The organism is Leptospira yanagawae serovar Saopaulo str. Sao Paulo = ATCC 700523 (assembly GCF_000332475.2).
GTDB classification, from domain to species: domain Bacteria; phylum Spirochaetota; class Leptospiria; order Leptospirales; family Leptospiraceae; genus Leptospira_A; species Leptospira_A yanagawae.
Genome location: NZ_AOGX02000015.1, coordinates 1,148,689 through 1,206,359 on the forward strand (window position 1 = coordinate 1,148,689; position 57,671 = coordinate 1,206,359).

Below are 57,671 nucleotides of genomic sequence, written 5' to 3' on the forward strand. Positions count from 1 at the left end.
TGAAAACAACCAGCTGCACGTTTCATATGAAAGGCAGATGTGACAAGGATATAGGATTGGAATTTTTTTTCTTGGATAATTTTATTCGTTTCCACTGCATTTTCGTAAGTGTTTCGGGATTTGTTTTCTAAAATAATATCGGTTTCTTTCACTCCAAGATCAATTAACAACGATTTGGCTAAATTAGCTTCTCGGAATTCATCGGATAACAACAATCCGGACCCACCTGTAAAGAGGATTTTTTTTACCTTTCCTGCATGATACAACCGAATGGCATCTGTGATGCGATCGGCAGAGTCGGTTAGTTCAGGCCTTGCTTTTACGGAAGAAATGGTTTGGATCATGCCGCCAAGTACAATTGCTACGTCGGCTTTTGGTGCCTCTTCTATGGAGATGGGAGGGAAATCTTTTTCTAAACCAGAAACAAGTGCATTGGCGACAAAAGAACTAGAGGAAAGGTATAAAAAGAAACAGAGTAAAAAAAAGAGAAACTTTGTTTTCCCAGATTTGATGCGAAACAAAAGAAAAAAACAAAGTAAAAAAAATACGGGTAAGGGATAAAGAAAAATGGTAAGGACTTTAGAAAGGATAAAGAATAAGGAATCCATAAAGAAAGGATTCGAAATGCACTCGAATTTTACCAGTCCAAATCGGGGCCTAGTACTCCCATACCACTCCCCCAGTATTGGGAAGGGTGTGGGTAACGGACGGAGATCCCTAGTGGCGATCGTGAAAACTTCCAATCACGCGCAATTTGTTTTCGTTTGTTCATTTGTTCTTCTGGGATACTTGTGTCCAGAGCAACTAGAGATTGTTTGGTGAGATCCACCCATTCTTTAATTGCGGCTGGATTCTGTTTTTTTAAATCTTGGATGAGGATACGAAGTTCAAATTCAGCATCCTCTCGTAAGTCCCTAGCAATTTCGGAAATTTCAGCATTGGAACCAAAAACGGTTTCGTTTCCCTCCGTACGATCGACAGCATCTCTCCATTTCGCATAGGCAATGAACAGATTTTTTGTTTCCTCGAAGCGATACATGGTGGGCTTCTCAGTTTGTCGCCAATTTCGAAAAAGGCAATCGAAAAATCTTTCCTTTCATCTTGCGACTCAGTTTCGTCTAAAACTTGTGAAATCCAAACTGACATTCTCTACACTTATCTTTTTTCTTTTCTTGGCATTCGCTCTTTTGGCAAATGCCCAAACAAAAAAAACACACCATATGGAATCAGGGTTTCGAAATCCCAATCCTCAGTTTCAAAAAAAAGGATTTTGGAGTGTGTTTGTTTGGCAGTGGGATCGATTTTTTTTACCACACAGTTTGGATGCTAAATCCTATCCCGAATTCCCTGTTGTGCATAACGATGGGAAAGCATTACAAACAAATGCAAACAAACTTTCAGTGACTTGGGTTGGGCATGCAACGACACTCGTACAAATTGATGGAGTGAATATTTTAACCGATCCCATTTGGAGTGAGAGGTGTTCCCCTCTAAGTTTTGCTGGGCCAAAACGTTATACACCGCCAGGCATATCCATTGAAAACCTTCCCAAAATTGATGTGATCATTTTATCACATAACCATTATGACCACACAGATCTTCCCTCACTAAAACAATTGGAAGAAAAATTCCATCCTCTGGTTTTAACCGGACTTGGTAACAAAAAGTTGTTGTTAGGTGAAGGCATACAGAATGTTAAAGAAATGGATTGGTGGGACGAAGTAAAGATTGGGTCTTTGCAATTGACCTTCACTCCCACACAACATTTTAGTGGTAGAGGACTTTTTGACCGAGATGAGACCCTATGGGGAAGTTTCATGATTTCAGGGAAACAGGAAACTGTTTATTTTGCGGGTGACACTGGGTATTACAGTCATTTTAAAGAGATTGCAAGTCGTTTTCCAAACATTGATGTTGCCATTTTGCCCATAGGTGCGACAGAACCTCGTTGGCTGATGGAACCTGTGCACGTGGATCCTAAGGAAGCGGTTCGTTCGTTTCAGGATCTTAAGGCAAAATTTTTGGTTCCGATGCATTACATGACATTTGTTTTATCGGATGAACCTCTCGATTCTCCTGTGCCCCGCACAAAAGAGGCTATGAAAGAATCAGGTATCTCCGAATCTGCCCTGATTCCCTTAAAAATTGGAGAAACACGCTTTTTTTAGTTCCATGTGATTTCTCTTTCGGGTATGCTGTCCTAAAAAAAATAGGATGGTGAGCACGTTGAAGAAGCTTCTCACATTGATGGTTTTCCTAGTATGTTTGTCTGTGACAACTGCTGGGTTATTTGCCGAAGAACCAACTCCGGTTCCAACTGAAACTACAACACAAGAGGAAACAGGTCATTCCTCTCATGGAGAATCCGTTCACGAAGAACTCCCGTATTGGACGGTTTTGCCTTTCGTAGCAATTCTCCTTTCGATTGCGATTTTACCTGTTGCCTCTCACAAAACAGCACATTGGTGGGAAGACAATAACAACAAACTCATTTTAGCAGTGGGACTTGGAGCCATCTCCTTTGTTGTTTTGATCGTGTATGGGTATAGCCATAATATTGTTCACACAGTTTTCTTTGATTACATTCCTTTTATCATCTTACTTGGTTCCTTATTTTACATCTCCGGTGGGATTGTGATCAAAGGGGATATCAAAGCAACTCCACTCAACAACACCTTGTATTTGTTGATTGGTGCAAGTCTCGCATCTTTTATTGGAACGACAGGGGCATCCATGTTACTCATTCGTCCTTTGTTAAAAACAAATAGCGAACGAAAACATGTTGTGCATACAGTTGTGTTTTTTATCTTCCTTGTTTCCAATATTGGTGGATCGTTAACTCCACTTGGTGATCCTCCTTTGTTTTTAGGTTACCTCAAAGGGGTTCCTTTTACTTGGACTTTTAAGTTATTGCCTGAGATGTTGGTGGCACTTGTAATTTTACTCACAGTATACTTTGTTTGGGATACGATTGCATATAAAAAGGAAACCAAAAAAGACTTAGCTCGTGATACTAAACTTGCGACACCTTTTTCCATCAGTGGACAAGTGAATTTCATTTGGTTGTTAGGTGTGATTTTATCGGTTGCATTCCTAAACAGTAACTACATCCCACAAATCAACGAAACACCTTCCCTTGGATTTATCCGAGAAGCAGTTCTCATTGTTCTCATTGGTCTATCTAAGTTCACATCCAAAGAAGAACACAGAAAGTTTAATAATTTTACTCTCCACCCCATCCAAGAAGTGGCATACCTCTTCATTGGAATTTTCATCACAATGATCCCAGCCCTCGTACTTCTGGAAACACATGGCAAGGAATTGGGAATCACAGAAAGATGGCAGTTCTATTGGGCAACCGGTGTATTCTCTTCGGTGCTTGATAATGCTCCCACTTATTTAACGTTTGGATCTTTGGCTTCGGGTCTCCTCACACCAGTCGGATCTGCACCTCTCACACTTGGCCAGTTCATTGGCAATGGCCAAGCAGAAGAGATCTTAAAGGCAATTTCAGTGGGTGCCGTGTTTATGGGAGCCAATACCTACATTGGGAATGCTCCCAACTTTATGGTGAAGTCAGTGGCAGAAGAAAACAAAGTGAAGATGCCTTCCTTTGGTGGGTATTTAGCATATTCAATGGGAATTTTGGTTCCTGTTTTTATCCTCATCACGTTTATTTTCTTCGTCTAAGTTCTAAGATATCCGGGGATCTTTCCCCGGATTCAATCCTTTCATGATTCTGCATTTATCCCAATTAGATTCCTTATCACGGTCTGGTTCATTTTCTCACCTTACGAATCATAAAGATTCTTTACAGAAAGAAAGAGAGGAACTTGAATCAATTCTCAAAACTTCGAAAGAAAAACTCATTTACGGGATCCATACAGGCTTTGGCCCACATGCCTTCACGTCGAATGAAGAATTGGATTTGATCCAAAAGTCATTAATTTACCACCTAACAGTGGAACCTGTTCTTTCCAAAGAGGGAATTCCACATTCCAATTTGACACATGAAGAAGCTAGGGTTGTACTTTCGGCTCGAATTTACAGTTTATCACTTGGTGGTTCAGGGATTCGGTATGAAACCTTAGAACTGTTAAACCAATTATTAGAATTGGATTGTATCCCCATTCTCCCTGAAAAAGGTTCTTTGTCTGCTTCGGGTGATTTGATCCCACTCAGTTACATTCCTTTGGCATTACTCGGTGAGTCTGGTTTTACTGGCAAAGGGAAAGAATTAGGCCCTACAAAACTCAATGGAAAGTCTTCAAAAATACCGGGCCTTCCTTGGACACCCCATCCTAAAGAAGCCATTTCCCTGACCAATGGGACAAGTTTTACCACAGCCCTTCTTGGTTACCAAGTGGTGACGTTTCGTAACTTTTTTTTGCAATCCGTTGAACTATTACAGTACCTTTTCCATTACCATTCTGTTTTCCCTGATGCCTTCCATCCTTCATACCACAACCACAAACAATTCTCTGGGCCAAAACTGATTGCAAAATTTCTCCATCCCATCGTATCTAAAAATCCAAAACTGAAAGTGGAAGGAAAACGAATCCAAGACATTTACTCTATTCGTTGTATCCCTCAAATATTAGGTGCTGTTTGGGATGAAATGGAATCGATTGGAAGCGTCGTAGAACAAGAATTAAATTCTTTATCCGACAATCCCGTTCTCATCCCACTGGAAGGAGATCATGAATTTCGTTTCCGATTTGCAGAAGGTGGTGGTTTTTATGCTTCCCAGGTAAGTTTTGCGGCAGACCGATTGCAGAATGCAATGGCTGTGTGGTGCACTTGGGTGGACCGATTTTTAAACTATTTGTTTGATCCCAAAGAAAACGATGAATTCCCTTTGATGTTGTCTGCAAAACCAGGAACATTTGCTGGATTATCTGGTTTAGGTCTCATGTCAGCTCACCTAACGGCGGAAGTACGAAGGGATAGTATGCCAGGTTCCATGCAATCGATTCCTACCAATGGAAATAACCAAGATATAGTGCCTATGGGAGCCATATCGGTTTTACGAAATCGTCGGACAATGACAAGTGTAACAAAACTCTTGGCGATAGTTTCCTATGCGGTGTACCAAACTTCCTTATTTGCAAAACGGAAAGAATTGGTGCCAGATTCCGAATTGTTTCGTGGGCTGAAAACAATGGATGTGGATAGAAGTCTGGATTTTGAAATCCAGACACTCATTGATAGAATTTCTAATTCTACTTCTTCTCTTGTAACGACTCCAATCGATTGAGTCCCATCCCTAAAGCCAAACCGAACACAAGGGCTGCGAGAGGGATTTGCGCTTCTGAAAAATCTTTTGGTAAGATATTTTTTGCAGTCGCTATTTGGATGTCTCGTTTCACTTCCCCAGACCGACCAACAACTGTTTGACCATTCGCATAATCTTTAAACGGCCAAAGGATAAAAAAGGAACCCAAAATAAGACCAAGTAAAAATGTCATTGTATGTGATTTGTATTTCACAAATAACCATTTTACGATATGAGTAAAAATCAATAACCCAAGCAAACAACCAATTCCAAACGCAGCTAAAAATAAAATGGAACTTGGCTCTAAGATGGTCGAAAGTTTCCCAATCACGATTTGGTATTCACCTAACACAAGCATGATATAAGATCCAGAAATCCCGGGTAAGATCATCGCAGAAATGGCAATCACACCAGTTACAAATGCAAAAATTGGATTTTCAGAACCGGTATTTTCTCCCATAAAAAAACTTGGAACGATGGTTAACAAAATTCCTGGGATTAAAAATAACCAAACCGCAAAACTATGTTTTTCGATGAGTTTGTAAGGAACTACTAACGAAGGTATGATGAGACCAATGAATAGAGCAAGTGTGGCTTCAGGATGGTTTTGTAATAAAAATTGGATGAGTTTCGCACCAGAGATCACGGAAAGTAAAAGGCCGATCCCAAGGAATACCAAAAACCAAAAATCAATTCGTTTCATTTCCTTGGCAAAACTGGTTCTCACTTCTTCTTTCCAAAATCCAACAAGTAAGGAAAGGGAAACTTTTATGGTTTCTAAATTTAAGGAAGTGATGGCAGTGATGAGTCTGTCATAGAGTCCAAGGATGAGAGCAAAGGTTCCCCCTGAAACACCTGGGATAAGGTTTGCGATTCCAATGAGAAACCCGTTGAGAATGCAAAATAGAATTTCTTTTTTTGTTAGAGGCATAACGGAAAGGTTGGATTCCTCTAAACTTTAGGCAAGGTTTTTTCGTGAGGTCCAAACCCACACAATTCCATAGAAGAGAAGGGAAATCAAAAAGAGAATGGTAAAAGTTAACATTTTTCCGATCTCTAATTGCACCAAAAGAATGTGTAAGCCGAGGACCATTCCATTGAGTAAGGAAAAAACAAATAGGGACCCAACTTTTCCTACTTTAGTCTCTGTTAACCTTTGGTAGAGGTGTTCCCGATGTGCTTGGAATAAATGTTTTTTCTGGAAGAATCGTTTGGTTAAAATGGTGATGCCATCAATCCAAAAGAAAGGAAAAAGATAAAAATAATCAAGGACATCCCAACGAACAACTTGCCCTTTGTTTGATCCTTCCGTTAAGGGATTGTAAAGCAATGGAAGGAACAAAACAAAAAATCCAAGGGCCAAGGATCCACTATCACCCATAAATAATTTTGCTTTTGGGAAATTATAAAAGATAAAACCAAACATTGATAAAAACAGAATTGAATACAAAATGTATCCAAGTGTCGGATGAGAATAAAAAGGGAGATCACAGAGTCTCACAGAAAAAAAGCAGATCACAAAGGTAGTAACAAGATACCAGTCCATACCGTCCATAAAGTTTACCAAATTGATCCCAAAGACAAGAAATACCGTGAGGAAAAGAATTAGTAAATATGTAGGAATTTCCGTGAGTGTAATAAAACCGATATTAGGCGAGATTCCCCATAAGCAGAACATTACAATTCCTAATTCTAAAATGAGTCGTAGTTTTGGAGATAGGTGGATTAAATCATCTATAAATCCTAAAATGGAAAAGACGAAAACACCAGCTAACAGTATATAAATGTTTGAAACATGATTTGTCAACGTTCCTACATTTGGAAAACCAAAACCAAACACACCTGTCAGATAAAGTAGGGTCGAAACCAAAAAAATAGGGATAAAAAACATCCCTCCGGATTTTTTTGTGACAGTATCGTGCAAACTCCTTTCGTTTGGCACATCTTTCACTCCGAACCGAGAATGTACATAAATCGAGTGCAAAAAAAGGCTTATAAGGCCCAGAATGAGGAAGGAAATGGGAAAAAAAGCAGGCATTTTCGCAAAGTTTCAGAGAACGGGGACTTTTGGCAGTTTTTTATTGCAAAAATCAGTCCCTCCTCGATGTTTAATTTATGTTTCAGGGCGTCTACACCGCGGTCATCACCCCTTTCCGCCAGGGGAAAATCGATTATGATAGTTATTTTAAAATCCTAGAAAACCAGATTCGTTCTGGTGTTGCTGGTGTCGTCCCTTGTGGGACAACGGGGGAATCTCCCACTTTATCCTACGAAGAACATAAGGAACTCATCCAAAAAACCGTCCAGGTGGTGGCTGGGAAAATCCAAGTGATCGCAGGCACTGGTTCCAATTCTACCAAAGAGGCAATTGAGCTCACGGAGTCGGCTTGTGCGGACGGAGTGGACGGAATCCTTTCTGTGAATCCATATTACAACAAACCAACCCAGGAAGGGATGTTCCAACATTTCACAGCAATTGCGAATGTGTCTTCCAAACCAGTGATGTTGTACAATATCCCTGGCCGAACGAATGTCAATTTATTACCTGAGACTGTCAGTCGTTTGGCGGCACATCCTAAAATTGCGGCGATCAAAGAAGCGACAGGAGATCTTGGACAGATGGCAAAGGTAATTGCCCAATGCCCTTCCGATTTTGATTTATTATCTGGTGATGACAACCTAACACTACCTGTACTTTCAATTGGTGGTAAAGGTGTTGTATCTGTAGTTTCCAATTTATTCCCACGGGCTTGTGTGGATATGGTATCTTTGTATTTACGTGGTGATTTAGAGGCTTCTAAAAAAATCTATTACAAACTTCTTCCTGTGTTTGTGAATGCTTTCATTGAAACAAATCCTATTCCCATTAAAGCTGCAATGAGTTGGTTTGGATACTGTGCAAATGAACTTCGTTTGCCGATGACTTCGTTATCAGAAGGACAATCCGCAGAATCTTTCAAAAAAATTGTATTCCAATTAAAAGAGGAAGGCATTGTCTAAAATCAAAGTAGGTGTGATTGGTGCTGGAGGCAGGATGGGGAAAGCCATTATCCAAGTGCTTTCCCTTTCCAAAAAATCAGAGTTAAGTGCAGCAGTTGTAAGAGTTGGTGCTATTTATGAAGGTTTTGATTCTGGTAACCATGCTGGTATCAAAGAAACTGGGATTCTATTATCTTCTGACTTACAGAAAGCGTGTGAAGATTCAGATGTATTAATTGATTTCAGTACACATACTGGATTTGAATCGATCCTAGGAGCCGCCTTACAAAACCATAAACCTTTGGTCATTGGAACAACTGGTCTTACTGACTCAGATAAAACATTAATCCAGTCCGCAGCACAAACGATTCCAATTGTTTTTTCACCAAACATGTCAGTGGGTGTGAACTTACTATTTAAACTCACTGAAATAGCTGCCAAAGTATTACACGAAGATTTTGATATCGAAGTTTTAGATATCCACCACCGTCACAAAAAAGATGCACCATCAGGAACAGCGATGTACCTCAAAGAAGTTTTGCTGAAGGCAAGTAATCGATCAGAAGAAAATGTGATTTATGGTCGTCACGGAATGTATCCTGAACGTGACCAAAAAGAAATCGCAATGCATACGATGCGAGCAGGCGAGGTTGTTGGCGAACATACAGTTTATTTTTTTAGTCCTGAGGAAAGGATTGAGATCACACATAGGGCACAAGACCGCAAAACTTTTGCTAGTGGTGCAGTAAAAGCCGCTGAATTTTTGCATGGCAAATCGAAAGGTTTGTACAATATGTTTGATGTTTTAGGAATATAAATTGGATTTTTTTCGAGGATTATACATCATACCATGGAGTAAAAACTATATCTCCATTAGTTTAGATGTACTCATCGTCGCTTTTTTAATTTATAAGACTTATACTACACTACGTAGAACACGGGGGATCCAATTACTTTTTGGAGTGGGGATCATCTGGATTTCCGGGAGTTTAGCAGAATACCTTGGTTTTGAACTTCTTGAATGGATCCTAACCAATATTCGTCCGGCCTTGGTCTTTGCCATCATCGTACTATTACAGCCCGAATTACGCCGGTTAACGGGTGATTTGGCGCGCATACGACTGCTACGTTTGTTTTTTTTGAAGCCAACCTTTGATTTGGATCCCATTGTGGAAGCCGTTCGTGCCATGTCCCAAGAAAAAATTGGCTCGATCATCGTACTTGTAAAAGACATTAGCCTCAAGGATATTTCTGAAAATGCGGTGCCAATGGATTCCATTGTCACATCTGAAATTTTGCAAACCATCTTTTTTAAAAATTCTCCTCTGCATGACGGAGCAGTCATCATCGAACAAAACCGAATTGTTTGCGCTGCCTCCTATTTGCCCATGAGTAGTTCCGTTGAAATATCAACGTTAGGCGCAAGGCATAGATCAGCACTTGGACTATCAGAAGAAACGGATTCTATTATCATCGTGACTTCGGAAGAAACGGGTGATATCACAATTTGTTACGAAGGAGAAATGATCCATCCAGTCAAACCTTTGGAGCTAAAGGCACTTGTGAGTGGTCTCATGTCTGGAAATAAAAAGGTTAAGGACGAATCCCAAAGAAAAGCCAAAGACAAAGATTCCGGAGTCATCATATGATTTTGAAGTTATTTGGAAAAATGGTTCGTAACTGGAAAGCAAAATTAATTTCTCTTATCATTGCCAGTATATTTTATGTAAACCTTCAAAACTCAAAAGTATTGATTAAAACAATCAACGTACCGATCGACTATCCAAAGTTATCTGGTAATTTGAGTTATGCAAAAAATCCTGAAAAAACTATCCCTATACGAGTGGAAGGTTTAAAGGATGTAGTGAACTATTATTCTCAATTTATGAAAGCGGTCATTGACCCTGAAGATGTCCAATTAGGTGTTACGGAAGTCCCAATTAAAAAAATTGTGGGTGTCCCAAGCGGAGTAAAGGTTACAAAATTAAAAAAAACCGTGCCAGTTGAAATTGAATCTAGAGGATTAAAAGTTGTCCCTTTGGAAGTAGTATTTGAAGGAAATCCACCACCAAACTTTGAAAAACTGACACAGATCCTAAGCCCACAAAAAATTACTCTCAGTGGTAAACCTCAAGATTTAGAAAAAATCAACAAGGTTGTGTTACCTGAAATTTCACTTGTTGATCGAAAGGAACCTTTCGCAAAAACAGTAAAAATCCCTGAACTACCCAAAGGAGTAGGAGTTCTTGGATCTAGGGATGTTACTGTGAATGTGAATATCATTCCACTTTCCTATAAAACGGGAGAACAAACAGCCGCAGGAATTCCCATTGTTTGTTCTGGATTGGATCCTAAACTCGATGTTGAATTGTCAGAAGAACAAGTTGCCATTCGTTATTTTTCGTTAAAACCCATTCGGTCTGCTCAAATCCTAACAGGCATTACCGCGCAAGTACCATGTAATTATATCTTTGACCCCATTAAAAATAAAATCATTCCGGAACTCCAACCACAAATAGCAAAGGTTAGGATCATAAAAAATAAGGATCTAAAGGGAATTGAAATCCTTCAAATTAGTCCTGAAAAAGTAGAAATTCGATACAAAGTAAAAGACCAAGGAATTGATTCCGATCCAACGGACGATGGAACCGGTATGGAAGGACCTGGACAGGATCCTTCCGATCGATCCTAATTCATTTCAAGACTGTTAAACTAATATCACTTTGATCCAAAGTTTGGATTGCTTCCATTTTTAAATGATTAAATTGTAAGTGTAATCGAAATGAATGGGTCATTTTAAAAACTCATAAATTTCTTTAAAACTTTCTTCTGGATTTTCCCACATAGGGTAGTGACCGATGTTTGGCCACCATATCAATTTTTTATTTTTGATCGGAAGTTTCTCAATTTCGTCGGCCAAATGGCTTCCACTCACTGGGTCTTCGCCTCCATTGATGAATAGTAGAGGGACATCTGTTTGGAGAAGTGCATTTTCCCATCGGTCACCGTGTAACCTTCTTTCTGCGATGTATTTTAGAAGTTTGTGCGGAATGAGAATTTTATTTGGGTAGGTGATCAGTTTCCACAAAACAGAAATTTCTTTTTCGGTAGGTTTTGTGTTTTTACCAAATACATCACTAAACGCGACACCAAATTTTTTTTCATCATAAAACTTTGCAAGGATTGCACCTAATAATGGTGTGGCGAGAAGTTTTTGTTTGAAAGTAGGTCGATGTAAATGTGGGAAGAGTCCCCCATTAAAAAATACAGCACCATCAATTTCATACTTTCGCTCATTACGTTCTAAATGCCTTGCTAAAATTTCTTGTCCAACACTCACAGCATAGTCATGGAACACAAACTTTACTCGTTTCAGTGCATTTTTTTCAATAAATGATTCAATGATATCGGTCTGTTCCATGAGCGTATACGCATGTTTGGTGGGTTTTGATGAATAACCAAACCCCAAAAAATCAATAGCGAACGTATTGAAATATCGTGTTAAACCATTAAATATTTTGGAGTAATCCCAGGAAGAAGTTGGGAACCCATGGAGTAAAATTAAGTTTTGTCCTCTTCCTTCTTGGATATAAAAGATTTGGAATTTTTTGTATTCAAAAAACTTTCCTGCGGCCAACCATTCTGTTGCGTTCTTTTTTGGGAAATTCAGATCTAACATATCCGACATAGGACAAAATTTTAGGAAGTGAGTCAAATAGAAGAATTTACTATTTTCTCAATATTTCAATGCCGATCTTATAAAGGATGGATTCATATTCTCTTATTTATTTTGAAAAACCAGAGGGGGTAATATCCAATTGGGAATATTTTTGGTACCAAATTCCTTATGGTGCACCTGGGATTCTCACTTTTGTAGTTGGCTTGTTTTTAAGTTATTTCGCATTCCAAAAGTTTCGTAAGTCAAAAGAGGATGATAAATTCTTTCACCTTAACTTAACGATTTCCTTTATCAGTTTTGGATGTGTAGGGTTGGTTTTAACAACAAGAGCTTGGATCCAAGACGTGGAAACACTCGTTCTTTGGAATGATTTATTGTATTTTTTAGTCGCCCCCCTTGCGCCAACTGCCTTTTACCTTGCTTATCATATGACAGGGAAACAGAGTAAATTATTATTATACTATTCTTATGTATGTTGGTTTGCCAGTTTCGTTTTGTATTTAGGTGTCATTTTAGGAAAAGGATTTGAAACCACTGTATTTGAATTTCCATTTGGAAAATACCCAAGAGGGAGTGCTTTCGTAAGGCCTTGGGGAATCCTCGCACCACTGGGATATTTTTTACTTATACTTCCTTCTTTTATCAAACATTATAAATACATGCGTAAACATTACCATCTAACACTATTCCATGGCGTGAATTTGTTATTTTTACTCACTACTTTAAATGCCCCAAGTATTTTAGGATTTAAAGTGTATCCTGGTGGATTCTTTTTATTCATTCCAATGTTACTTGTTGCCTATGGAGTATTTCGCTCCGATTTTTTTGATGTAAATGAACTTCTATTCCAAAAAAATGGGATGTTTTACTTTTTATTCGCTCTACTTTCCTTTGTTTTGATTTTTATCTCGTTTGGTGTATCGTTTGGTCTTTCTCCGAATGCTTACGAATCAGCGAAATGGTATCCTTGGGGCATTCCTCCCGTTTTATCTGTGTTTGGTGCTGTATTTTTATCAATTATTGTTGCTGGAGCCAATCCTTCCGCAAGGATCAACCAACTTTGTGCCTTCGCTCTCATTCTCACTGGATTTTATGTGATCCAATCGGTTCCACTTAAGTTAAATATTTCTTATGTGGTGCAACTCCGTATTTCACAAATGACATTTGTTGCCTTTGCCTTTGCACCGAGTATCATGGTACGACTTGTATTTGAAGCCATTGGCCAAAAATCACCTGTTTGGTTACAAGGGATTGATTTCTTATGCATCACTGCTGCCATCTTAGCACCATCTCCTTATTTATTTGTTGGTTACTTTGATTACCCGTGGTCTAGGGTGCATCATGGTGGCCCTGCAGAATTACTCGTTGGAGCAAACGGTGCCATTGCACTTGTTTTGGTATTATTTACCTTCATTCGCAATAAAGGGTATATCAATTTCGCATCCAAATGGATCATTGGTTCCTTTTTATTATCTGCATTACTTCTGCTTGCGGCTTTGTTACCAAGCCATGGAATTCCCATTTATCCCATAGCTGATTTTCAATTTATACCAGCGTTTTTACTTGGTTATGCGGTTTTAAGGCATGGAGCATTGTCTTTAGAAGGTCGAACCATCCAACTCAGCCAAAGGTTAGCAAACCTAGGTCTCATCACCATGGCGATCGCAGCGGTTTTATACTTTCCCTTGATCCGAGAACAATATGGAGTTGTTGAATCAGCCTTTCATTTAACCATGATCGTGTTACCACTAGTTCTCTTTAATTATTTGGTTGTTTACATCATGTCGAGGCCACTCGCGGAAGAACTTGATATCAGTTATTTTTTGTTAGATTTGGAAAAACAAAAAGCAGATGAAGAAAGAGAAAAGGCACTCATTGCACAAGACAAAGCAGAAGAAGCAAGAGAAGAATCCGAAAAACTTTTGTTAAACATTTTGCCATACAAAGTGGCCCAAGAACTAAAAACCAAAGGTAGTGTAAATCCAGTTCGTTTTGAAAACGCAACTGTATTATTCACTGACTTCAAAGGTTTTACAAAAGTTGCAGAAGGCATGGATGAACAAAGTTTGATTGAGGAACTTGACGCTTGTTTCACACAATTTGATGAAATCATCCTACGTAATAATTTGGAGAAATTAAAAACCATCGGAGATAGTTATATGTGTGCCGGTGGACTGCCTGTTGAAAACAGGACCAGTGCCATTGATGCTTGTTTGGCGGCATTAGAAATCCAAAGTTTTATGAACCAATTGAAGGAAATCAAATCGGCGTTAAACCTTCCATTTTGGGAATTACGTTTGGGAATCCATACAGGTCCAGTGGTTGCGGGTGTTGTCGGTCGATTTAAATTTGCTTATGACATTTGGGGTGATACAGTAAATACAGCCTCTCGTATGGAATCAGGTGGGGAAACAGGAAAAATCAATGTTTCCAAAGATACCTATGAACTTGTGAAGTATTTTTTTGAAACAGAATATAGAGGGAAAATTCATGGGAAAAACAAAGGGGATTTGGATATGTACTTTGTCCACCGCCTAAGGCCTCGTTATTCGCAAGACCCTTATGGTAAGGCACCAAACCAATACTTCCGAGAAGTGTATGCTCGGATTTCTCGAGGTGCCAATATTCGGTGGAAAAAAGAATCTTAGCTGTTCCTAATGTGAGGTTCAGCCAATTTATATTTGTCTTACGTTTGTTCCTCTTCCGCAAGCCAAGTACGGAGTAACTGGGCCACATCCTCTGGTTTTTCTTTTGCCAAGTTGATTGCGTTTTCGAGAAGCTCTCGCCTGAGTTTTTCGTCGAGGGAGAGTTCGACCTCTGCTCCCCCTTCGTCCATCACACGGAGTGCTGCTTCTCGCATCATTTGTTGTTGCGCAGCAAGTTCTTCTTCTCTCAGTCTTCTTCTTCTTGCGATTTCTTTTTTGATCGCACGATACACTAAGATGGCAAGAATGAGTAAAATCAGAATCACAAGGGATGCAATCACCATATTGCGGATCGCACGTTGCCTTTGGAATTCTTCATCTTCCAAACGGAATTGTTCGGTTCTATCTTTTGGAATTGTGATCACACTGATTTGGTCACCACGAGAACGAGTGTATCCAATCGCTGCTTCCAAATTTTTGCGAATGAGTTTTAGGTCTGTTTCTGCAACTGGGATGTACTTACGATCATAACCCAATCCATCTTCACGTTCTTTTCGTTCCCAAACTCCATCCACTACTACTGACAAACCAATCTTTTCGATTTTCCATGGTTGGCGTTTGATGTCTTTTACACGTTTGTTGAATTCGTAGTTATTGATATTTTCGTCTTTAGAATACTCTGCTTTTTGGTAATCAGTATCTTTGTAACCTGGAGGAAGGTTTGGTTCTGTCCCTGCTGGACCATCTGGTGTAAATCCTCTTCCTTTAAAAGATTCTTTTGTTTCTTTTGAAGATACCTTTAAGGAATATCCATCGACCAATTTACGTTCGTTATATGGAGTATCAGGGTTATCTTCTTCGGCAACAACTGGTAATACTTCGTTTTCGGTTAAGGATTCTTGGTCCCAGTTAAATGAGTATTCGAAACGAGTGATATCCACTCGATCCTCGCCACCCAAATACCAACGTAAGGTGTTGCGGATATCAATGAGGCGTTTGACACGTTCTTCTTCTTCGATTCGTAATTTTTCTTGGACAATTCTTAATTCTAACCTTTCTTTTTCTAAGTCTTCTTCAAAATCAGAAATGATTTTTCCATCGGGATCGGCAACACTTACGTTTTCTGGTTTGAGTTTGGGAACGGCTCTTGCGACTAAGTTCACAATCCCTTTGATCTCTTTTTTGCTAATGCCTTCCACACCTGGACGGAAGTGTAAGATCACACTTGCTTTGACGGGATAGGAATTGGACTCAAACAAATCACCTTCAGGGATCGCAATGTTTACATCTGCTTTTTCAATGGGACGTAAGGTGTTAAGCGACTTTTCAATCGCACCTTTGAGAGCTCTGTACTTTTTGATGTCTTTGTCAAATTGTGTTTCTGTGAATTTTTCAATATCGAAGAGTTCCCAACCAGTGACACCAGCAGGGATTAAATTTTCTTGTGCTAATTTTGTGACGATCTCTTGCCTTTGTTCTGGATCCACAGTGATGACACTTGTTTCGCTGGAACCATAGGAATACCCAAGGGCATCTAATTTTTTGGTCACCTCAGAGAAGTCTTTGGAATCCAAGTCTTTGAAAAGAACCACTCGGTTCCTTTGGGAAGAGACATTGGAGAGGATGATGATGGCCACCACTACCACTGCAAGCACCCCAGCCAAAATCATTTTTTTGGTTTTATCGAGTTTGTTGAATAACTCTTTTAGATTATCGATGATCTTTTGCAGTGGTTCAGGCATAGTTCGGGCCTCGTCGAGATTTGAGACATAATGCCACGAAATCCCCGAATTGTACAAGTACTTTTCGGGGAGAAGGTGGGAACCAATATCCAGTCTCAAATCTTTCTCATTGACGAAAGGATTGCATGTTATTACATTGTAATTACAATGAAAGTAGCCGTCGTACAAGTTGGTAATTCCAAAGGCATACGAATCCCGAAAGCAATACTTGCAGAATGTCAGATTGAAGATGCAGTGGAGCTGCAGCTCGAGGGTGATAAAATTATCATTTCACCCTATAAAGGGAGACCAAGACAAGGTTGGGCGACCCAATTCCAGGAGATGGCGAAACAGGACGATGACTCACTCCTTTTGCCAGATGTTTTGGAACTAGAAGTTGAGGATTGGGAATGGTGACGAAACAGTATGATATCTATCTCGTCAATTTGGATCCAACTGTTGGCCATGAAATCCAAAAATCAAGGCCTTGTATTGTAATTTCTCCCAATGAGATGAACGAATTCATTCGCACTGTGATGATCGCTCCTATGACGACTGTGAATCGAGAATACCCAACTCGGGTATCTATTTCCTTTCAAGGTAAAAAAGGTTACATTGTTTTAGACCAGATCCGAACTGTGGATCGATCGAGATTGATACAAAAACTTGGATCTTCCGATCCAAAAACCAATCAAAAAATCAAAAATGTCATCAAAGAAATGTTAGTTGATTGAAAGGATCTCGATACCTATAGAAATCCAAATCATCTAACTATTTTAATCATTAAGAATGCTTATACCCCTTCCACTTTTTGGAAGACTCTGTCAAAACGTTTCAAAGCATCATCAATCACTGCGTCGGTATCGGCTGCACTTGTATACAAACGACTACCCGCTAAGGTCACAAGTCCTTCTGACATATAAGCGGCTCCCATCTCTTCCATTGCATGTTTCCGTTTGTGTGCTTCTGCAATGGTTTTTTTGATGGTCCAAAACTTTTTGATATTGATATCAAGTAACATCGTACCAACGGTCTCCAAGTGGCAAATGGACCCTTGGTTGAAAGCAACAAAAGGTAAATCGTATTTTTTGATGAGTTTTTGTAGGCCTTTTGTGAGTCTGTCGCCGGCTCGGCCTGATGTTTCACATGCCTTTGTTTTTTCCATTTCGCATAACGTAAAGTAACCGGCAAGCGAACTGAGTGGGTTTGCCGCCATAGTCCCACCGATTAACGCTTTTTTGGTGCCAGTTTGTAATCCGGCAGATACATACTTCATGTATTCTTTTTTTCCACCAAGACCACCTGCAGATGGATACCCACCAGCGACAACCTTTCCAAACACAGTGAGGTCAGGGTCCACACCAAAATAACCTTGGGCACCACTGAGACCAATTCGGAATGCAGTGACCACTTCATCAAAGATGAGAAGGGCTCCGTATTTGTTACAAAGTTCTCTCACTCCTTTGTTAAAATTGAGATCAAGAGGTCTTGTTCCACTTTCAGGACCAACTGGTTCGATGAGGACAGCGGCAGTTCCTCCAAAAAAACGATTTCGTTTCAAGACAGATTCGAGTGAGTTCAAATCGTTCGGATAAAATTCTTGTGTGTATTTGAAGATTGATCTAGGAACACCATTGGCTTCAAAATGCCTTGTGCCTGGGATTCGTAATCCGTAGGCAAGTTGGTCACTCCATCCATGGTAGGCTCCTCCCATCTTGACGATGTTTTTCTTTTTGGTGGCAAGCCTTGCCACTCGGATGGAAGCCATACAGGCTTCGGTTCCGGAACCTAACATACGAAACATTTCCACTGAAGGAACAAGTTCGACAATTTTTTCAGCAAGTTTGTATTCGTATTCGTGGAAGAGCCCTGTCACAGGACCTGTGGTATCCAATAGTTCGATGACTTTTTTACGAACGCTCGTAGGGTTACTGCCGAGGACTGTTGGTCCACCGGCTTGTAAGAAGTCGATGTATTTGTTCCCATCCAAATCATAGAGATACGCCCCTGCTGCTTTTGTGAAAACAAGAGGGAAAGGAAAATTAAAGGATAAGTTGTGTTGGACACCACCCGGGATGTATTCCGAAGCCTTTGTGATCATTGCTTTGGACTGAATGCATTTTTTTTCAAAATAGTTTTGGAGGATGTTCTCCATTTCAGTTTTGCGGATAGAACGGATCGGCAAGGAAACTAATTTCCGTAAGTCTTTGTAGGTTTGTTCTACGTTTGGGTATTCGTTGATGGAAAAGCCTGTGGCCATACGATCGTTACCTCGTCAGGGTTCTTTTGACTTGACAATGAGTGAGTCATCACTCATTGTCAAGAAGGAAATTCTCAAAATGCGAAAGTTTCCTGGATTCACTCGAAATTCAGATCAATTTCCTTGAGAAATCCAGCCTTTTTTCATTTATAGGACGGGGATGGGTATGGCAGAGACAAAACACTTTAACGAAAGTTTCGAACGGATTTCAGAAGAAAAACGGACTCGGATTTTATCCATTGCCATTTCTGAGTTTGCCAACCGGGGTTTTACGAGCGCCAATACCAATACGATCGCCCAAAAAGCAGGGATCAGTGTTGGTTCCCTTTATAAGTACTTCGAAACCAAAGAAGATTTTTTCCTTACGGTTGTGGATTACGGGATCAACCAATTGGAAAAAACATTGGAAACCGTTTTGTCCATGGATTTGGATTTTTTTGGTAAAATTGAAAAGATCATTCGGATCATCCAAACTCACTCTCGCACTAACCAAGACATCATCCGGCTCTACAATGAAATGACAACAGAAAGTAATTATGAACTCATCACACGCCTGTCAGGTGAGTTGGAATCTCTATCAGCAAAATGTTATATCGATTTGATTCAAAAGGCAAAGGAAGAAGGAACCATTGCCAGTGATGTGGATAGTAATTTGTCTGCCTTTTTACTTGATAATATCTTTATGACCTTACAGTTTTCTTATGCCACTGTGTACTACAAGGAAAGGATGAAAATCTATTTAGGGGATGGTGTCTTTGAAAAAGATGAAGACATTGTCCAAGCTGTTATGAAATTCATCAGACGAGCACTCGGTGTCCGTTAAGGTTCCATAAACGGACTTTCTTTTAGTCGAAAGACTAAAGCAAGTGTAATTGCTGTTAGTGCCAGTAATACATATAAAAACGATACCATCCCAAAAAAGTTAAGTCCTAGGATGAAAAGAATTCCTGATACTTGGCCTACAAGCAGTAATAATCCTTGTGAAGTTGATTCTGGTGCAGGGGATGTAATTTCAGCACAGTATTGGAACCCGATGGGTGCACCAATTCCAAGTAGAAAAAATCCAATCACAATCGATCCAAAAAGTAAGCTTATAAAACCTTCTAACAAAACAAAAATGCTAAGCCCTGTCATGAACCCAATCATTGCGATGATTAAAAATAGTTTTCGTTTTTGGATTTTGTCAGAGATCGGTGGGATGATCACACCTCCAAAAATCCCTGCGATGAGCATCACACCTCCCACAAGACCGGATTCTTCTGTGGTAAGTCCCTTGATCTCACAAATTTGATCAATGCAAGTACTCACTGCATTGAAGACACCAAGCCCAATCAGAAACAAAAAAAGAATTTTTTTCATATCCGCTTGTTTCCATAAAAAAGATATCCCTTCCATAAAAGGCAATTCATGGTCTTCCCCGTGGGTACTTGGCGAAGTAGGTGGTTTTTCTTTGATCAAAATTAAAAATAGAATCGCACTCACCATTGAAACAAATCCATATACCTTCATCACTTGTGGAATGGTCTGTCCACTGTGTAATAAAATAGGTGTGAGGATCATCACAATGATGATCCCTAAAAACTGAGCGAGGGTTCCAAGAGCAACGGAAGTGGCTCGTTCTTGGATGGGAAACCATAATACACTGATTTTTGTTACCGCATTGAGTAAAAATGGTTGGGCGATCGCAAGGCCAAGTTGGCAAACAAATACCATCGTATAATCAGATGCGTAAAAACCTTTGAGTAACCCAAAAACACCTGTTAGGATTGCTCCAAATCCAACACCAATTTTCACTCCATAAGTATCAATGACATAGGAAGCGGGGATTGCGATGAAGACAAAAACGACTAAAAAGATAAGAGAGAGGAGATCAATCTGTAAGGCAGAGACTTGGAAAAACTCTTTTGCTTCCCTTGCGATTGGTGCAAACGTAAGCCATTGCAAACAAATGGTCGCTGTGATCACGATGTAGGCAAAAAGTACCACCCAACGGTATCGATATAGTTTTACTGGCACTTGGTTCATAGAAATCCCTCCCTTGTTTCCCAATGGTTACACATCGTTTTTGGATCCCATTTCGTAAGTCTGCTCACTTCGTTCGGAAACGGTTGGTAGAGATCAAAAATCGATTGCCAACGGAGCTGATCCTACGAAATCTTTGTGAGTGATCACTCACTTTTTTCCGGTTGGGAAAGAAAAATCCCAAATTGACCCTAAATGGAGGGCAAACACAAGAAAAATGGGAGAGAAAGCCCCGAATTGAAGGAGTTTCCATGGAGAACGATTGCATACTCGCCTACGATATTGGCACGACTGGGGTCAAAACCTGTCTGTTCCGTATGGATTCTGCCCTGGAGCTTGTTGCTTCTGCCACAAAAGAATACCCAATCCAACTTTTGCCAAATGGGGGTGCGGAACAAAATCCCGAAGATTGGTGGATGGCGATGCAATCTACCACCAAAGACGTATTAGATGACAGTGGGGTAAAAAAAGAATTCATTCAGGGGATTTCCTTTTGTTCCCAGATGCAAGGACTTGTGCTTGTAGATGAAACATTCCGGCCCGTTCGGAATGCAATGAGTTATATGGACCAAAGAGCCGGTTTGGAAATGAAAACTGGGATCTTACATGGACTCAAAATTGAAGGTATCAATGCCATCAAACTTTTTGTATCACTTTGGATCACTGGGGCAGTGGCAGCGAGTGTGAAAGATCCGCTTTGGAAATACAAATGGGTTGAAAAAAATGAGCCAGATAACTTTCGAAAGGTGAAGTGGTGGTTTGATGTCAAAGAATATTTGATTGCCCGGTCTACAAACCAAGCAGTGATGACAAGGGATTCTGCATTTGCTACATTTTTATATAATTCAAGAAAGGGAAAAGGAAATTGGAGTCCACTACTTTGCAAACTGTTTGGGGTGAAACGTGAACATTTACCAAAGATCATCAATGCAGAAGAGAAAGTGGGTGGGTTAACAAAGGAATCTGCCGATTTTTTAGGACTCATGCCAGGTACTCCTGTGTTTGGTGGTGGAGGAGATGCCTCTCTCATCGGAGTGGGTGCTGGAGCAGTTACCCTGGGTGATACACATATTTATGCCGGGACGTCTGGTTGGATCGGCACAGTAACAAAAAAAAGAACCGTCGATATTAATGCAAGGATTGCATCCATCGTTGGCGCAAGAGAAGGGTATTATAATTATTTTGGGGAACAAGAAACTTCAGGGAAATGTTTACAATGGGTGAAAGACCATTTGGCCTTAGATGAAATTGATTTATATTTAGAAAAAAAGAAAATCACTGATGGCCCTGATGCAGTTTATGAGAGTTTATTTGAGTTTATGTTTGATTCCATCAAAGACACGGAACCTGGTTCACAAGGTGTTATCTTTACACCATGGTTACATGGAAACCGTTGTCCCTTTGAAGACCCAAAAGCACGAGGGATCTTTTTTAATATCAGCCTAAATACAGGAAAACGTGTTTTGATCCGTTCTGTCATCGAAGGGATTTTATTCCATAAACGATGGATTTTGGAATTGTCCAATAGGAAAGTCAAAACTTCGAATCCGATTCGTTTTGTTGGTGGAGTTGCTAGGTCTAGTTTCATCTGTCAAATGTTAGCTGATATTACTGGAAAAACCATAGAAAGAGTGGAACACCCGGAAAACGTTGGTGCCATTGGTGCTGCTGCCATTGCCGCATTGGGACTTGGGAAAATCAAAGAGTATGAGGACATCAAACAAATGATCCCTGTTGATCAAACTTGGAACCCCAATCCCAATCTAAAGCCTATCTATGATCAAAACTTTTCAGTATTTAAAAATCTATACACATCCAATCAAAAGCATTTTGAAATATTAAATTCATAATCGACAGAATTTAAGCTGACAATGTGATTCTTTAGGCCAAACTGTATGAGTATGAGCTCTTTTTTCACGATTGATACGGAATACGCTGGCCTAAAACAAGTTGCCTCAGCGTATCTCATTGAAGAGGAAGGGCATGGAATTGTCATTGAGACAAATACAACACATGCCATTCCTAAAATTCTTTCTGCTATCGAAAATCACCTAATCGATGTTCATCGTATCGAATATATCATTGTCACACATGTTCATCTAGACCATGCCGGTGGAGCTTGGTTATTACTCGAAAAATGTCCAAATGCAGTTTTACTTGCCCACCCAAAGACCGCCAAACATTTGATTGATCCAAGCCTTCTCATCAAAAGTGCGACTTCCGTTTATGGAAAAGCGAATTTCCATAAATTGTATGGGGAAATCAAACCCATTCCAAAAGAAAGAGTTCGTGTCATGGAACATGGTGAGTTTTTGGATTGGAGAGGCCATAGTTTTGAATTCATTTATACAAAGGGGCATGCGAATCATCACTTTTGTATTTATGATAAAAAATTGAATGGAGTTTTTACTGGTGATTCTTTTGGAATCTCTTACCCAAATTTGGAAAATGGGAAGTCGTTTATTTTCCCGACAACCACTCCTACTGACTTTGATGCAAAGGAGGCCATCCATTCCATCGATTTGATATTGGGCACAGGGGCTAATGTTTGTTATTTGACACATTATGGTCCAATCCAAAACATAAATCATTGGGCAGTGGATTTAAAAAAAGGTTTAACACTTTGCCATGATGCCATGACGGATTTAAAAAACATACCAAAAGGGAATCGACTTTCGTTTATGGAATCGAAAGTAAAAGAAATGATGCAAATACTAGCGGAGGGAAATGAAGTTTCTCTTACCGAAAAAGATTGGTCTCTTTTGCACTTAGATGTGAATTTGAATGCACAAGGTTTGGTGTATGCGTTTGAAAAATCCGAAAAATATTTGTAACGCAACTCAAATGGTTCCCTTCACCTTTTCAAACCTAAAGAGAAAGTTGAATCAAATTCAAAAAGTTTGCAATTCGAAAGAATCCATCATTTTTGGTTTCTGTTTTTTCGTTTTTGTGAGTTGCCATACCCCTTCTAACGCAAACAAATCGAAAGAACCAACGATCCAAATCCAATTCATCTCCCGTGAGTATGAAGAAACCAAAATGATTCCATCGGGACTATTGGAAACAAAGGATTTACTTTTCCTCCTCGCTGAATTGTCCAAAAAAGAAGATCCTTCCATGCGTTTTATCTCCACCAACCGAACTGAGGAAATTATGGAAGTGAATGGTGTGCGGAATACTTGGAGTGAGGGTTGGGTGGTGTATGTCAACGGAGAAAGGATGGATGGTGTGCAAATGAAACGGGGAGTGAAAGTTCGTCCCACTGACCAAATCCAGATCCGGTATGAGGCCGTAGAACGAGTGTTTGGTCGTCCTATCAATTGACAGATAAGACGACATTTAGCTCTTACATACTACTTACATTATCTTAATGTTGTGAGTTCTCTATAAGCTCTTACGAATCCATCTGACATGGTTTTGGCGAAGGTTAGAGAGATCCTCGCTTTTTCTGCAGCAATCATCACATCATGGAGTTCCACGGAGTTCGGATCGAATACTATTTTTTGTGTGAGTTCATCTGCTTCTACTTGTTGGTCGTTCACTTGTTCGAACGCTTTTTTTAATGCATCTGCAAATGTGCCGGCCACTTCATCTGGAGATTTTGCTTCATTCGTTTTGCCGTAATGGCGCTCATCAGAGCGAAAGATACCCACTTTGTCCCCTTGTGGTAGTAAAGAATGTGGTTTGTAGGTGGAAGATGATAGGTTTGTAATGCGATCAATGGACATGGCGAATCCCTCATTCCAATCATCGGTTGGATTTAAAAAATCTAAAGCAAAAAAAATTATGTCACATGAGAAAGTATGGGAAATCAACAAAAAGGAAAAGTAGAAGGGCCAGCTGTAATTAGGCCCGGCCGATTTCCATGGCTTTGTTCATCATCGCTTTTGAGCCATTGATGAGTTGTACATTGGCTTCGTAAGAGCGTGATGCTGAGATCATGTCTGTCATCTCTGTGACGATGTTGATATTCGGGAGTTCGACATACCCTTTTTTCGGACCAGTTTGGATCGCATCTGGATGGGATGGGTCGTAAGTCAAACGAAGAGGGCTCATATCCTTTTCGATCTTCATTACCTTCACCCCTTTCCCTTCTCCGGGGGCCACACCAAATGGATACACGGGGCTTTTCCATTGTGTTCTAAGGTTAATCGGTGTTAGGATGACTCGGTCCCGACGAAATGGACCATCACCGTTGGTGTTTCTCGTTGTAGTTGAGTTGGCAATGTTATTGGAGATGACATCCATACGGAGTCTTTGGGCAGAAAGCCCTGTCGCAGAAATATTAATCGAATCAAACATGCCCATACTTTACTCCTTAGTTGGTTCTCATCACAATGTTGAGGAGACGGTTATTCTGGTTCAAACGATCAATCATCAAACTATAACTCATTTGGTTTTGGTTTGCTTCTACCACTTCCTTTTCAATGTCCACATTGTTTCCATCTGGTCTCATTGTGGTTAAATAATCCAAATTGGTTTTCGGTTTGGCATCACGGTAGTCGAGAGGTTTAAAAAATTCAATATGACGATCGTTTGTGATTTTAGTGGGAACGGCCTTTTCCTTTTCAATTTTTTCCGATTCAATGGCTCGTTTTAACATGGATTCGAATACCACTTCAGAACGTTTGAAATTCGGTACATCCGCATTGGCAATATTGTCGGTGATCACTTTCCGTCTTTGTGTGGCTGCGCCAAGGCCTCGTTCTAGTAGGTCTTGAGTTTTCATGAAATGTGTTGCTTCAAACATATTTCTTTTCCTCTCTACTGTCTCTTTCGGACGGTTTTCCTTCCTCCTGAAGGCATTTATGTCGCAAAAAGTGAAAAAAAGGAGGGGGGCGGCCCGAACCGTTTGCAAATACAGCTATGATAGGCAAACAGGGTCGGGCTCTCCCTCCAATCCTCTCCAGATCGAGATTTGTTAAAATACAAAGGATGAAACCAATGAGGAGAGGGATTTCCGCTCGATCCCTGCCGCGGGCTTCAATGTTAAATATCGATTAAAAGGATAGAGTTGTTTTGGGTTATCCCATTCTCGCTTCTTCAAAAAAAGCAGATGGCATCGCGTATTCTAATTCCCAGATCATGGAAATGGGTCTTTCCCCTTTCCATTCGATCAATGATTTCGCTTGTCCAAGGAATAAAAAGGGAGCCGTTTCTCCTTCTATATGTTTCTTTACCCGGGCAAAGAATAAAATGGTATAACCTAAACTTTGAAACTCTAAATAGTTTTTAGCCGTTGGGCTATCGATTGAAATTGTAGATTGGCTTTCCCAATGAAGTTTTGTTTTGCTAATAGGGTAATCTTTGTATAAGGTTGTGATTGAAAAATCACGTTCTTCTTTTTGAAAAGTAACAAGATGTACATAGGTTTTTTTTTCCGGAATATGGATGACACCTTGTCCCGTTGGACCTGATTTTTCGATTGTTGCCAAACCAAGAGAAGCTTTGATCTCACTTGAACCTACATAAGAATGTAATTCAAGATCACATGGTATTGGTAAGGCGATCTTTTTTGGTTGGAATTCTAAATTTGCCAGGCGCCAATTTGCAATTTCTTTCGCATCTGAAATGATACTAGGGTTTCTTTTCCATTTTTCTAATGAATCTTTCCAGGTTTGGATTCCCAAATTCACTCCTTTTTCTCCCCACATCAAATAGTGAAGGCTTGTTTGCAACGAAAGATCTGATTCAATGTATGAATCGTTTCCATCAGCAATATCAATCGTCGCTTTTAATATCTTTTTGGATGATCTAAGGGAGATTCTAAGTAATGCTGATTTCCCTTTCAAAAGATCTATATCAGTGGGATCAGATTGTTTTTTTGCAATAGCCTTCCATTGTGACCAAGTTTTTTTCTTTAGCACAGCGATTGGAGACAAGGATGTTTCTCGAATGAAATTGTAAAAAGTTAGTTCTCCCATTTTTTGTGGAGACCATGTTTCGATCGTTTCTGGAATGAAATGAATGAGATCATTATAAACTTGTTTGATTTTTTCTAAAACCGTTTCCCTTGCAATCCGCTCTAATTGAATTGCTGAACCAGCTGGAAGGTTTGGAAATTCGGATTCAACTTCTTCTAATAATCGATTTCTATTTTTTTTCAAAAGAGAAATAAACTTTCGATCAATGCGATATTTATTATGAGTTTGACCAATAAAATCTAATACAGTTAATGCATCTTTATTCGGTGCATGCCTTAAGCCTCTTCCCAATTGTTGTAAGAAGATCGTTAAACTTTCTGTTGGTCTGAGAAATAAAACAGTATTGATTTCGGGGATATCAACTCCTTCATTGAAGATATCAACTGTAAAAAGGATTTTGATTTTATTATTTTTAAAATCGATGATACGTTGACTTCGTGTTTCCGAATCAGTTTCACCCAAAATGGTTTCGGCCATAATTCCCAATTTTTGAAAATTTTCAGCCATGAATTTTGCATGTTTCACACTGACACAAAATCCAACTGCCTTCAGCCCCTCCAGATTTGGTTGGTATTGATTAATAGATTTATAAATTAAGTTAACTCTTTGTTGGGCAACAATATCATTTCCTGTATAAACATTCTCTAATTCCATTAGATCAAACTTACCGTTTTTCCAAAACTGATCTCCCGTGAGTTGAATATTATCGGTAATTCCAAAATAATGGAAAGGGCAAAGTAATCTTTCTTCTAATGCTTCAGGAAGTCGTATTTCAGATGTAATTCGATAATTAAAGTCAGGTAATATCGAATCACCATCCATTCGTTCAGGTGTTGCAGTTAAACCTAACAGCAATTCAGGTTTGAATTCAGAAAATATGGAGCGGTAACTTGTGGCACTACCATGATGAACTTCATCAATAATGATATAGCTAAAAAAAGATTCTCCCAGAATTTTCCAAATTTGTTTTGAATTGATACTTTGTATGGAAGCAAAAATATGTAATGGTGTCTCGCTACCTGAAAAAGGGTTGATCCCATCAACGAATAGGGAACCAAAGTTTTGATCTTGTAAGGCCATCCGAAAGCAAGACACCGCTTGTTCTAAGATTTCTTTTCTATGAGCGACATAAAGGAGAGAAGGTTTCGAAGAACTTTTGATACAATATCGTTTATAATCAAATGCAGAGATTACGGTTTTCCCGGTCCCAGTGGCTGCAACAACAAGGTTCTTATTGTTTCCTAGATTTCTTTCTGAGCTAAGTTCTTCTAGAATTCTTTCCTGGTATACTCTCGGAGTGAGTTCTGCAAAAAATGAAGAGGTGACTGAATCTATTTTTTTATATGTATTTAAGGCGTTCTTAAATCGATTAAAATCAGCTTTTGAATCAAATCTTTGATATTCTGGACTTTCGCAATAGGTTTCAAATTCGGCAGTGAATCGTTCTAAAATATGTGGCATATCCTGGGCAGTCACCTTCACTGTCCATTCTAATCCTTCCGTCATAGCAGCATTTGTCATATTCGCCGATCCAATATAAGCCGTCGAAAAACCGGAATTTCGATGGAAATGGTAGGCTTTTGCATGAAGTCTTGTTTTATCAGGATCGTAAGAAACTCGAATGGTTACATTTTTAAATTCAGCTAGCTTTTGTAAGGCTTCAGGTTCACTCACGCCCATATAACTTGTAGAAATGATACGAATAGGAATATTTTTTTCTGCTAATATTTGAAACGATGGAAAAAGTAATCTAAGTCCTGACCATTTGATGAATGAAACGAGAATATCAACTTTATCAGCCGTTGCAAGTTCCATTCGAAGTTCGTGATTAAGAGGAGGATCGTTTCCTTGGCCAGTTAACAAAGAACTAATGTAAAGTGGAGTTGTTGGTCTTTTGAATTTTTCGTTTGTGGATAAAAGAAGTTTCGTCGGGGATTCTCCCAATAATTTCTTTCGCTCTAAATATTGTTCTCCATCTGTAGCACTCAACAAATCGATGATATGGTTAAAAATTTGGATTTGTTGAGTGGGTTTTAGTGTTCCTAATTTCTTTTTTAGGATATTCGCAAGGAATAAGGAATAGATAGCGGGTGATTCTTCATCATCAATTGCTCTTAGAATTGGTTTGATGTCTGAAGAATTCAGCACTTCAGCTAATTCTAAATCAATGATCCGATCATAAATTCCTGGAACAAGTTCGGACATTCTTCCAATACAAAAGAAGAAATGTCCGCATTACAAGAAAAATTCTATGATTGGACGCTTAGGATCTGCTTCTGTTCTTTCCCTTCCAATCTCTTTTCCCGTTTTTTCTTTTCTCTTCCCTCAACAACTTGTTCATAATACTCTTCGTAGTTAGGGAAGTTTGTTCCCATCAAACGGTCCCAAACATTAAAATACAGGGAATAATTCCCATGGAATTTTTGGTGGTGGAGGTTGTGGTGTGTGGAAGTATTGATCCATTTTGTGATGGGATGAGTCGCCCAACCTTTTGGAAAAAATTCATAACCAAGGTGCCACCAAATATTAAGGATCATCGCATAGAAGGTTTGGAAGAGTACCACATAAAAATGAACAGGCACAAACATCACAAATGGAACGATATAAATCGCCTCCAAAAATGCTTCTGTTGCTTGGAATCTGTAAGCAGCTAGAGGAGATGGATTCACTGACTGATGGTGTTCGGAGTGTACGTGGGGGTACACTTTTTTTAAGTGAGCAAATCGGTGCATCCAATAGAACCAAGTTTCATGCCAAATGGTAAAAAGAGCAAAACTGATGAAAATATAACTGATTTCCCAAAAACCAGAAACAGGTCCGAAGTATACCGCACTTGGAAAAATTTTCGCTTTCATTAAAGTGATGTTTGTAACAGCAACTAGTGTGAATACTAGTAAAGTAACAGCTGATTGACGAAACTCTTTCCAAACTTTTTCTGCTTTTGGGTAAAGTTTTTGAATCCGATAGGATTCAAAATAATCCTTTCGCCAAACATAAAATAAAAGGAAAGCAAATCCCGCAATGGGATAATATCGTAATAAATTCAAAACACCTTGGGCAAAACCAATTTTGGTTACACAATCGAGAACCAATTCACATTGCACGGGACCACCAAACATATTTATCTCCTGGCCTATCTTAATCTACCACCATCATAACTTTCTTTTTCCCCGGGATCGACCGAATCGGTCAATTCGGAATGAAAAAAAGCTCCGGATCGATCCGTTCGTTTTTATTTTTTAGCATTCTTTCGGTATTCACTCGGGCTTTGCCCCAATTCTCGTTTAAAGGCATCGTAGAAAGTAGATTTGGATGGAAATCCAACTTCATAGGCAATGGTTAAAATATTTTTTTCAGGATGGTTTGTGATGAGATCCTTTGCATCCTTGATACGGTAATGGTTTACCAAGTGGAAAAAACTTTTTTTCAAATGCAAATTGAGAAATTCAGAGAGTTGGTGTTCGGACAAATGCATTTGTTTGGCCAATTTTTCTAAATTGATGGTATCATCTAAATATACTCTTTGAGATTCCATGAGTGTTTTCAACCGAACATGTAGGGTTTCTAAATCAAAAGAACCCAATTGGGAAGTTTGGTATTTTTTTTCTTCGATCACAATTCTTTGCACTTCACCCCATAATTCTGGGCTTTTTTGGCGTAATAGGTAAATTCCAATGACTAATCCTGCAATGAAAAAGGATACAATTTGAAGCCCATGCCTCGCGTGGAAAAACAAAGTATACACACCTATTGCACTTGCAATGGCACCAAACCCAACAACGAGGCCCACCAAACGAAGGTGAGCCGATTTTTTAAATGCTTCCCACCGCACGTACCGAATCATGTGGGAAAAAACATAGTATGTCGCATAAAAGATAGGGATTACAGCAATTAAGATAATAAATTGGAAGCGAAGGGGGACACCTTTCTCTAGGTAGGAATTGTGGATCGCTATTTTTTCTTCCGCCGTAGAGGTATAAAACGGAAACATAAAAATGAGTACAAGAATCGCTGGAAAAAATTCCCAATATGAAAATCGATTTTTGTTTGGGTTTTCATTCCAAAGTTCTGAAAAATATTGTTTTAGAAGGAATCCTAGGCAAGCGGTAAACGGTAAGTGTACCAGATACAAATGTGGGAAATATTGGTAAAGTTCCGTAGAGGAAAGATAGGTATGGGTTTGGAAAAATGCTACAAATAAAAATAAAAGTCCCTGAACAAAAACCTGTCGACTCGCATTCGTCCTAATAAATTCGCCGAGTGCAAAGAGAAATGATAAACCTGCTGAAAACGCAATTAGATATAAAACGCCATTCCCCATCGGTATAGTAGACTCTAAAGAATTGCCTTAGAATGTAAAATAAAATCACTTGCCTAGTGTTCGTTCCGAATTAGTTTTACGTTTGGAACGTGGAAACAAACCAAAGGCAATCATCATTTTTGTGGGAAGGGAATACTTTAGAAATCCACTTACCCATTATTTTTAACACCATGGAAGTTTCCAAGGACTGGAATCGGTTTTTAGATCACTTAAAAAAAGACACACCCAGAAATATTTCGATCCATGCAAACGATTTGAGAGAGGCAGATAGTTCCGGAATTTCATTTCTGAAATTAGTTCGACTTGAATGCGAATCACGAAAAATCCAATTCACCTTATTTGGGTTAGATGAAAAGTTTCAGTATCGATTAAACATTACTAATGATGATAGCAAAAAATACAAAGAGCAATTAGCCGATGCTTTACGTAAATCAGAACAAATCGGAAAACTTACAATTGATTCCTTATTGGAATTCAAATATTTAGTAACGTTTACTGGAGAACTCACAGTTTCCTTTTGGCGTTCTTTTTTACATCCATCCAAAATTAGGTGGAAAGATAGTTTCCGTGTTGCCGAATCCATGGGTGTGAATGCATTTCCCATCATTGCCATGATAGGGTTTTTATTAGGTCTTATTATGTCCTTTCAATCTGCTATTCCGATGAGAAGATTTGGCGCTGAAATCTTTGTTGCCAACTTGGTTGGACTTTCACTTTTCCGAGAACTCGGACCACTCATGACCGCTTTTATTTTATCGGGACGATCGGGATCTGCGTTTGCGGCAGAACTTGGAACCACGAAAGTTTCGGAAGAGATTGATGCACTCACAACCATGGGCCTTCCTCCTGTGCAGTTTCTCATCATCCCGAGGCTTGTTGCATCCCTTATCGTCACGCCACTACTCACTATCGTATTCAATTTGTTTGGTCTGATTGGTGGAGCTGTGGTCCTAGTTAGCTTTGGTTTTCCTCTCGTCACCTTTGTGAACCAAGTGAACATTGCTGTTGGACTTTCCGATATATTAGGTGGACTTCTTAAATCTTATTTTTTTGGAATGATCATTGCTTCGATTGGATGTTATCGTGGTTTGAAAACAGCATCGGGTGCGGGTGCCGTGGGTGAATCAACAACTTCGGCAGTTGTTGGATCCATCATCCTTGTTTCCATCTTAGATGGGATCTTTTCTGTTTTATATTTTTATCTACGCATATGAAAGAAAAACCAATCATCAAAGTCGAACACCTAACAACAGGTTATGGACATTCGGTCATCATGGAAGATATATCCTTTGATGTATACAAAGGAGAAATTTTTGGAATTCTCGGTGGCTCTGGCTGCGGAAAATCGACAGTTCTTAAAAATATGATTGGGTTAACCAAACCTTTCAGTGGCAAAATTTGGATCGATGAGGATGACATTGTCCAAGCGGAAGGCAAACAAAAGGTACGAATTTGGAATCGCATTGGTGTGATGTACCAACAAAGTGCTTTGTTTGGTTCTATGTCCCTTTTGGAAAATGTAAGATTACCTTTGGAAGAGTTTACAAACCTTCCTTTACCCATTATGAATGAAATTGTGATGACCAAATTAAAAATGGTGGGACTTTTTCCTTTTGCGCATCTTACACCGTCTGAATTATCAGGTGGGATGAAAAAAAGGGCGGCGATTGCAAGAGCCATGGCGATGGATCCTGAAATTATATTTTTGGACGAACCAAGTGCTGGTCTTGATCCGATTACCAGTGTGGAACTTGACTATCTAATCATTCGCTTGTCTCGAACTCTGGGTGTAACGTTTGTTATTGTTACACATGAATTGCCCTCTGTTTTTACAATGGCAGATCGTGTCATCGTACTCGACAAATCCAAAAAAGGGATTATTGCAGAAGGAAAACCAAAAGATTTAAAAGAGAAGTCAAAAGATCCATTTGTCCGTCAATTTTTCAATCGTATCCCACAGGAGGATTTAACCTTATGAACCAATCCAATAAAATTTATTTCAAAGTTGGTGTATTTGTTTTAGTCAGTTTTTTCACTTTGATCTTATTTCTCATTGTCTTTACTGCTGGAAACATCTTCCAAAGGTCTGTAAGCTTAGAAACATACTTTGATGAATCCGTGCAAGGTTTGGATATAGGTTCTCCTGTCAAACACCGTGGTGTTAAAGTAGGAACCGTCCAAGAGATCACATTTGTGCAAAATGAGTATGCTGACAAATTAAACGATGATACTGCCCTTCGGTACGGAAGGTATGTTCTCATTAAAATGTCGGTTCCAGATTTTGTAAAAGGTGTATACGGCAATGATTTGAAAAAAACCGTACAACGTATGATCCAAAGTGGATTAAGAGTCCGGCTCGCCTCACAAGGATTAACGGGTACGGCTTATTTAGAAGTAGACTATTTAAACCCAGAAAAAAATCCACCTTTGTCGATTGAGTGGGAACCAAAAACTGTGTATATTCCTTCCGCACCAAGTACAATTTCAAGATTCACCGCTTCGGTTGATAAATTCTTTGATAAAGTAGAAAAAGCGGACGTCGATAAAATATTGTTAGGTGTAGGTGACCTTATCAAAAATTTAAACCAAACCATTTTGGATGCTCGTTTAGGCGATTTATCGAGGGAGGCTACTTCTTTATTGGTGGATCTACGTAAAACAAATGGAGAAGTGAAATCTCTTATCGCAAGTCCTGAGACACAAAACCTTCCCAAAAAACTAGACCAATCTGTCACACAGTTACAAACTACCTTAAAACGTTTGGATACGTTACTTGCTTCGAACCAAGGAGATATTTCAACCTCAATTGAAAATTTACGAATTGCATCGGAAGACTTAAAGGAAGTTACAGCCAATGCAAAAAAATACCCTTCACAGTTCTTGTTTGGAGAAGCACCAAACAAGTCTAAATTATGGAAATGAACTAAATGAAATTATTGAGTCAAATTTTATTCCTCAGTGCGATAAGTGTTTTGTTTACACAATGTTTTGGAGTCACCAAAACCTTCCCTGAAAAAAGATTTTTTTTAATGGAAACGGGTGAAATCAAACCGTTGTTTGCTTCTCCAAAACCAAGAACATTTTTAGTGAGAAAAGTATTTATCTCTCCTCGGTTTGAAGGGAAAGAGTTTGTTTACCGCAAAGATAATGTAGTATATGAATCAGATTTTTATAATGGCTTTTTCATTCCTCCTTCTCATAATTTCAAAGAGGAATTTTCAAAATCACTAATTCGTTCTGGAAATTTTGAATGGGATGCAAACCTTCATACAAGAGTTAGTATCACTCATTTTATCGAACTAAACCTTTCACAATTGTACGGTGACTTCCGATCTAAGGAACCTAAAGCAGTTATCGAATTTGAAGTTGTTGTGTATGAAGATAAAGATAGTATTTCCGCACCTGTGTTTCGTAAAACATACAAAGAATACATTACGATTGAAAAAAAAGATGCAGAATCACTTGTGATTGGTTGGAACTCTGCGTTAAGTAAAACACTATCAGAAATGAATCTTGAGCTGAGTAAACAATTGAAATAACGTAATTGTTCGATATTGATTGAAGTTGGTTTCCAAAAACGAACAAGTTCTAGAAACAAACTCATTGGATCAAATTCCAATTATAAATTTTGGATCTAAATCAAATCCTAGGAAATATACTTGCTTACTTAAATGATTTCATCTATATAAAATCTTAAGGTAAGCTATGCGATTGATCGAAACCATTGTTCCATTTTATTTCATTTTGATGCTCATCGAGATTATCTACACTCGATATACAAAAAAAGATTATTACTTCTATGAAGATTCGATTGCTGATTTGAGTTTGGGTGTTCTCAGTCGCATATTTGATGGTCTCATATTGCTTGGTGTTGTATTTGTTTATTCTAAACTATATGATTTATCATTTGGTGTCGAAGGACTAAATAAAGTTTTTCTCGGAACAAATTCTTTTTTGCATTGGCTTGTATTATTTGTCCTATTGGATTTTTTGTTTTATTTGGCTCATCGTTATAGCCATGAAATCAAAATCCTTTGGGCTTCACACGTGGTCCACCATTCGAGTGAAGAGTTTAATTTGTCGGTTGCGCTCAGGCAATCTTTCATTCGAAATATTGGGATAGGTATGTTTTATTTACCTCTGGCACTACTTGGTTTCCCTGTTGAATCCTATCTCATCATTGATGCACTCAATCGGACTTATCAATTTTGGGTCCATACTCGAACCATCAATAAACTACCCAAATGGTTTGAAGCAATATTTGTAACACCATCTCATCACAGGGTTCACCATGCGATGAATCCAGAATACATTGATAAAAACTATGGAGGTGTATTTATTGTTTGGGATAAATTGTTTGGAACTTTTTGTGAAGAAAGTTTTGAGCCAAGGTATGGACTCACCTCACAATTGCATCAATATGATCCTATCGGTGCAAACATTCATGTGTTAAAGGATTTGTTTTCGGATTTGATTCAAACTAAATACAAATGGCAAGGGATTGTTTCGTTTTTTTCATACCCATCTGTTCGGCCAGATGATTTACAAATCGCAATGGATCGTGGTGTACGAGATCCAAAAATTTGGTTGGCACACCATAAGTTAGAACTCACACAAAAGGTGTTCAATTCTGTATTCCGAATTCCCTCTGGTCCAACGATCTACAGGGTGTATTTAGGTTTCCAATTTGCCATTCCGACAATTCTAACCTTGTATTTTTTAAAACGTATGCATTTGTTTCGTTTACCTGAAGTCAGTTCTGTATTGGTCCTACTTGTATTTTCTTTTTATTCTTTAGGGAAGTTACTCGAAGGAAAAAAAGAATGGTTTAGAGTCGAGATTCCCAAGTATTTCTCTTGGCTATTTTTGTTGGTTTATTTTTTTACAAAATAGAACAATTAAAATATGAAATATTTACATACAATGATCCGAGTCCAAAATTTGGAGAAAGCACTCCATTTTTTTGTAGATATTTTGGGCTTAAAAGTCTCACGTAAGAAGGAATACCCAGATGGAAAATTCACTCTTGTGTTTCTAACAACTGGAGAAGAAGATTTGTCAGAAATCGAACTTACATATAACTGGGATCAGGCGGAACCATATTCCATAGGAAGGAATTTTGGGCATCTTGCCTATGAAGTGGATAATATATACGATCTTTGCGAAAAAATCCAATCGATGGGAGTTGTCATTAACAGACCCCCAAGGGATGGTCGTATGGCATTTGTTAGATCACCAGATTCGATTTCCATTGAGTTATTACAAAAAGGAAACCCTTTGCCTCCAAAGGAACCATGGGTGTCTATGCCAAATTCTGGGGAGTGGTGAGTTTTGGGTCATAAACCCAAAATCGCAGTGATTGGGGCAGGTGCCTCAGGTTGTTTTGCGGCTCTACAGATTTATGAGTCTTTGCAGGGAAACGTTACCATTCAAATATTTGAACGGTCGAAAGAACCTTTAACCAAACTTCGTATTTCCGGAGGAGGGAGGTGTAATGTTACTCACCAATTGTTTGACCCAGAACGATTATCACTTAGATACCCACGCGGCCAAAAAGAATTACGATGGGCATTTGAACGATTCCAACCAAAGGATACCATCGAATGGTTTGCTAAAAGAGGTGTGACTCTCAAAGCAGAAGCCGATGGAAGGATGTTTCCTATCACAGACAAATCCGAAACTATCATCAATTGTTTTTTGAATGAACTTAAAAAGTATAAAATTCCTATCCATTTTGAACAAGGATTAGTTGGGATTTACCAATTAGAGAACCAAATAGAAAGGTTTCGTTTGCTGTGGGAAGGTGGTAAGGAAGAATTTTTTGATATCGTTGTGATGGCAACTGGTTCCAATCGAAAGGTTTGGAGCATTTTAGAAAAACTCAATCATACGATTGTAGACCCGGTTCCTTCTTTATTCACTCTCACTTTAGCAAATACCGATTTAATTGAATTAACAGGTCTTGTTGTTCCAAATGCTGAAATCAAAATTGTGCCAAAGGGAAAAGCTCAAAGTGGTCCCATCCTCATCACACATTGGGGACTGAGTGGCCCAGCTGCATTAAGACTATCTGCCTGGGAAGCTCGTACTTTATTTGAAGCCAATTACAAAGTGAATTTATCACTCAACTGGGTTGGAAGTGAATCCACTCAAAATGTGGAAAATTTCTATTGGAAACAAAAAGAATCTTCTCCCGGTGAAAAGATATCGGCAAATCCCAATTGGAAATTACCTTCTCGTTTTTTTGATTGGATTTTAAAAGAATCAAATATTTCAGATAACAAACGTTACTCGGATTTAAGTAAATCAGAAATACGTGATTTATCCCTCAACCTAACACAAAAAAAATTACAGATGATGGCAAAAGGTGTATTTAAGGATGAGTTCGTAACCGCTGGTGGTGTGAACCGAAAGGAAATCCATTTCCAAACCATGGAAAGTAAACTTTGCCCTGGATTGTACTTTGTTGGTGAAGTGATTGATATCGATGGAATTACAGGTGGGTTTAATTTTCAAAATGCTTGGACGACAAGTGTGATTGCCGCCCAAGGAATTCGAAAACACTCTATTATTTGATTTTGTGGATTTGTATAAAATCTACAGTTTGTGCGACAGAACCTGGTGCCCCAGATAAAATTACAACCGTATCTCCCGATTTTAATTTACCTTCTGATTTCAGAGTTTTACTCATAAACGCAATCATATCGGGAAACTTATCCATCATTGGCATCACATAGGATTCAACTCCCCAAAACAATTGCATCTTTCTCGCCGTTCCTAAAAAGGGAGTGAAAGAATAAATTGGATTCAAAGGACGAAATTCAGATGATAAGAGTGATGAATATCCTGATCGAGTGAAATTGATAATCGCCTTTGCATGTATGGAACGAGAAATGGATTCTGCAGCATTACCAAGAGCAGTTCGCTCAACTTCAAATTCAGAACGGTCCATACTTCGTAAATGAGATAAATAAATTTCTGATTCTTCTGCTGCTTGGATGATACTTGTCATCGTTTTGACGGTTTCCACTGGGTATTTTCCAGAAGCTGTTTCGCCAGACAACATTACTGCATCGGTTCCATCCATAACAGCATTTGCGACATCACTTGCCTCAGCCCTTGTCGGTCGCGGATTGTCGATCATAGTCTCTAACATTTGTGTGGCGGTAATGACTGGTTTTCCTCGTTGATTGAGTTTTGTAATCATTTCCTTTTGGATGATTGGGACATATTGTGTGTCGAGTTCCACTCCAAGATCTCCCCTTGCGATCATAATGCCATCACAATGGTCTATGATCTCTTCAATGTTTTGGATGGCTTCAGGTCGCTCGATCTTTGCAATGAGGCCAGCATAACTATCTTTCATGAATTGACGTGCCATTTCCAAATCGCTTGCTCGTCTAACAAATGATAAAGCTATATAGTCAACACCAAGTGAGAGTGCAAATTGTAAGTCTTCGATGTCTTTTTCGGAAAGGGCAGGAGCAGAAATGGGAGTCCCAGGTAAATTGATACCTTTATTGTCTTTTAATACTCCACCGATCACCGTTTCTAATGTGGCTCGTTCTTTTGTTTTGGATTTTACAACAAAGGCAAGTTTCCCATCGTCGATGAGAATTTTATGTCCAACATCGATATCATTTAAAATGTATTGGTAGGTGCAACCAATCTCATCTTTGTTCCCTAAAAAATCACCTTTATTGTTGATGGCAATTTGGTCACCTGCTTTCAATTCGATGGGGCCAGATCCGAGTTTACCCGTACGAATTTTTGGACCTTGTAAATCTGCTAGGATCCCGATGGATTTACCTGATTCCTGTTCACATTCCCTGAGTAACTCGAAGATCTCTTTATGGTAATCATGTGTGGAATGAGAAAAATTCATACGGGCCAGGTCCATACCGGCATAAATCAAATTGAGAATGGTTTCACGGTTTGCTGAAGCAGGTCCTATGGTACAAATAATTTTAGTGCGTTTTTTGGGGATTTTATCGTCTTCCGGCATAGACCCTAACCTTGGCTTTTTTGTTTTTTCCTGCAAGTAAATTGTATGGATTGAATTGACTTGTGTCATTTTTCGAAAAAAAGTTCAATATAATGGCATCAAATGCACTTGCTCTCATTTACCATTCTTCGTACAACCTCGAACTGCCTGGTCATGTTTTCCCCGCCCATAAGTATTCTCATTTATACAACCGTGTCAAAAGGGATCCAGTGTTTGCATCCAGGGACATTCTTTTACCAAAAAAGGCAGATGATGCAGAATTAGAATTGGTTCATACAAAAGAGTACTTAGACGATCTTTTTGGTTATGAACACACTGCACGCACTATGTATTCAGAATTACCGTTAAATCGAAGTATTGTGGAAAGTTTTATGTATGGAGTTGGGGGAACAATTTACGCAAGTGAACTTTGCGACAAACACCAATTTGGTTTTAATATGGGTGGCGGTTACCATCATAGTTTCCCTGACAAAGCAGAAGGGTTTTGTTATTTGAATGACGTTGCCATTGCTATTCGGAAACAACGTGAAACAAAACCAAACCAAAATGCCCTCATCATTGACCTAGACCTTCACCAAGGGAATGGCAATTCGTATATTTTTCAACATGATGACAAAGTTTACACATTTTCGATGCACCAAGGTAATCTTTACCCCAAGAAAGAAATATCTAACTTAGATGTGAATTTAGAACCGAACACAAAGGACGATGAATATTTATCGATATTAGACACATCTTTAAAACAAATTCGAAAGGATTTTGATGCGAATATTATTTATTATGTTGCAGGAGCTGATCCTTACGAGGATGATTCACTTGGAGAACTAAAAGTATCCATGAATGGTCTGAAAGAAAGGGATCGAATGGTAAGAAAATTTGCCGAATCATTAAACATTCCTTGTGTGGTGACCTTGGCTGGCGGATACGCTAGAGACTTTCGCGACACAGTTGAAATTCATTTTAATACGATTACAGCATTTGGTGAAAAATAATGGGAGTATTTTCATCTACAGACAAAAAGAAAAACCAATCCGATTGGTTGAATTTAGATGATCTGTCGTTAGTAGATGTTTCGAAAGAACTAAACACATCCTTAAATATGGAGCCAAAACTATTCAATCGTTTTACTCATTACGAAGTAGAACAATTGTTAGTAAGTGCAGGATTAATTTCTGCAGTTGAAAAACGTGGATTTCAAAATCCTATCATCGAACTTGAAATTCTCAATGACTTTGACAATCGTATTTATATCAAAACTGAATCTAAAAAGATTTTAGTCCACACTCGACTAAAAGTATCTCAGTTCCAGTTAAAAGGGGATGATGAACAGTTCCCAATGATTTACATTGATTGGTTACTAACACAAAACATTAATTTTGAACCAGGTGATATTAAAAAAGAATTGTACTTTGGTCAGGAGTATCCAGGACTCAATGTACTAAATGAGTTTACTGATTTCATTCGAGTGTTGTCTCAAAAATTAGGAACATCGGGTGCATTTAATGTTCCTGAATACTTTCATGATGCTGTTTTATTTTCTAGGAAATTTCGTTTCATTGATCCTGAAAAAGAAGGTACATTCCGTGCACTTGTGAAAAATTTCCGTGGCACAAACTTACGAAGTTTATCCTCCCAAATCCATCAAAATCGAGTTCAATATGAAAATGGTGAACCTTATGAATGGAAATATGGTGAAATGATTTCCTGTACTGATCCCTATTTAGAGAAAAAAGTCTTCCATGAGGCATATTTTCGAAAAGTGGAAGAAGTAAAAGAAAAACTAAAATTCCGTTTGGTCTCAAAATAAGCGGATCAAAATCCGATAATCATAGTAGATGTCCGAATATTCTTTCAAACCTGAAATTCTCATCATTGATGATGACACAGAAATATGTGAAACATTGGAATTGATTGTGAATGGACTTGGGTATTTTGTTCGTTACTTCACAAATCCACTACAAGGATTGGAATACTTCGAAAGGGAAAAAAATCCTATCGTCTTTTTGGATGTGAACATGCCACAAATTACAGGTTTGGAACTTTTACCAAAAATCAAAGCCATCGATTCAAAAACCCAAGTCCTTATGATGACGGGAGAACATGATATCCAAACCGTTGTATCTTCATTGTATCATAGAGCATCTGACTTTATATTGAAACCATTCCATACAAAATCGATTGAAGCAGCAATTTCGAGATCGTTTGAATATTATAATTTTCTAAAAGATAAAGAGTCGATGGATGAAGCGATCAAACGTGATCTGAGGCTTGCTGCAAAAATTCAATCCAAAACAATGAATTTGCCTTCGTTAAAACGAAAAATTTATTCTGAGATCAAACCAGTTAGTTTTGTTTCTGGGGATTTTTTCCAAGTGATTCCACTCACAGAAGATAAAACCTTAATCCTTATGGGTGATATCGAAGGTCATGGTGTTACTTCTGGTCTTATTGCAATCCTAATGACAACAATTCACAAAGAACTTGCACGAACAACAACCATTGCACCAAGAGAATTATTATCTCGCCTTAATCGTGAATTATGTAATGAAATTGGAACTCATAGTATGACAGCGATTAGCATAGTCGTTGATCATTTACAAAAAAAAATCACTTATGCTAGGGGCGGGCATCCTTTCCCGATCTTGTTTCAAAAGGATAGTCGGGCTCCACTTCTTTTGCAAGACCAGTCTGGCCAAATCCTTGGGATTTTGACAGAAATGGATTTTGCAGAAAAAGAAATCCAAGTGGAGTCAGGTGATATCTTATTTTTGTATTCTGACGGACTTTTGGCATCTAGCACCCATCCTCTTGTCCAAACTCTTGTTCAGTTGCCTAAGGGTGAGAATCGTTTCGATGCCATGAAATTAGAAATTTCCAATTACATCCAATACTTGGTTACTTCATCTAAAGCTTCGGATGACATATCATATTTGCTTCTAGAGATTTAAGATACAATACATTTGTTTTTGTAGCTTCAGTTAAAAAAACATTTAACTCTGATTTGATTTTAAATTTGCCATTTAAAAAACCAGCCTTCCAATCTTTGCGATGGTTTATCATCTTGTTGATTATGAATTCTTTTTCTGGAAAATCGCAGAGTTGTTTTGTGATGTATTCTCCTTTAAAAAATAAAAAATCCCCTTTTGCAAAAAACTTTTTATCCGCTTTGGGCAAACTTTGTATGATAGACTGATTCTCATCTGCATACCTATGAATGGCTTTTTTTGTGATTTCCCAAACCAAATCATCTTTAGTGTTTGATTTGTTGAGTGTGATGGCAGAAACCATCACCAAAATAACAGAAAACACTAGGACAGGAATCCATTCCAAACTAAGGAACTTTTCTTCCCTCCAATACATAAAAGCTAAAATAGTTATCGGTAACCAATAAAACCCCATCAAATCCCAGTCAGCTGGGAAACCCAATTGTGGATTGTGTAAAAAACCATGTAAGAAAAAACAAAATACCACAACAAACAAAGTTTGATGGGTCTGATTTGAGATGAATTGTTTCCAGTTTTCTTTTTGGAATCTCCATTGGTAGAGTAAATAAAATGCCGAAAAGAAAACATTCCATACAAGTACGGAACTGATTTCTTTCAAATGGTTCAAAGAGATCCATCGTTTCATGGGATAAAATGGAGGATGGATGAGGTGGGTGCTATTTTGATCCACAATGGGATCATGGAAAATACTAAAGTATAAAAACCATGGAAATAGTATGAGAGAACCAAGGAGAGTGCAGAAAACCAAATGTTTGATTTTTTTCTCTTTTGGTGAATGGTTATACCATAGGTAAACCAATAAAATTACCAAATATCCTGAAACGAGATGAAATAACATCGATAAGGCAACTATGCATGTGCTCCCATACAAAAGAATGTCACTATCCTTTGGATCTTTTGCATAACGGTATAAAAATAGATACAAACATAAATGGACTGCTGTTACTAGTGTGTAATGTTCGGCATACCCAAACCCAAGTAAAATCCCACCCGATGATAAAAGGATTAAAATGGATAAATCCTTTGTTTTGTTTTTCCCGAGGACTAAAAATCCAAACAAAAAAAATACTCCAGCAATATAAGAGAGAATGGAATAAGAAACCACTGGATCATCTGAAATATGAAAAAAAGTTAATACTTGATTGAGGTTACTATGGAGGATACTTTCCAAAATTTCATCCAAGGTAAATTGAAACCCAAAAAGTTTTGTTTCAAGTAAATTGGTTTCCAGTAATAAGATACCATCCCCCCAATTGCGATTGCGCAATGGAAAGATTAACATAAATAAAAAATAGAAACTCGCGATAAGCCAATTGGGTGGTAAAAATTTTACCAAGGTTGGAATATTCCAAATATTTTTCCTTTTCCCGTATAACACAATGCTTTGGATGAAAATGAAGGCAATTGACAAGAGGATGTACGTGTATGCATCGCCAGGGAAGAACCAGGGCTTCGATGGTAATACCAGAGCCACTAGTACAAATAAATAGGGAATGTATAAAACTAAGGATTTCATTCGATTGTGTTTTCGTAGTATTCTTTTGGGATTTCTTCAGCTGTGATCAATGGGAAATGACCTTTGCGAATATTAAAGAAAAAAAGTTCCGGAACACTATAAAAGATGGTTTCAGTTCCTGCGACAAAGGATTTACCTCGATCCATTGGTGATTTGACAATACCCATTCCTGTATACCCGATCCCCCAAATCACATTGGCAAAACCTAAGATGGGCCTATTCCAGATAGTTTCTTCGGTAAAAAATAAAAACGAGTGGTCAAGAGGGTTTGGTTTATAGATTTCAGAAGTGAAAACAAATGATTCTTTTATATTTTTTTCTCTCCAAGTTTTGAGTGCATTTCGTTTCAGATTTCGATAAGAAGGAAAAATTTTAATTTTTTCCGTATAACGACTGTTTGCAAGTTTTAGGGCAGCAATGGATGGCACAAAGTTAAATCGAACCCAATGGCTTCCAAGTGGTTCCCAAAATTGTTGGCCTTCGATATTCCCATTGGGGAACATCAAATTCATATATTGGAAAAGTTCATTTGTACAATTTTGAAAAACCAAATGATAAGAATATAGGGACTGCACATTTTTTGTATAGGTTTCCCACTTTGTTTTTGTTTTGAGATAAGAATCCGAATCAATCGTTTTATTCAGTTGGAAGTTTTGGTTTTCGTAAGGATTTTTTCCCAACCAATTGAATTCAATTCCTTCCGTGTAGGTTTTTCCTTCTATAAAACTCAGATATTTTCCGAGTAAAGATTCCCAGTTATAATAATGAATGGGATGGTATGATTTGATAAACTCGTCACGTTTTTCTTTGATGAGTAAACCGTATTCTTTTTGTTTGGTGATAAAAACTGATTCAGGTAAATTAAGGTATTCAATATAGGAAAAACCTTGGAAATTTTTTCTTGGGAATACAATCGTTTTTTCTCCAATCGAACGATGGGTATAGATGATCCTTAAAAGTAGTGTCATCTCTTCCCAATCATTACATTCTTCTAAAAGTAGGCAGGTTTTTAATTCGTTTTTCAATTCAGAAAGGTAGTTTTGAAATGTGATTACCTCCTCCTCTGTTAACGAAAAATCTTTATGATCCAATCGAACAAAAGCTTGTTCGTACAATTGCACTGGTTTTTGTAAAAACCTTCGAACAAAAAGCCTCCTTTCAGTTTCAATGAAAGTTTGGGTATCGGTTTGTATACTTGTGATCAATTGGAACGCAGACTTTGTTTCAGGTAAATGGTTGGGCTTAATATCGTGATTTGGATTTGATTTTTGTTGTGAGGATTGTAGTGATTCGATTTTTCTATTGATTTGTTCCAATTCTTCTTTGGTAAAAGAAAAAAGTTTTGGATAAGGTGCATCAGGATCAGGTAGATTGGTAAAGTAACCAAAACCAGGAATTGTATAGGAAAGTGGATCTTCTTTGGAAGTGGATGTTTTCCATTCCCAATCTTCTTCTAATCGTTTTTGGTTTTGGATATGAGTTTCTTGTACTAAATACAATTCATTCCACTTCTGGCGTATGATTCGTTTTGCTTTATCTGTAAGTTTCCATTCATAAAACTCGATGTTACGATTTTCGATCACACCGTATTGGAATCGAAAGTCATCCCAACTTTCTCGTACGATATGAAAAATTTGATCATCAAAGGAATACTGTAAATGGTAAACACGGTCACCGAGAAGTAAAGCCGAATGACCACCACTAGACTGCCCTGAATTGGAATCGATATATAAAAAACCGTAACGATTTGCTTCCTTTTGTTTGGGTGAAGCTGTGAGGGAAATTGCCGAGAGGATTGTGAGGAAGAAGAGAAGGGCGGTTTGTCTCCGCCCTAAAACAGAGTGGATTATAAGTGGTATCCTTTTAAAATCAACTTAGCAACTGTTATGTTTTGTTTTGAAACATCTTCTGCTACTTCTTTCATTTCAGATGGAGTGAGGTTTGCTTGTTTTAAACCTTGTCCGATGGCAATATAAGTTGCAGCTTCGGATCTCCAAGATACAAGTCCATGTTTTTTGGCAATAAGAGATAGTTGGTTTTCTAATTCTTGTGATTGGTTTTCGTATCGAATTTGTAAAGCAACACTTGCGATGATGTCTTCTTGGTATTCATTCATCACTTTTTCTTTGCTTTCTTCAGAAATGGAGGAAATACTATTACAAATTGATTTTACAAGTGCAGAAGTGGAATCAGAGACAGACATTGTCAAACGGCTAATACTTCCGGAAGCAGAATCAAGAAAGGAACAATTGTTAACTGAAATGAACAAAGCCATGGCAGAAACTATTGTGAAAACTTTTATGGAACGCATAAAAAACCTCTTACGTCGAATTGCAAAAATACTAAGTTTTTTTTGAAAATCGTCAATGAATTTTCTTTCTTAAACGGAAACCACAACGGAACCAAAAGCAGGTAAAGTGGTTGTAAATCCACCTGCAACAGGTTGTAAATCCACTCGAGTTCCCGTCCAGAAATCCAAAAAGGGAGCTTTCGTTTTGACACCGGGTGGAAGGGAAATATGCACTGTTTTTTCTTCTTCTGTTGGATTCCAAATTCCTAAATACCCACCTGGATTGTAGAGGGCAAGTGGGAATTCATTTTCAAAAATACCGATTGGGATGGGAGTGTAGGCGTGGCATTCCCTATTCAATTGGAAGGCTTTTTTCAATAGGTCCAAACGATCCATTTCTAATTTTGTTAAGTCATCAGAGACAAGTAACATCCCACCTGACACTGCCATGACGGATGCCATAAGTTTTGTTTGGGCTTCGTTCATTTTGTTCTTTTTTTTGCGAACGAGTAAACAATCTGGATCATTTAACCAAAGATGTCTGTGCATGGATGCTCGTGTGATGTCATTGATGAGTGCTGTTCTCGTGCATAAAGCATTTCTGTCTTTTAGAAACACTCTTAGTCGTTCAGGATACCAAAACGGCGCTACATCACAGGAAATTCTCATTCCATCAAAATAACCGATGGAAGGTAACATGGGGGCACCACATCCAAGCAAAAATGTATTTTTCCCCACTACTTTCCGGATGAGGTCTAATGCATTTTGGTAACGTGCTTGTGGCGACAAACTTTTGTTATATACATCTCCAGGCAAAAGACCAGCATACAAAAAATCCAATTTTAAATATGGGTATCCCCATTCTTTAACAATGGTAGAAAACACTTTTTCTAAATAAGTAAGAGCCGTTGGATGGGTGATATCCAGTGCATAGGTATAACCCCTTCCCCAAAGTGGTTGGTAAATGGCGGGAACTGGTTTTCCATTTTGGTCTTTTAAGATGGCTTCCGGGTACTTTCGAAAGAATTCTGATTTTTTTCTGACAAGGAATGGAGCAAGCCAAATTCCAGGTTTTAATCCTACACGTTTGATTTCGTCTGCGAGGATTCTCATTCCTCCCGGAAACTTATCATTTGGAATCAGCCAATCACCGATTTCTTTTTGGTAACCATCATCAATTTGGAAAAATTCAAAAGGTAAATTTAGTTCTCTCACTTTTGTTAAATTATCTAAAATAGTTTTTTGGTCGATATGAGTGTAATAATAATACCAAGAACACCAACCAGTCGGAACTTTTTTAGGTAAATTATTAGGACCTTCTTTTTTACCAAGTTCTTCAAAGTACTTTAACAATTTGGTTTCGGGAGAACCTTTAAAAAACAATACTTTGATTTTAGAAATATTCAATTTGGCATTGGGTCTTAAATCGGGTAAACAATGGATATCATAAATTACTTTAACTGATGTTACATTTCCTTCGGCTCCAAAAACCACTTCAAACTTAGTTCCAAATTCACCTGCTTCAAGTGGTGCATACAAAACACCGTTTTGGGTTTCTTTGTTGTATAACAAGGTGAGGTATTCAGAGATAAATTTTCCAACTTTAGATTCATTTTTGGAATAAATGTTTTCTTGGGAATATTGTAAAAAAGATAAAAACGGAGGTTTGTCTACATCAGAACTTTCCATTTTCCTTGAGATAGACCATGACTGGTACCCATGTTGGAAAAGGGAAAAACCATTCCCTTCTGGAAGGTCTGTAAGTTCTAACGCAAGGTGGTCTACAGAAAATCCCACTTCTGGCCTTGTACTTTCGCGCCAAATCAGTTTGGGACTAAGGACAGTTCCCAATTTCGAGTCTTTTGTCGTGGTCAGTAATAGTTCGAATTTTTTACATTCGGATTGGAAAACACCTGCTTTCACAGGAAGGAAATGGGAAATGGTGACGGAATTATGAACTCTATATTGAATTTTCATCTTGGAAAAATCTATTTGATGATTTTGTTAGGGTGGTTTCCATAGTAAGCCATTATGACCCAAAAACGTTCAACTATAAAACCAGTCGTTTTACAAGGAGATCTTAACGAAGATTTTTTTGAAGCTTTCAAAAAGGACGACAGGTTAGCAGTGGATTGTGAAATGATGGGGCTCAATCCCCGCCGGGATAGGCTTTGTGTTGTTCAAATTTCCGATTCTAAAAATAAAGTTGCTTTAGTGCAAATCCTGCCTGGCCAAAAAGAAGCCCCACACATCCAAAAATTATTTGAATCAAAAGACATCACAAAAATCTTTCATTTTGCTCGAATGGATATGACCTTTCTGCGTGCAAGGCTTGGTATCAAAGTACAAAATGTATTTTGCACCAAAATCGCAAGTAAACTTGCCAGAACGTACACCGATAAACACGGGTTAAAGGAACTGATCCGAGAATTTTTCGAAGAAAATATCGATAAAAAAAATCAGAGCTCTGATTGGGGTAAAAAAATCCTAACCAAAGACCAAGTGGACTATGCCTCAACTGATGTTCGTTTCTTAATTTCACTCGAATCCACTCTAACCGAGATGATGATTCGGGAAAACAGGTTTACGATCGCAGAAAAATGTTTTGGATTTTTAGAAACTCAAGTGGAACTTGATTTACTCGAAATATACAACCTCTTCGAACACTGATGGCAAAAAAACAACTCCCCCAGTACCAATGCAAAGCTTGTGGTGATACCTTTAGCCGTTGGGCTGGGAAATGCCCATCATGTGGAGAGTGGAACCAAATAGAAGAAGTCGCAAACACTTCCCAAGGAAGATTTGATTCTCATGTGCCAACGAAACCGAGGGACAGAAAGTATACAGAACCAAAATCCATCGGTTCTGTGGTCAGTGATTCCCATTCCCGAATCCATACGGGTTTTACAGAACTTGATTTGGTATTAGGTGGAGGGATTGTTCCCGGTAGTCTTGTGTTAGTTGGTGGAGAGCCAGGTGTGGGTAAGTCTACCCTTGTATTGGAAATTGCCAAAAACATTGCAGACCAAGGAAAAGTTTTGTACATTTCGGGGGAAGAATCTGCCTCTCAGATTGGCCTTCGTGCCAAACGGATGGGTGTATCCTCTGAGAACATCCTTTTGTCATCAGAGGTGTATGCAGAAAATATTTCCCAGATGATATCGGATCTACAACCAAAAGTTGTTTTCATTGATTCTATCCAAACCATTCTAAAAGAAAGTTTAGTGAACCAAGCCGGTACAGTCACCCAACTTCGTGAATCTTCCCAAGTATTTCTTGAAACCGCCAAACGCACGTCAGTTCCTATTTTTCTGATTGGTCATATCACAAAGGAAGGACAAATTGCTGGTCCGAAAGTTTTAGAACATTTGGTGGACACAGTTTTGTACTTTGAAGGTGATAGATTCAATTATTACCGAATCCTTCGTGCCGTCAAAAACCGATTTGGGGCTGTTGGTGATACAGCAATATTTGAAATGGTTCTTGGTGGACTAAAACAAGTCCTAGACCGCCACCGATTGTTCATCTCACCTGAAACGGAAGAGCGATCAGGAAGTGTTCTCTCTTCTGTGATGGAAGGATCCCGTGCCATCAGTGTAGAAGTACAAGCCCTTGTCACCAAATCATCGTTTGGCCAGGCAAGGCGAATGGCGGAAGGTTTAGACAATCGTCGTGTGATTTTACTTTCAGCCGTAATCGAAAAATACTTAGGACTTCCCCTTTCAGAGTCAGATATCTTTAGCAACCTCGCAGGTGGTCTTAGTGTGGACGAACCAAGCCTTGACCTTGCGATCACAGCTTCGATTGTCTCCTCCTTTCGAGACAAACCCATCTCACGAGAAACAGGTTATTTAGGAGAAGTCGGACTTTCGGGAGAAGTGAGGAGTGTTGGCCAAATTAGCCTTCGCATCAAAGAACTAGTGGGAATCGGAATCAGCCAAGTGTTCATCCCTCACGGAAATTGGAAAGAAGTGGAAGGGATGTTTCCTTCGATCAAATTAACTCCGATCAAACACTTACAAGAGTTAGGTTTGTAACCAATAGACAAAGGTCTCAATCCAAACGGTAACACATTTTCGGAAGCGACAGACGATCAGGAAAAATCCAATCGTTCGATCCTTCGAACCAATCTCACGACAGTTGTCCGTAGATCCAAGCGAACCATGCATTACAACTAGGCAATCTCCTAATGTATGTCCTAAATTTGGCAAAATCGCTCGCATAAGTACTAAATGTGTCATAGGATGAAAAATTGACCCAAAATTAACACAATTAACTTGACTTTTTCTATGCCATCGGAACTTATCTATAGATTGTTCAGAGGTGATTTATGAACTCTAAAAAGAAAAATCTTGTTTGCCTCCTCGCACTCCTACTCTTCACAACAGGGGTCCATGCAGGCGCAAGAAAAACAGTGTATCCAGTTGTGTTCGCACATGGATTATCTGGATTCGACAACTTACTCGGATACTACTACTTTGGTAACGATTATGGTACCTTCGTAGGGGATCCTTGTGACGAGTTTTTGGAAACAGCGTGTAACGGTAGCATCCATTCCAGCCAAAAGGCATTAGCGGCAAGTGTCACTCCCTTCCAATCTTCGGAAGTACGGGGAACTCAACTTGCAGACCGCATCCAAAACTATATGACTTCCACGGGAGCCACCAAAGTGAATATCATTGGTCACTCCCAAGGGGGGATTGATGCAAGAAAAGCAGCAGCTGTGTTACGTGCAAGGTACGGAAGACAAGTTGTGCATGCTCTCATATCAGTATCAAGCCCACATAGAGGTTCTCCTACTGCCAAGTACATCCTCGACTTGGGTCCAGGTGTGACATCGGTTGTGAACGCTCTAGCCAAACTTTTCGGAAACACAATTTACGGTTCCGGAAATGATGGAATTGCAGCGGCAAAACAATTAGTGTATAATGATTATTCCTCTACAGATGGGATCACTACTGGTATGAAAGCATTCAATGCTAATTACAATGTAAATTCAAGTAATGCAGCATACTGGGGATCCATCATCACAGCACAAGATAGTATCAACACAAACCCTGCGTTATACCTTCTGAAAGAAGGATTTTATAACATTGATGGAGATGGATATTGTGTAGATGATTGTGACAATGATGGTGCTGCCGGTAAAGGTGATGGCACTCGTGGTAACAATGACGATGATGGACTTGTTGGAATCAATTCACAACAAATGGGCGATCGTTTGCAATACAACGAATGTGCGATTTGTTTTGATTGGATCACAGTCAATACAAGCTTAGGGTATGTAAGCAACTTAAATGCACCAACTTCTGCGCAAATGACATCTAAGTCATCTGTTGTGAGCCAAGACCATTTAGATGTGGTTGGGGTTCCGCCAGATACATTTGATGAAGAAGAATTTTATGCATCGATTTTAGAGTTTATCGTCACTAAAGGCGGTTAACAATCTCTTTGGCAGTAAGAAAAAAACTTACTGCCAATCTCTAACTTTTTTTAACATTCATCCTACAAAAAAATCATCATTCACATTCAATCCATATGTTTCAAAATAAAAAAATCTTATATAGCGTACTTTCGATACTTATCATTTTATTTGTTGTGATCTTAATCCTAAGACCAACCAAAGACAAAAACCAAAAAGACTTTGAAGCGATCCTGAGCGAAGGAAAAATTGCAGAGTCAAAAGAATTGCCAAACTTACCAGAAGATTATGCAGATCATAAACTTATGGAATACTCCATGGAAGAGATCGCACGAATCCTCCAAGAAAAGTATGGAAAAAATATCGATAACCCTGCAGCTCAAATTGCCATGATCGAAGAGTTAATGAAAGACCTTCCCAAATTGTATCCAAACGATTGGGTAAAGGTCCTCAATCAGATTTTGGGTTATGCTTTTCCCAACAAAGCATTGGAACTCTTACGAATGTCAGAAAGTTTATACAATTACAACCGTTTCAGAGAAGCAAACATGAATAAGGTGGGACTTATGTCTGACGAAGCCCGCCGAGATATGATGTGGAAAGAACGATATCGTTTGTTTGGTGAGAAAGCAGACGAAATTTGGGCCATGGAAAAGAAAATGACTGCCATTGGAGACACTCTCAAACGGATCCAGGAAAGTCCTGCCGGGAACTTGGATGCCAAACTTTCTAATTATGCAAAGACCCTCAAAGAACAATTTGGTAAAGACTACCCACGCCTCATGGAAAACAAACGCCAACAACTCACAGAAGGCTTCATGGTCTCGGTCCAAAAAGATTTAAAGGTATTGTCTTACGGGGAACGAAAGTCGGCCCTTCGTGAGATCCGCCAAACCATGGGAATGGACCAAGCGGCGTTAAACCGTTGGGATGCTCTCGAAGAGGAAAGGGAAAAGGCATGGCAAAACCAACAGAAATACGCTGAAAAACGGAACCAACTCTCCACAAAAAAAGGGGGAATGACAGCTGAGGATGAAAAAGCGCTCGATGCCATGCGGAAACAACTCTTCGGGGAAGAGGCAGAAATCATCAAAAATGAGGAAGCGAGTGGTTACTTCCGTGCTTCGGAAGAACGCACCTATGGGGTCAATTGAGGGATTTGGAACACTGTTCCGAAACAATTGCCATATATATGCCATAAGTCATTGACTTGTGGCACCTGTGTGGGGTAATTTAGCCAAAAACATAGAAAGTTCAGGTGATATATGAAAAAGAAAATTGCGATCGGGTTTTTAGCGACCCTTCTCTCCTTCCCCACATCAGGTTTGTTTGCTGGTCCTTTGGATGGCCAATGCATCGCTCTTGTCCACGGTATTCTTGGATTTGACGACACGCAAGGGTTAGCTGGTGGACTCGTAAAGTATTGGGGAGGCCTTGATGGATACCTCCGTAGCCAAGGTGCAAAAGTAACGACACCTGGAAGTTCGGCTACGAATTCCATTCCCGTTCGTGCAAGCCAAATCCAATCATCAGTCAATACTTGGATGACAGCAAACGGTTGTTCTAAGGTGCATCTTATGGGACACAGCCAAGGTGGACTTGTCATTCGTTATATGGTATCCAATTTAGGATTCTCTGGAAAAACTCAAACAGTCACAACGATCAATTCGCTCCACCAAGGGGCTCCGATGGCTGACATCGTTCTTGCTGTGATCCCTGGTTGGTTACAACCTTTTGCAAACTCTGCACTTGGACTCCTCGCAAAACTTGTGTACCGCGACGGTCGTCCCCAAGATGCAATCGCAATGGGAAAATCTCTCACAGTGAGTTATGTTAAAACATTTAATGCAAACTCTCCTAACAAAACAGGAATCAAATACTACTCTTATGGAAGCCAAATGGCCTGGGCTGACCTCATCCAACACCCAATCATGGCACTCACTCACCCAATCACTTGGGCAGGTGGATTGTTTTATGGTTTAGGTGGAGGTAATGATGGAGTGGTTCCTTTGAATTCCCAAAAATGGGGAGCATGGAAAGGAACTCCAAATGCATATTGGTATGCAACAGGAATTGACCACCTCCAAGCAACAAACTTGGCATGGAGTGGACAAAACTTTTTTGATGTGCAAGGTTGGTACCTAAACATCGCAAAAAATGCAAAAGCTGGATTGTAATTAATCCTCAAACAAAGAGAAGCCGGTGGTTCCATCGGCTTTTTTTTGTACTGTACCCTATCAAATTCTAATTCCAAATACAAAAAGTTCCCCTTAGGTTTTCTCATTACTACAAATGGATTTTAAAAAAATTATACTGATTGTTGTCTTCTTCCTTGTTCTATTTTTAAGTTTATTATTCATACTAAAACAAAATGATTCCGATACTGGCAGAAAAGATTCCCTATCACCAGAAGAACAAATGGTTTCGGATCGGATTTCTCCTTTAGGAAACGGGGAAGGATTTTGGGATGAAGCCATCTCTCCCTTTCGAGAGGACAGAACCAAACCATACTTAGAGTTACTCGAAGATTTGAAATCTGGCAAAGTAAATTTTGTTTGGGAAGTCTGGGCCCTTCGTCGGAAGTGCAAATCGGATTTCACTCCTGACCAATGTAATGCCACAATCCTTGCTTACATCGATGCTGAATATGATTCACCTGACAGAGAAAAGGTGAAAGATCTATTCATATCCTATTTCCGTTACGAAGAAGAATACCGCAAATGGGAACAACCTACAGATTTAAATTTTGTAGAATTGTATGAAAAGATCAAAGCCAAACGAAGGGAAATCCTTTCTGATAAAGCAGAATTGATTTTTGGGATGGAAGAATCACAAGTGTCTTTTTTGGAAGGGACCAATCATTTTCTAAAACAAACGGCCAATCTTCCAGCAGAACAGCGGGTAAAACAGTTTGAAGACTTTAAGAAAAAAACGTATGGAAATTATTATGATTCTTTAGTTTCCAGAGAAGATAAGTTCGACCATTACCAAATGGAAATGTCTCTTCGTGATAAAGAGTATGCTTCCATTACAGATTCTAAGGAAAAAGAAAAATATCTGTTTAAAATCGAATCCAAATACTTTGGGAAAGAAAAAGCAGAAGCCCTAGCAAACGAACGTAAAAGAGAAACCAAACTTTCCGAATCAATCTCTACTTACGAGTCGAAAGAGAAAGAGTTCCTCAGAGAGAATGCAAATTTGTCTGCTACAGACAAAGAGAAAAAATTAAAGGAACTTCGCATCCAAATTTTAGGTTCGGAAGAAGAAGCAGATGCTTACTTACGAAGGAAAAATATAGAAGAAGCAGGTAAATAAACCCGATCCATTCCTAGTAAAAATATACAGATTCTTTTTGTAAGTGCAAATGTGTTTAGGATTTGAAGACAAAAAGAATCTGACTCAATCTTAATTTGGGTTCAAGGTCATTCGTTTTTGGTAAGGTTACTTTGGTTTGGAGTGGGTTCTTTTTTATACTTCTCGTAGGCATTCATCGTTTCTAAGTATTCGTTTCCTGCATTCCAAACGATGAATCCGTGTCCCGCTGAATCACGAGCTCCTTGCATTTGTACTTTGATGTAATCTGTATAACTCAATTTACTGGGACCAACCATCATATTGAATCCTTGCACCCAGGCAATGGCTTTTGTTCCTTGTTTGGCTCGTTTGACAGTGAGATCGAGTCCATCTTTAATGGTTCCATATGGATCCGCAACCCGTTTGGTCAGTCCATAAAAATGAGAGGGATACAGCATAGGATAGAGGCCATTTAGTTCTTCACTAAACGGTTCTACTTTCTGGCCAATCACATCGTTTTCAATAAATGGGACCCTTCCAAATATATCTGCTGACCACTTCGTATCGCTCGGACAAGTTTCTTTTGTTTTTTCTTTATGATCTTTGATAATGCCTAAAATTGACTCATATCGTTTTTCATAACTCATACTGAAATTGGTCCCACCATCAGCATACCGAATGTAATCGAGTTGGATTTCTGGAAACCCCAACTCACATGCCTTGCGGATGGATTTTTGGATGGAAGCCATTAAACTTGTGTTTGGTGATTTTTCTATGAGTCCACCTTCAAAGTTTACCACCCTTGCCACCATATAAATCCCAAGTGCCTTTGCTTCTGCCACTTGTTCTGGAGTAGGGGGATGGGGTTGCATATCCACAACAGCTGTATTCATCCCAGCATCCTTCATCACTTGGAAGAGTAAACTCCAACGTTTTTTGTCGCGAATGGTTTTGGTATTGATGTAAAGCCCTTCGATGAATTCTGGAGGTTCGTTTGCGGAACCAGATCGTTCTTGGCCCTTTGTCTGGGAAATGGATTGGCAAGAGACAAATGCAAATACTAAGAGGAATGAAATTAGTGGTTTCATAGCAGTTATGACAAGTTTTTTTCCAGCGAATGAAAATTCAAATCGAATCGATTGACGAAATTCCCTTAGTTTCCTAAAATTTGGGCATGATTGAAATCACAAATGACTTCCAAATCAAATCGTACGGTCGTTTTCCCGAAGTCCTTTCGGAACAGGCGCAATTCAAAGACCGGATGGTGGAAGTATCAAAACTATATAAAGCGATGGGTGAGTCCTACCTCCAACATTTAGGTGACGATGCCAAAATCAGTGGATCGGAAAAAAAGGATTTAAACGAATTTTTAGAGAATATCTTACTTGTCCTTGTGATGTTACGAAAACTTGATTTTTCGCAAATGGATGAAGAAGTTTACATTCGAAAAGACAGAGGGCTTTTTGAATTACGTTTGCGATTTGGAGAAGGTGGGATATGGGAGCTAACAGGCGCCATACGACCTGAATACAAAATGAAACAACGTGTGTTTCGGGAATGGTTCAATACTGATTTTTCTAATGATATCAAAACATTTTATGCAGTGTATGGCAATGCGGGACTTGATAAAACCATTTCTCCTGAGGAAAAAATACAAATCACAAAACAAATTGATCGCATCATTGCAGAAATTATCGAAATGATTGTATACATCGAACGGTTTATGTTATTCCAATGAAAACAGGGATTTCCTTTCACGAATCTTTTTTGGACCATAAAACAGGGCCGGGTCATCCGGAAACCCATGTACGATTGGAATCCATTTTGGAGGCAATTTCGGATCTGCCATCAAACTCCTTTTTATGGAACAAAACCTTTAAGGAAGCACCCTTATCTCTTATCTCGGAGATCCATGATCCAAATTACGTTCGTTTGGTGGCAAAAGTTTGTGAAGAAAAAGGAAATGGGTACTTAGACGGTGATACTGTGTTTTCACCAAATTCATTCAAGGCAGCATCTCTAGCAGTGGGAGCGGGAGTGGCTCTTGCACAAGATATTTTAGATGGTCATATAAAAAATGGAATGGCCCTTGTCCGCCCTCCCGGCCACCATGCAGAATCCGATCATGCGATGGGATTTTGTTTGTTTAATAACATTGCCATCACTGCCAAGTATTTAAAACGTCAGGGGATCAAACGCATTTTGATTTTGGATTGGGATGTGCACCATGGGAATGGCACCCAACACCAGTTTTACGAAGATGAATCCGTATACTTTGTTTCCCTCCACCAATACCCATTTTATCCAGGCACAGGATCCGAGAAGGAACGGGGAGAGGGCAAAGGATTTGGAACTACATTGAATTTGCCAATGGCACGTGGGTCAGAAGAGAAACAATACCTAGATCAGTTTTCTTTTATCCATAAAGAAATGGAAAACTTCCAACCTGAATTTGTGTTGGTTTCTGCTGGGTTTGATGCCCACAAAAATGACCCACTGGCAGGAATGAATTTAAAAACAGTTTCGTATGAACGAATGACAAACGAAGTGAAAGAGATTGCTCGTGTCCACTCCGGTGGAAAACTACTTTCGTTTTTGGAAGGTGGGTATGATTTCCAAGCACTTTCTGAATCCGTGAAAGTACATTTGGAAACACTTGCCCAATCTTAAATTAGGCCTTTGGCGCCACTCCAAAGACTTCTTTGACCCAATGGATGAGAGGTCGTGAACTGATGATGGAAAAATGGTTTTGTTTTTTCAGTTCTAATGTGCGAAGGGCTTGGTTTGATTTTTTATCGAACACTTTGTCCGTGAGGTAGGTGAGACTTTTTTTCTCAACGATCCCATCCCCTAAAAAGTTTTGTAGTGGGTTTTCTGGTCCTTCCATCAGAGCATAGGCTTGGTACACATCCAAATCATCTAACTCACCAAAATAGGTTTCTGAAAAGTATCCTGAAATGGTTTCCTTCCAACCTTTTTCTTCCTTACGGATAAGGCCAAAGGATAAATCTTTGATGGCATCACTTCGTAGGTTTCCTATCATTCCGATGATCTTCATGGCAACATTGGGACTTTTTTCAAAAAGAAACCCAAGCCAAAATCCAATTTTTTCCAAATACGAACCTTTGTTTGGTGCAGCAATCAGTGTGATCCGACCAAGCCGATGGATCCAAGGTTTGTTTTCCAACTTCGCATAATAAATACAGGAGCGAAAGATAAGACAACCCAAACTATAACAGATGATATCTGGATGTACCTCTTTATCTTCTTCAAAAAAAACATCCAAAAGGTGCATGAGTTTTTTCCCATTTTC

Annotated in this window: 54 protein-coding genes (2 of these 54 only partly in view); 32 read left to right on the forward strand and 22 right to left on the reverse strand. The window is 38.9% G+C overall.

Annotation, left to right across the window (positions count from 1 at the left end):
* Together LEP1GSC202_RS09175 and LEP1GSC202_RS09180 are read right to left on the reverse strand one after the other, a co-directional pair.
* Positions 1-608, reverse strand: the 5' portion of a protein-coding gene (locus LEP1GSC202_RS09175) for a YdcF family protein (RefSeq protein ID WP_015677078.1). 169 nt of this gene lie to the left of the window's left edge; the window shows 608 of its 777 coding nt (coding positions 1-608); it begins with the start codon at positions 606-608; its stop codon lies beyond the left edge, outside the window.
* A 29-nt stretch (positions 609-637) separates the two neighbouring features.
* Complete coding sequence (locus LEP1GSC202_RS09180) at positions 638-1,039, reverse strand: hypothetical protein (RefSeq protein ID WP_015677522.1); 402 nt, start codon at positions 1,037-1,039, stop codon at positions 638-640.
* A gap of 88 nt (positions 1,040-1,127) precedes the next feature.
* Here LEP1GSC202_RS09180 and LEP1GSC202_RS09185 point away from each other — a divergent pair, with 88 nt between their 5' ends.
* From LEP1GSC202_RS09185 to LEP1GSC202_RS09195, 3 genes are read left to right on the forward strand one after another with little or no spacing between them, the layout of a single operon-like run.
* Positions 1,128-2,168: an MBL fold metallo-hydrolase gene (locus LEP1GSC202_RS09185; protein ID WP_244147679.1), complete on the forward strand. Its 1,041-nt coding sequence runs from the start codon at positions 1,128-1,130 to the stop codon at positions 2,166-2,168.
* Between the two features lie 58 nt (positions 2,169-2,226).
* On the forward strand, positions 2,227-3,690 hold the full coding sequence (locus tag LEP1GSC202_RS09190; protein ID WP_425256016.1) for a sodium:proton antiporter: 1,464 nt from the start codon (positions 2,227-2,229) through the stop codon (positions 3,688-3,690).
* A 43-nt stretch (positions 3,691-3,733) separates the two neighbouring features.
* The gene (locus LEP1GSC202_RS09195; RefSeq protein ID WP_015677398.1) at positions 3,734-5,257 is read left to right on the forward strand and encodes an aromatic amino acid ammonia-lyase; all 1,524 of its coding nucleotides are present in this window, start codon (positions 3,734-3,736) and stop codon (positions 5,255-5,257) included.
* Here the strand turns inward: LEP1GSC202_RS09195 and LEP1GSC202_RS09200 are convergent.
* Together LEP1GSC202_RS09200 and LEP1GSC202_RS09205 are read right to left on the reverse strand one after the other, a co-directional pair.
* Positions 5,223-6,206 (reverse strand): DUF368 domain-containing protein, encoded by a 984-nt coding sequence (locus LEP1GSC202_RS09200; RefSeq protein WP_015676937.1) that lies wholly within the window; start codon positions 6,204-6,206, stop codon positions 5,223-5,225. The genes LEP1GSC202_RS09195 and LEP1GSC202_RS09200 overlap by 35 nt on opposite strands.
* Positions 6,207-6,233: 27 nt before the next feature.
* Positions 6,234-7,313: an MraY family glycosyltransferase gene (locus LEP1GSC202_RS09205; protein WP_015676750.1), complete on the reverse strand. Its 1,080-nt coding sequence runs from the start codon at positions 7,311-7,313 to the stop codon at positions 6,234-6,236.
* A 77-nt stretch (positions 7,314-7,390) separates the two neighbouring features.
* Between LEP1GSC202_RS09205 and dapA the strand changes: the two genes are divergently transcribed.
* Genes dapA through LEP1GSC202_RS09225 form a run of 4 tightly spaced genes read left to right on the forward strand, consistent with a single transcriptional unit; the run spans position 7,391 to position 10,946 of the window.
* Positions 7,391-8,275, forward strand: coding sequence for a 4-hydroxy-tetrahydrodipicolinate synthase (gene dapA / locus LEP1GSC202_RS09210; protein ID WP_015676519.1), 885 nt, complete (start codon positions 7,391-7,393; stop codon positions 8,273-8,275).
* On the forward strand, positions 8,268-9,071 hold the full coding sequence (gene dapB / locus LEP1GSC202_RS09215; protein ID WP_015677257.1) for a 4-hydroxy-tetrahydrodipicolinate reductase: 804 nt from the start codon (positions 8,268-8,270) through the stop codon (positions 9,069-9,071). The genes dapA and dapB overlap by 8 nt, the downstream gene beginning before the upstream one ends.
* 1 nt (position 9,072) lies before the next feature.
* The gene (cdaA, locus tag LEP1GSC202_RS09220; RefSeq protein WP_015676580.1) at positions 9,073-9,903 is read left to right on the forward strand and encodes a diadenylate cyclase CdaA; all 831 of its coding nucleotides are present in this window, start codon (positions 9,073-9,075) and stop codon (positions 9,901-9,903) included.
* Positions 9,900-10,946, forward strand: coding sequence for a CdaR family protein (locus LEP1GSC202_RS09225; RefSeq protein ID WP_015677153.1), 1,047 nt, complete (start codon positions 9,900-9,902; stop codon positions 10,944-10,946). Before cdaA ends, LEP1GSC202_RS09225 begins: the two co-directional genes overlap by 4 nt.
* 99 nt (positions 10,947-11,045) lie before the next feature.
* Here the strand turns inward: LEP1GSC202_RS09225 and LEP1GSC202_RS09230 are convergent, their stop codons facing one another.
* Positions 11,046-11,942 carry an alpha/beta fold hydrolase gene (locus tag LEP1GSC202_RS09230; protein WP_015676848.1) on the reverse strand — a complete coding sequence of 299 codons (897 nt, stop codon included), beginning with the start codon at positions 11,940-11,942 and terminating at the stop codon, positions 11,046-11,048.
* 77 nt (positions 11,943-12,019) lie between these two features.
* On the opposite strand from LEP1GSC202_RS09230, the gene LEP1GSC202_RS09235 reads away from it, so the two are divergent.
* Positions 12,020-14,581: an adenylate/guanylate cyclase domain-containing protein gene (locus LEP1GSC202_RS09235; protein WP_015677549.1), complete on the forward strand. Its 2,562-nt coding sequence runs from the start codon at positions 12,020-12,022 to the stop codon at positions 14,579-14,581.
* 38 nt (positions 14,582-14,619) lie between these two features.
* Here LEP1GSC202_RS09235 and fliF read toward each other — a convergent pair whose 3' ends face one another.
* The gene (fliF, locus tag LEP1GSC202_RS09240) at positions 14,620-16,320 is read right to left on the reverse strand and encodes a flagellar basal-body MS-ring/collar protein FliF (protein WP_015676498.1); all 1,701 of its coding nucleotides are present in this window, start codon (positions 16,318-16,320) and stop codon (positions 14,620-14,622) included.
* A gap of 147 nt (positions 16,321-16,467) precedes the next feature.
* On the opposite strand from fliF, the gene LEP1GSC202_RS09245 reads away from it, so the two are divergent.
* Both LEP1GSC202_RS09245 and LEP1GSC202_RS09250 read left to right on the forward strand, forming a co-directional pair.
* Positions 16,468-16,716: an AbrB/MazE/SpoVT family DNA-binding domain-containing protein gene (locus LEP1GSC202_RS09245; RefSeq protein WP_039928724.1), complete on the forward strand. Its 249-nt coding sequence runs from the start codon at positions 16,468-16,470 to the stop codon at positions 16,714-16,716.
* Entirely contained in the window at positions 16,710-17,033 is a 324-nt protein-coding gene (locus LEP1GSC202_RS09250; protein ID WP_015677282.1) for a type II toxin-antitoxin system PemK/MazF family toxin, read from the forward strand. The genes LEP1GSC202_RS09245 and LEP1GSC202_RS09250 overlap by 7 nt, the downstream gene beginning before the upstream one ends.
* Before the next feature lie 59 nt (positions 17,034-17,092).
* Here LEP1GSC202_RS09250 and LEP1GSC202_RS09255 read toward each other — a convergent pair whose 3' ends face one another.
* On the reverse strand, positions 17,093-18,559 hold the full coding sequence (locus LEP1GSC202_RS09255; RefSeq protein ID WP_015676507.1) for an aspartate aminotransferase family protein: 1,467 nt from the start codon (positions 18,557-18,559) through the stop codon (positions 17,093-17,095).
* Positions 18,560-18,725: 166 nt separating this feature from the next.
* Here LEP1GSC202_RS09255 and LEP1GSC202_RS09260 point away from each other — a divergent pair, with 166 nt between their 5' ends.
* On the forward strand, positions 18,726-19,382 hold the full coding sequence (locus LEP1GSC202_RS09260; RefSeq protein ID WP_015677598.1) for a TetR/AcrR family transcriptional regulator: 657 nt from the start codon (positions 18,726-18,728) through the stop codon (positions 19,380-19,382).
* On the opposite strand, the gene LEP1GSC202_RS09265 is transcribed toward LEP1GSC202_RS09260, so the two are convergent.
* The gene (locus LEP1GSC202_RS09265; RefSeq protein WP_015677390.1) at positions 19,379-20,584 is read right to left on the reverse strand and encodes an MFS transporter; all 1,206 of its coding nucleotides are present in this window, start codon (positions 20,582-20,584) and stop codon (positions 19,379-19,381) included. The genes LEP1GSC202_RS09260 and LEP1GSC202_RS09265 overlap by 4 nt on opposite strands.
* A gap of 248 nt (positions 20,585-20,832) precedes the next feature.
* On the opposite strand from LEP1GSC202_RS09265, the gene LEP1GSC202_RS09270 reads away from it, so the two are divergent.
* Genes LEP1GSC202_RS09270 through LEP1GSC202_RS20250 form a run of 3 tightly spaced genes read left to right on the forward strand, consistent with a single transcriptional unit; the run spans position 20,833 to position 23,905 of the window.
* Entirely contained in the window at positions 20,833-22,431 is a 1,599-nt protein-coding gene (locus LEP1GSC202_RS09270) for a xylulokinase (protein WP_039928727.1), read from the forward strand.
* A 51-nt stretch (positions 22,432-22,482) separates the two neighbouring features.
* Positions 22,483-23,415: an MBL fold metallo-hydrolase gene (locus tag LEP1GSC202_RS09275; RefSeq protein ID WP_039928477.1), complete on the forward strand. Its 933-nt coding sequence runs from the start codon at positions 22,483-22,485 to the stop codon at positions 23,413-23,415.
* Between the two features lie 46 nt (positions 23,416-23,461).
* Positions 23,462-23,905: a hypothetical protein gene (locus LEP1GSC202_RS20250; RefSeq protein WP_244147680.1), complete on the forward strand. Its 444-nt coding sequence runs from the start codon at positions 23,462-23,464 to the stop codon at positions 23,903-23,905.
* Positions 23,906-23,943: 38 nt separating this feature from the next.
* Here LEP1GSC202_RS20250 and fliE read toward each other — a convergent pair whose 3' ends face one another.
* The 6 genes from fliE to LEP1GSC202_RS09310 all read right to left on the reverse strand — a co-directional run bounded on the left by fliE (position 23,944) and on the right by LEP1GSC202_RS09310 (position 30,826).
* Positions 23,944-24,309 carry a flagellar hook-basal body complex protein FliE gene (gene fliE / locus LEP1GSC202_RS09285; protein WP_015677580.1) on the reverse strand — a complete coding sequence of 122 codons (366 nt, stop codon included), beginning with the start codon at positions 24,307-24,309 and terminating at the stop codon, positions 23,944-23,946.
* A gap of 118 nt (positions 24,310-24,427) precedes the next feature.
* The gene (gene flgC / locus LEP1GSC202_RS09290) at positions 24,428-24,889 is read right to left on the reverse strand and encodes a flagellar basal body rod protein FlgC (protein WP_039928478.1); all 462 of its coding nucleotides are present in this window, start codon (positions 24,887-24,889) and stop codon (positions 24,428-24,430) included.
* 10 nt (positions 24,890-24,899) lie between these two features.
* The gene (gene flgB / locus LEP1GSC202_RS09295) at positions 24,900-25,331 is read right to left on the reverse strand and encodes a flagellar basal body rod protein FlgB (protein WP_015676362.1); all 432 of its coding nucleotides are present in this window, start codon (positions 25,329-25,331) and stop codon (positions 24,900-24,902) included.
* 274 nt (positions 25,332-25,605) lie between these two features.
* Complete coding sequence (locus LEP1GSC202_RS09300; RefSeq protein WP_015677255.1) at positions 25,606-28,710, reverse strand: DEAD/DEAH box helicase; 3,105 nt, start codon at positions 28,708-28,710, stop codon at positions 25,606-25,608.
* Positions 28,711-28,754: 44 nt separating this feature from the next.
* Positions 28,755-29,624: a sterol desaturase family protein gene (locus LEP1GSC202_RS09305; protein ID WP_015676540.1), complete on the reverse strand. Its 870-nt coding sequence runs from the start codon at positions 29,622-29,624 to the stop codon at positions 28,755-28,757.
* 113 nt (positions 29,625-29,737) lie between these two features.
* Entirely contained in the window at positions 29,738-30,826 is a 1,089-nt protein-coding gene (locus tag LEP1GSC202_RS09310) for a helix-turn-helix domain-containing protein (protein ID WP_015677499.1), read from the reverse strand.
* 89 nt (positions 30,827-30,915) lie between these two features.
* Here LEP1GSC202_RS09310 and LEP1GSC202_RS09315 point away from each other — a divergent pair, with 89 nt between their 5' ends.
* The 7 genes from LEP1GSC202_RS09315 (at position 30,916) to LEP1GSC202_RS09345 (ending at position 37,402) form a co-directional block, all read left to right on the forward strand.
* Positions 30,916-32,040: an MlaE family ABC transporter permease gene (locus tag LEP1GSC202_RS09315; protein ID WP_039928482.1), complete on the forward strand. Its 1,125-nt coding sequence runs from the start codon at positions 30,916-30,918 to the stop codon at positions 32,038-32,040.
* On the forward strand, positions 32,037-32,804 hold the full coding sequence (locus LEP1GSC202_RS09320; protein WP_015677065.1) for an ABC transporter ATP-binding protein: 768 nt from the start codon (positions 32,037-32,039) through the stop codon (positions 32,802-32,804). Before LEP1GSC202_RS09315 ends, LEP1GSC202_RS09320 begins: the two co-directional genes overlap by 4 nt.
* Positions 32,801-33,748: an MlaD family protein gene (locus LEP1GSC202_RS09325; protein WP_015676665.1), complete on the forward strand. Its 948-nt coding sequence runs from the start codon at positions 32,801-32,803 to the stop codon at positions 33,746-33,748. Before LEP1GSC202_RS09320 ends, LEP1GSC202_RS09325 begins: the two co-directional genes overlap by 4 nt.
* A 5-nt stretch (positions 33,749-33,753) precedes the next feature.
* Positions 33,754-34,365, forward strand: a complete 612-nt coding sequence (locus tag LEP1GSC202_RS09330; RefSeq protein WP_015677215.1) for an ABC-type transport auxiliary lipoprotein, LBF_0736 family — start codon at positions 33,754-33,756, stop codon at positions 34,363-34,365.
* Between the two features lie 166 nt (positions 34,366-34,531).
* On the forward strand, positions 34,532-35,719 hold the full coding sequence (locus LEP1GSC202_RS09335) for a sterol desaturase family protein (protein ID WP_015676758.1): 1,188 nt from the start codon (positions 34,532-34,534) through the stop codon (positions 35,717-35,719).
* A 12-nt stretch (positions 35,720-35,731) separates the two neighbouring features.
* The gene (locus LEP1GSC202_RS09340; RefSeq protein ID WP_039928486.1) at positions 35,732-36,154 is read left to right on the forward strand and encodes a VOC family protein; all 423 of its coding nucleotides are present in this window, start codon (positions 35,732-35,734) and stop codon (positions 36,152-36,154) included.
* Between the two features lie 3 nt (positions 36,155-36,157).
* Positions 36,158-37,402 (forward strand): BaiN/RdsA family NAD(P)/FAD-dependent oxidoreductase, encoded by a 1,245-nt coding sequence (locus LEP1GSC202_RS09345; protein ID WP_015677341.1) that lies wholly within the window; start codon positions 36,158-36,160, stop codon positions 37,400-37,402.
* Here the strand turns inward: LEP1GSC202_RS09345 and pyk are convergent.
* Positions 37,395-38,831, reverse strand: a complete 1,437-nt coding sequence (gene pyk, locus LEP1GSC202_RS09350; protein WP_039928731.1) for a pyruvate kinase — start codon at positions 38,829-38,831, stop codon at positions 37,395-37,397. The two genes, LEP1GSC202_RS09345 and pyk, sit on opposite strands and share 8 nt — an antisense overlap.
* Positions 38,832-38,923: 92 nt before the next feature.
* On the opposite strand from pyk, the gene LEP1GSC202_RS09355 reads away from it, so the two are divergent.
* The 3 genes from LEP1GSC202_RS09355 to LEP1GSC202_RS09365 are packed head-to-tail and all read left to right on the forward strand — an operon-like array spanning position 38,924 to position 41,779.
* A complete protein-coding gene (locus LEP1GSC202_RS09355) occupies positions 38,924-39,823 on the forward strand; it encodes a histone deacetylase family protein (RefSeq protein WP_039928488.1) in 900 nt (299 codons plus the stop codon).
* On the forward strand, positions 39,823-40,638 hold the full coding sequence (locus LEP1GSC202_RS09360; protein WP_015676378.1) for a hypothetical protein: 816 nt from the start codon (positions 39,823-39,825) through the stop codon (positions 40,636-40,638). Before LEP1GSC202_RS09355 ends, LEP1GSC202_RS09360 begins: the two co-directional genes overlap by 1 nt.
* A gap of 28 nt (positions 40,639-40,666) precedes the next feature.
* Positions 40,667-41,779 carry a response regulator gene (locus LEP1GSC202_RS09365; protein ID WP_015677253.1) on the forward strand — a complete coding sequence of 371 codons (1,113 nt, stop codon included), beginning with the start codon at positions 40,667-40,669 and terminating at the stop codon, positions 41,777-41,779.
* Here the strand turns inward: LEP1GSC202_RS09365 and LEP1GSC202_RS09370 are convergent.
* The 4 genes from LEP1GSC202_RS09370 to LEP1GSC202_RS09385 all read right to left on the reverse strand — a co-directional run bounded on the left by LEP1GSC202_RS09370 (position 41,736) and on the right by LEP1GSC202_RS09385 (position 47,619).
* The gene (locus LEP1GSC202_RS09370; RefSeq protein ID WP_039928489.1) at positions 41,736-43,352 is read right to left on the reverse strand and encodes a hypothetical protein; all 1,617 of its coding nucleotides are present in this window, start codon (positions 43,350-43,352) and stop codon (positions 41,736-41,738) included. The two genes, LEP1GSC202_RS09365 and LEP1GSC202_RS09370, sit on opposite strands and share 44 nt — an antisense overlap.
* Positions 43,349-44,935, reverse strand: coding sequence for a hypothetical protein (locus LEP1GSC202_RS09375; protein WP_015676849.1), 1,587 nt, complete (start codon positions 44,933-44,935; stop codon positions 43,349-43,351). Before LEP1GSC202_RS09375 ends, LEP1GSC202_RS09370 begins: the two co-directional genes overlap by 4 nt.
* A 263-nt stretch (positions 44,936-45,198) precedes the next feature.
* Positions 45,199-45,663 carry a putative lipoprotein gene (locus tag LEP1GSC202_RS09380; RefSeq protein WP_015677109.1) on the reverse strand — a complete coding sequence of 155 codons (465 nt, stop codon included), beginning with the start codon at positions 45,661-45,663 and terminating at the stop codon, positions 45,199-45,201.
* A 69-nt stretch (positions 45,664-45,732) separates the two neighbouring features.
* The gene (locus tag LEP1GSC202_RS09385; RefSeq protein ID WP_015677618.1) at positions 45,733-47,619 is read right to left on the reverse strand and encodes a glycoside hydrolase family 36 protein; all 1,887 of its coding nucleotides are present in this window, start codon (positions 47,617-47,619) and stop codon (positions 45,733-45,735) included.
* Positions 47,620-47,673: 54 nt separating this feature from the next.
* Here LEP1GSC202_RS09385 and LEP1GSC202_RS09390 point away from each other — a divergent pair, with 54 nt between their 5' ends.
* Together LEP1GSC202_RS09390 and radA are read left to right on the forward strand one after the other, a co-directional pair.
* A complete protein-coding gene (locus tag LEP1GSC202_RS09390) occupies positions 47,674-48,312 on the forward strand; it encodes a ribonuclease D (RefSeq protein ID WP_015676853.1) in 639 nt (212 codons plus the stop codon).
* Positions 48,312-49,679: a DNA repair protein RadA gene (radA, locus tag LEP1GSC202_RS09395; protein WP_015676673.1), complete on the forward strand. Its 1,368-nt coding sequence runs from the start codon at positions 48,312-48,314 to the stop codon at positions 49,677-49,679. Before LEP1GSC202_RS09390 ends, radA begins: the two co-directional genes overlap by 1 nt.
* Here the strand turns inward: radA and LEP1GSC202_RS19885 are convergent.
* On the reverse strand, positions 49,668-49,883 hold the full coding sequence (locus LEP1GSC202_RS19885; RefSeq protein ID WP_156825359.1) for a hypothetical protein: 216 nt from the start codon (positions 49,881-49,883) through the stop codon (positions 49,668-49,670). The two genes, radA and LEP1GSC202_RS19885, sit on opposite strands and share 12 nt — an antisense overlap.
* Before the next feature lie 89 nt (positions 49,884-49,972).
* Here LEP1GSC202_RS19885 and LEP1GSC202_RS09400 point away from each other — a divergent pair, with 89 nt between their 5' ends.
* From LEP1GSC202_RS09400 to LEP1GSC202_RS09415, 4 genes are all read left to right on the forward strand, one after another.
* Positions 49,973-51,085, forward strand: coding sequence for a lipase family alpha/beta hydrolase (locus LEP1GSC202_RS09400; RefSeq protein WP_015677081.1), 1,113 nt, complete (start codon positions 49,973-49,975; stop codon positions 51,083-51,085).
* A 95-nt stretch (positions 51,086-51,180) separates the two neighbouring features.
* The gene (locus LEP1GSC202_RS09405) at positions 51,181-52,218 is read left to right on the forward strand and encodes a hypothetical protein (protein WP_015676361.1); all 1,038 of its coding nucleotides are present in this window, start codon (positions 51,181-51,183) and stop codon (positions 52,216-52,218) included.
* 111 nt (positions 52,219-52,329) lie between these two features.
* The gene (locus LEP1GSC202_RS09410; protein WP_015677090.1) at positions 52,330-53,241 is read left to right on the forward strand and encodes an esterase/lipase family protein; all 912 of its coding nucleotides are present in this window, start codon (positions 52,330-52,332) and stop codon (positions 53,239-53,241) included.
* A 115-nt stretch (positions 53,242-53,356) separates the two neighbouring features.
* Positions 53,357-54,379: a lipase secretion chaperone gene (locus LEP1GSC202_RS09415; protein WP_015676667.1), complete on the forward strand. Its 1,023-nt coding sequence runs from the start codon at positions 53,357-53,359 to the stop codon at positions 54,377-54,379.
* 107 nt (positions 54,380-54,486) lie between these two features.
* Here LEP1GSC202_RS09415 and LEP1GSC202_RS09420 read toward each other — a convergent pair whose 3' ends face one another.
* The gene (locus LEP1GSC202_RS09420) at positions 54,487-55,446 is read right to left on the reverse strand and encodes a putative glycoside hydrolase (protein WP_015676718.1); all 960 of its coding nucleotides are present in this window, start codon (positions 55,444-55,446) and stop codon (positions 54,487-54,489) included.
* Between the two features lie 86 nt (positions 55,447-55,532).
* On the opposite strand from LEP1GSC202_RS09420, the gene LEP1GSC202_RS09425 reads away from it, so the two are divergent.
* The gene (locus LEP1GSC202_RS09425) at positions 55,533-56,096 is read left to right on the forward strand and encodes a hypothetical protein (RefSeq protein ID WP_015677482.1); all 564 of its coding nucleotides are present in this window, start codon (positions 55,533-55,535) and stop codon (positions 56,094-56,096) included.
* Positions 56,093-57,028 (forward strand): histone deacetylase family protein, encoded by a 936-nt coding sequence (locus LEP1GSC202_RS09430; RefSeq protein WP_015676922.1) that lies wholly within the window; start codon positions 56,093-56,095, stop codon positions 57,026-57,028. The genes LEP1GSC202_RS09425 and LEP1GSC202_RS09430 overlap by 4 nt, the downstream gene beginning before the upstream one ends.
* A 1-nt stretch (position 57,029) precedes the next feature.
* Here LEP1GSC202_RS09430 and LEP1GSC202_RS09435 read toward each other — a convergent pair whose 3' ends face one another.
* On the reverse strand, positions 57,030-57,671 hold the 3' portion of the coding sequence (locus LEP1GSC202_RS09435) for an esterase/lipase family protein (RefSeq protein ID WP_015677512.1). 636 nt of this gene lie beyond the right edge of the window; only the last 642 of its 1,278 coding nucleotides appear in the window; the start codon falls outside the window, past its right edge; its stop codon occupies positions 57,030-57,032.

Excerpts from the sequence above, each read along its gene's own strand:
- LEP1GSC202_RS09400 (WP_015677081.1), top strand. The coding sequence starts at position 49,973 with ATGAACTCTAAAAAGAAAAATCTTGTTTGCCTCCTCGCACTCCTACTC.
- dapA (WP_015676519.1), top strand. The coding sequence starts at position 7,391 with ATGTTTCAGGGCGTCTACACCGCGGTCATCACCCCTTTCCGCCAGGGG.
- LEP1GSC202_RS09360 (WP_015676378.1), top strand. The coding sequence starts at position 39,823 with ATGGGAGTATTTTCATCTACAGACAAAAAGAAAAACCAATCCGATTGG.
- fliE (WP_015677580.1), bottom strand. The coding sequence starts at position 24,309 with ATGTCCATTGATCGCATTACAAACCTATCATCTTCCACCTACAAACCA.
- LEP1GSC202_RS09425 (WP_015677482.1), top strand. The coding sequence starts at position 55,533 with ATGATTGAAATCACAAATGACTTCCAAATCAAATCGTACGGTCGTTTT.
- LEP1GSC202_RS09200 (WP_015676937.1), bottom strand. The coding sequence starts at position 6,206 with ATGCCTCTAACAAAAAAAGAAATTCTATTTTGCATTCTCAACGGGTTT.
- LEP1GSC202_RS09415 (WP_015676667.1), top strand. The coding sequence starts at position 53,357 with ATGGATTTTAAAAAAATTATACTGATTGTTGTCTTCTTCCTTGTTCTA.
- LEP1GSC202_RS09245 (WP_039928724.1), top strand. The coding sequence starts at position 16,468 with ATGAAAGTAGCCGTCGTACAAGTTGGTAATTCCAAAGGCATACGAATC.
- LEP1GSC202_RS09365 (WP_015677253.1), top strand. The coding sequence starts at position 40,667 with ATGTCCGAATATTCTTTCAAACCTGAAATTCTCATCATTGATGATGAC.
- LEP1GSC202_RS09385 (WP_015677618.1), bottom strand. The coding sequence starts at position 47,619 with ATGAAAATTCAATATAGAGTTCATAATTCCGTCACCATTTCCCATTTC.
- LEP1GSC202_RS09370 (WP_039928489.1), bottom strand. The coding sequence starts at position 43,352 with ATGAAATCCTTAGTTTTATACATTCCCTATTTATTTGTACTAGTGGCT.
- LEP1GSC202_RS09430 (WP_015676922.1), top strand. The coding sequence starts at position 56,093 with ATGAAAACAGGGATTTCCTTTCACGAATCTTTTTTGGACCATAAAACA.
- pyk (WP_039928731.1), bottom strand. The coding sequence starts at position 38,831 with ATGCCGGAAGACGATAAAATCCCCAAAAAACGCACTAAAATTATTTGT.
- LEP1GSC202_RS09410 (WP_015677090.1), top strand. The coding sequence starts at position 52,330 with ATGAAAAAGAAAATTGCGATCGGGTTTTTAGCGACCCTTCTCTCCTTC.
- LEP1GSC202_RS09325 (WP_015676665.1), top strand. The coding sequence starts at position 32,801 with ATGAACCAATCCAATAAAATTTATTTCAAAGTTGGTGTATTTGTTTTA.
- LEP1GSC202_RS09250 (WP_015677282.1), top strand. The coding sequence starts at position 16,710 with ATGGTGACGAAACAGTATGATATCTATCTCGTCAATTTGGATCCAACT.
- LEP1GSC202_RS09330 (WP_015677215.1), top strand. The coding sequence starts at position 33,754 with ATGAAATTATTGAGTCAAATTTTATTCCTCAGTGCGATAAGTGTTTTG.
- LEP1GSC202_RS09340 (WP_039928486.1), top strand. The coding sequence starts at position 35,732 with ATGAAATATTTACATACAATGATCCGAGTCCAAAATTTGGAGAAAGCA.
- LEP1GSC202_RS09390 (WP_015676853.1), top strand. The coding sequence starts at position 47,674 with ATGACCCAAAAACGTTCAACTATAAAACCAGTCGTTTTACAAGGAGAT.
- LEP1GSC202_RS09195 (WP_015677398.1), top strand. The coding sequence starts at position 3,734 with ATGATTCTGCATTTATCCCAATTAGATTCCTTATCACGGTCTGGTTCA.
- LEP1GSC202_RS09275 (WP_039928477.1), top strand. The coding sequence starts at position 22,483 with ATGAGCTCTTTTTTCACGATTGATACGGAATACGCTGGCCTAAAACAA.
- LEP1GSC202_RS09230 (WP_015676848.1), bottom strand. The coding sequence starts at position 11,942 with ATGTCGGATATGTTAGATCTGAATTTCCCAAAAAAGAACGCAACAGAA.
- flgC (WP_039928478.1), bottom strand. The coding sequence starts at position 24,889 with ATGGGCATGTTTGATTCGATTAATATTTCTGCGACAGGGCTTTCTGCC.
- fliF (WP_015676498.1), bottom strand. The coding sequence starts at position 16,320 with ATGCCTGAACCACTGCAAAAGATCATCGATAATCTAAAAGAGTTATTC.
- LEP1GSC202_RS09320 (WP_015677065.1), top strand. The coding sequence starts at position 32,037 with ATGAAAGAAAAACCAATCATCAAAGTCGAACACCTAACAACAGGTTAT.
- LEP1GSC202_RS09355 (WP_039928488.1), top strand. The coding sequence starts at position 38,924 with ATGGCATCAAATGCACTTGCTCTCATTTACCATTCTTCGTACAACCTC.
- LEP1GSC202_RS09180 (WP_015677522.1), bottom strand. The coding sequence starts at position 1,039 with ATGTATCGCTTCGAGGAAACAAAAAATCTGTTCATTGCCTATGCGAAA.
- flgB (WP_015676362.1), bottom strand. The coding sequence starts at position 25,331 with ATGTTTGAAGCAACACATTTCATGAAAACTCAAGACCTACTAGAACGA.
- LEP1GSC202_RS09225 (WP_015677153.1), top strand. The coding sequence starts at position 9,900 with ATGATTTTGAAGTTATTTGGAAAAATGGTTCGTAACTGGAAAGCAAAA.
- radA (WP_015676673.1), top strand. The coding sequence starts at position 48,312 with ATGGCAAAAAAACAACTCCCCCAGTACCAATGCAAAGCTTGTGGTGAT.
- LEP1GSC202_RS09405 (WP_015676361.1), top strand. The coding sequence starts at position 51,181 with ATGTTTCAAAATAAAAAAATCTTATATAGCGTACTTTCGATACTTATC.
- LEP1GSC202_RS09235 (WP_015677549.1), top strand. The coding sequence starts at position 12,020 with ATGGATTCATATTCTCTTATTTATTTTGAAAAACCAGAGGGGGTAATA.
- LEP1GSC202_RS09270 (WP_039928727.1), top strand. The coding sequence starts at position 20,833 with ATGGAGAACGATTGCATACTCGCCTACGATATTGGCACGACTGGGGTC.
- LEP1GSC202_RS09260 (WP_015677598.1), top strand. The coding sequence starts at position 18,726 with ATGGCAGAGACAAAACACTTTAACGAAAGTTTCGAACGGATTTCAGAA.
- LEP1GSC202_RS09420 (WP_015676718.1), bottom strand. The coding sequence starts at position 55,446 with ATGAAACCACTAATTTCATTCCTCTTAGTATTTGCATTTGTCTCTTGC.
- LEP1GSC202_RS09265 (WP_015677390.1), bottom strand. The coding sequence starts at position 20,584 with ATGAACCAAGTGCCAGTAAAACTATATCGATACCGTTGGGTGGTACTT.
- LEP1GSC202_RS09300 (WP_015677255.1), bottom strand. The coding sequence starts at position 28,710 with ATGTCCGAACTTGTTCCAGGAATTTATGATCGGATCATTGATTTAGAA.
- LEP1GSC202_RS09255 (WP_015676507.1), bottom strand. The coding sequence starts at position 18,559 with ATGGCCACAGGCTTTTCCATCAACGAATACCCAAACGTAGAACAAACC.
- LEP1GSC202_RS19885 (WP_156825359.1), bottom strand. The coding sequence starts at position 49,883 with ATGACACATTTAGTACTTATGCGAGCGATTTTGCCAAATTTAGGACAT.
- LEP1GSC202_RS09310 (WP_015677499.1), bottom strand. The coding sequence starts at position 30,826 with ATGGGGAATGGCGTTTTATATCTAATTGCGTTTTCAGCAGGTTTATCA.
- LEP1GSC202_RS09335 (WP_015676758.1), top strand. The coding sequence starts at position 34,532 with ATGCGATTGATCGAAACCATTGTTCCATTTTATTTCATTTTGATGCTC.
- LEP1GSC202_RS09305 (WP_015676540.1), bottom strand. The coding sequence starts at position 29,624 with ATGTTTGGTGGTCCCGTGCAATGTGAATTGGTTCTCGATTGTGTAACC.
- LEP1GSC202_RS09205 (WP_015676750.1), bottom strand. The coding sequence starts at position 7,313 with ATGCCTGCTTTTTTTCCCATTTCCTTCCTCATTCTGGGCCTTATAAGC.
- LEP1GSC202_RS09380 (WP_015677109.1), bottom strand. The coding sequence starts at position 45,663 with ATGCGTTCCATAAAAGTTTTCACAATAGTTTCTGCCATGGCTTTGTTC.